Source organism: Vibrio chagasii (assembly GCF_024347355.1).
Lineage (GTDB): Bacteria > Pseudomonadota > Gammaproteobacteria > Enterobacterales > Vibrionaceae > Vibrio > Vibrio chagasii.
Map to the genome: position 1 here is coordinate 3229606 of NZ_AP025465.1, position 57671 is coordinate 3287276.

At 45.8% G+C, this 57671-nt stretch carries 41 protein-coding genes, 5 tRNA genes, 8 rRNA genes, 2 pseudogenes and 1 riboswitch (2 of these 57 only partly in view); of the genes and pseudogenes, 14 read left to right on the plus strand and 42 right to left on the minus strand.

What is annotated here, in order from left to right:
- The 13 genes from OCV52_RS14930 to OCV52_RS14990 all read right to left on the minus strand — a co-directional run.
- Positions 1-1642, minus strand: a 23S ribosomal RNA gene (locus OCV52_RS14930); it reaches 1249 nt to the left of the window's first position.
- A 340-nt stretch (positions 1643-1982) separates the two neighbouring features.
- Positions 1983-2058 (minus strand) — tRNA-Val (locus OCV52_RS14935).
- 33 nt (positions 2059-2091) lie between these two features.
- Positions 2092-2167: transfer RNA gene (locus OCV52_RS14940), tRNA-Lys, on the minus strand.
- 2 nt (positions 2168-2169) lie between these two features.
- A tRNA-Glu gene (locus OCV52_RS14945) sits at positions 2170-2245 on the minus strand.
- 89 nt (positions 2246-2334) lie between these two features.
- Positions 2335-3887: ribosomal RNA gene (locus tag OCV52_RS14950) — 16S ribosomal RNA — on the minus strand.
- 352 nt (positions 3888-4239) lie between these two features.
- Positions 4240-4355 (minus strand): 5S ribosomal RNA (gene rrf, locus OCV52_RS14955).
- A gap of 99 nt (positions 4356-4454) precedes the next feature.
- Positions 4455-7345: ribosomal RNA gene (locus OCV52_RS14960) — 23S ribosomal RNA — on the minus strand.
- A gap of 320 nt (positions 7346-7665) precedes the next feature.
- Positions 7666-7741 (minus strand) — tRNA-Ala (locus OCV52_RS14965).
- Positions 7742-7755: 14 nt separating this feature from the next.
- Positions 7756-7832: transfer RNA gene (locus tag OCV52_RS14970), tRNA-Ile, on the minus strand.
- 66 nt (positions 7833-7898) lie between these two features.
- Positions 7899-9451: ribosomal RNA gene (locus tag OCV52_RS14975) — 16S ribosomal RNA — on the minus strand.
- A 351-nt stretch (positions 9452-9802) separates the two neighbouring features.
- Positions 9803-9918: ribosomal RNA gene (rrf, locus tag OCV52_RS14980) — 5S ribosomal RNA — on the minus strand.
- 98 nt (positions 9919-10016) lie between these two features.
- Positions 10017-12907 (minus strand): 23S ribosomal RNA (locus OCV52_RS14985).
- 347 nt (positions 12908-13254) lie between these two features.
- A 16S ribosomal RNA gene (locus OCV52_RS14990) occupies positions 13255-14807 on the minus strand.
- The 16S, 23S and 5S rRNA genes sit together here with 5 tRNA genes alongside, the layout of an rRNA operon.
- 581 nt (positions 14808-15388) lie before the next feature.
- On the opposite strand from OCV52_RS14990, the gene OCV52_RS14995 reads away from it, so the two are divergent.
- Positions 15389-15841, plus strand: a complete 453-nt coding sequence (locus tag OCV52_RS14995) for an RNA recognition motif domain-containing protein (protein ID WP_004740566.1) — start codon at positions 15389-15391, stop codon at positions 15839-15841.
- On the opposite strand, the gene murI is transcribed toward OCV52_RS14995, so the two are convergent.
- The 3 genes and pseudogenes from murI to OCV52_RS15010 all read right to left on the minus strand — a co-directional run bounded on the left by murI (position 15804) and on the right by OCV52_RS15010 (position 19209).
- Entirely contained in the window at positions 15804-16610 is an 807-nt protein-coding gene (gene murI, locus OCV52_RS15000; RefSeq protein WP_198779394.1) for a glutamate racemase, read from the minus strand. The two genes, OCV52_RS14995 and murI, sit on opposite strands and share 38 nt — an antisense overlap.
- 60 nt (positions 16611-16670) lie before the next feature.
- Positions 16671-17337: pseudogene (locus OCV52_RS15005) on the minus strand (Dph6-related ATP pyrophosphatase).
- 48 nt (positions 17338-17385) lie between these two features.
- On the minus strand, positions 17386-19209 hold the full coding sequence (locus OCV52_RS15010) for a TonB-dependent receptor domain-containing protein (protein WP_137408670.1): 1824 nt from the start codon (positions 19207-19209) through the stop codon (positions 17386-17388).
- Between the two features lie 40 nt (positions 19210-19249).
- Positions 19250-19453: riboswitch (cobalamin riboswitch) on the minus strand.
- Positions 19454-19607: 154 nt separating this feature from the next.
- Between OCV52_RS15010 and trmA the strand changes: the two genes are divergently transcribed.
- The gene (trmA, locus tag OCV52_RS15015) at positions 19608-20717 is read left to right on the plus strand and encodes a tRNA (uridine(54)-C5)-methyltransferase TrmA (protein WP_055318286.1); all 1110 of its coding nucleotides are present in this window, start codon (positions 19608-19610) and stop codon (positions 20715-20717) included.
- A gap of 87 nt (positions 20718-20804) precedes the next feature.
- On the opposite strand, the gene OCV52_RS15020 is transcribed toward trmA, so the two are convergent.
- Both OCV52_RS15020 and fabR read right to left on the minus strand, forming a co-directional pair.
- On the minus strand, positions 20805-21176 hold the full coding sequence (locus tag OCV52_RS15020) for a YijD family membrane protein (protein ID WP_004740556.1): 372 nt from the start codon (positions 21174-21176) through the stop codon (positions 20805-20807).
- Positions 21176-21817 carry an HTH-type transcriptional repressor FabR gene (gene fabR / locus OCV52_RS15025; protein ID WP_004740554.1) on the minus strand — a complete coding sequence of 214 codons (642 nt, stop codon included), beginning with the start codon at positions 21815-21817 and terminating at the stop codon, positions 21176-21178. Before fabR ends, OCV52_RS15020 begins: the two co-directional genes overlap by 1 nt.
- Positions 21818-22144: 327 nt before the next feature.
- Between fabR and sthA the strand changes: the two genes are divergently transcribed.
- Positions 22145-23545, plus strand: coding sequence for a Si-specific NAD(P)(+) transhydrogenase (sthA, locus tag OCV52_RS15030; protein ID WP_105057898.1), 1401 nt, complete (start codon positions 22145-22147; stop codon positions 23543-23545).
- 171 nt (positions 23546-23716) lie between these two features.
- Here sthA and dinF read toward each other — a convergent pair whose 3' ends face one another.
- From dinF to OCV52_RS15050, 4 genes are all read right to left on the minus strand, one after another.
- Entirely contained in the window at positions 23717-25072 is a 1356-nt protein-coding gene (gene dinF, locus OCV52_RS15035; RefSeq protein WP_198779391.1) for an MATE family efflux transporter DinF, read from the minus strand.
- A gap of 119 nt (positions 25073-25191) precedes the next feature.
- Positions 25192-26070, minus strand: coding sequence for a class I SAM-dependent methyltransferase (locus OCV52_RS15040; RefSeq protein ID WP_137408671.1), 879 nt, complete (start codon positions 26068-26070; stop codon positions 25192-25194).
- Positions 26071-26167: 97 nt separating this feature from the next.
- Positions 26168-26788 carry a transcriptional repressor LexA gene (lexA, locus tag OCV52_RS15045; RefSeq protein WP_004740541.1) on the minus strand — a complete coding sequence of 207 codons (621 nt, stop codon included), beginning with the start codon at positions 26786-26788 and terminating at the stop codon, positions 26168-26170.
- 94 nt (positions 26789-26882) lie between these two features.
- Positions 26883-27245, minus strand: a complete 363-nt coding sequence (locus tag OCV52_RS15050) for a diacylglycerol kinase (RefSeq protein WP_102424013.1) — start codon at positions 27243-27245, stop codon at positions 26883-26885.
- A 221-nt stretch (positions 27246-27466) separates the two neighbouring features.
- On the opposite strand from OCV52_RS15050, the gene plsB reads away from it, so the two are divergent.
- Positions 27467-29890 (plus strand): glycerol-3-phosphate 1-O-acyltransferase PlsB, encoded by a 2424-nt coding sequence (gene plsB, locus OCV52_RS15055; RefSeq protein WP_137408672.1) that lies wholly within the window; start codon positions 27467-27469, stop codon positions 29888-29890.
- A 132-nt stretch (positions 29891-30022) separates the two neighbouring features.
- Positions 30023-31227, plus strand: a protein-coding gene (locus OCV52_RS15060; RefSeq protein WP_137408673.1) for an IS3 family transposase whose coding sequence is annotated in 2 segments (ribosomal slippage) — positions 30023-30410 and positions 30410-31227 — 1206 coding nt in all. Because the reading frame shifts where the segments join, the coding sequence is not laid out codon by codon here.
- A gap of 57 nt (positions 31228-31284) precedes the next feature.
- Here the strand turns inward: OCV52_RS15060 and ubiA are convergent.
- Positions 31285-32139, minus strand: coding sequence for a 4-hydroxybenzoate octaprenyltransferase (gene ubiA / locus OCV52_RS15065; RefSeq protein ID WP_008224247.1), 855 nt, complete (start codon positions 32137-32139; stop codon positions 31285-31287).
- Complete coding sequence (locus OCV52_RS15070) at positions 32140-32679, minus strand: chorismate lyase (RefSeq protein ID WP_170222469.1); 540 nt, start codon at positions 32677-32679, stop codon at positions 32140-32142.
- A gap of 161 nt (positions 32680-32840) precedes the next feature.
- Between OCV52_RS15070 and OCV52_RS15075 the strand changes: the two genes are divergently transcribed.
- Positions 32841-33248: a flagellar basal body-associated protein FliL gene (locus tag OCV52_RS15075; RefSeq protein ID WP_004740536.1), complete on the plus strand. Its 408-nt coding sequence runs from the start codon at positions 32841-32843 to the stop codon at positions 33246-33248.
- A 72-nt stretch (positions 33249-33320) separates the two neighbouring features.
- Here OCV52_RS15075 and glpG read toward each other — a convergent pair whose 3' ends face one another.
- From glpG to ftsY, 6 genes are all read right to left on the minus strand, one after another.
- On the minus strand, positions 33321-34163 hold the full coding sequence (gene glpG / locus OCV52_RS15080) for a rhomboid family intramembrane serine protease GlpG (RefSeq protein WP_137408675.1): 843 nt from the start codon (positions 34161-34163) through the stop codon (positions 33321-33323).
- 48 nt (positions 34164-34211) lie between these two features.
- On the minus strand, positions 34212-34532 hold the full coding sequence (gene glpE, locus OCV52_RS15085) for a thiosulfate sulfurtransferase GlpE (RefSeq protein WP_004740534.1): 321 nt from the start codon (positions 34530-34532) through the stop codon (positions 34212-34214).
- Positions 34533-34957: 425 nt separating this feature from the next.
- Positions 34958-35815: an RNA polymerase sigma factor RpoH gene (gene rpoH, locus OCV52_RS15090; protein WP_004740532.1), complete on the minus strand. Its 858-nt coding sequence runs from the start codon at positions 35813-35815 to the stop codon at positions 34958-34960.
- Positions 35816-35992: 177 nt separating this feature from the next.
- On the minus strand, positions 35993-36961 hold the full coding sequence (gene ftsX / locus OCV52_RS15095) for a permease-like cell division protein FtsX (protein WP_137408676.1): 969 nt from the start codon (positions 36959-36961) through the stop codon (positions 35993-35995).
- On the minus strand, positions 36951-37625 hold the full coding sequence (gene ftsE / locus OCV52_RS15100; protein WP_004740528.1) for a cell division ATP-binding protein FtsE: 675 nt from the start codon (positions 37623-37625) through the stop codon (positions 36951-36953). The genes ftsX and ftsE overlap by 11 nt, the downstream gene beginning before the upstream one ends.
- A 77-nt stretch (positions 37626-37702) precedes the next feature.
- Complete coding sequence (gene ftsY, locus OCV52_RS15105) at positions 37703-38956, minus strand: signal recognition particle-docking protein FtsY (protein ID WP_137408677.1); 1254 nt, start codon at positions 38954-38956, stop codon at positions 37703-37705.
- 230 nt (positions 38957-39186) lie between these two features.
- Here ftsY and rsmD point away from each other — a divergent pair, with 230 nt between their 5' ends.
- The gene (rsmD, locus tag OCV52_RS15110; RefSeq protein WP_004740525.1) at positions 39187-39789 is read left to right on the plus strand and encodes a 16S rRNA (guanine(966)-N(2))-methyltransferase RsmD; all 603 of its coding nucleotides are present in this window, start codon (positions 39187-39189) and stop codon (positions 39787-39789) included.
- Between the two features lie 10 nt (positions 39790-39799).
- Positions 39800-40066 (plus strand): DUF1145 domain-containing protein, encoded by a 267-nt coding sequence (locus OCV52_RS15115; protein WP_004740523.1) that lies wholly within the window; start codon positions 39800-39802, stop codon positions 40064-40066.
- A gap of 79 nt (positions 40067-40145) precedes the next feature.
- On the opposite strand, the gene OCV52_RS15120 is transcribed toward OCV52_RS15115, so the two are convergent.
- From OCV52_RS15120 to OCV52_RS15130, 3 genes are all read right to left on the minus strand, one after another.
- A complete protein-coding gene (locus tag OCV52_RS15120; RefSeq protein ID WP_105025907.1) occupies positions 40146-40730 on the minus strand; it encodes a YhgN family NAAT transporter in 585 nt (194 codons plus the stop codon).
- A 202-nt stretch (positions 40731-40932) separates the two neighbouring features.
- Positions 40933-41553, minus strand: a complete 621-nt coding sequence (locus OCV52_RS15125) for a lysoplasmalogenase (protein ID WP_061034239.1) — start codon at positions 41551-41553, stop codon at positions 40933-40935.
- Between the two features lie 925 nt (positions 41554-42478).
- Complete coding sequence (locus OCV52_RS15130; protein WP_004740517.1) at positions 42479-42853, minus strand: hypothetical protein; 375 nt, start codon at positions 42851-42853, stop codon at positions 42479-42481.
- Between the two features lie 244 nt (positions 42854-43097).
- On the opposite strand from OCV52_RS15130, the gene OCV52_RS15135 reads away from it, so the two are divergent.
- A complete protein-coding gene (locus tag OCV52_RS15135) occupies positions 43098-43427 on the plus strand; it encodes a DUF2500 domain-containing protein (RefSeq protein ID WP_004740515.1) in 330 nt (109 codons plus the stop codon).
- A gap of 68 nt (positions 43428-43495) precedes the next feature.
- On the opposite strand, the gene OCV52_RS15140 is transcribed toward OCV52_RS15135, so the two are convergent.
- The 7 genes from OCV52_RS15140 to rhtB all read right to left on the minus strand — a co-directional run bounded on the left by OCV52_RS15140 (position 43496) and on the right by rhtB (position 49835).
- The gene (locus OCV52_RS15140; RefSeq protein WP_004740513.1) at positions 43496-44509 is read right to left on the minus strand and encodes an acyltransferase; all 1014 of its coding nucleotides are present in this window, start codon (positions 44507-44509) and stop codon (positions 43496-43498) included.
- Between the two features lie 124 nt (positions 44510-44633).
- Positions 44634-45854: an organoarsenical effux MFS transporter ArsJ gene (arsJ, locus tag OCV52_RS15145; RefSeq protein ID WP_137408678.1), complete on the minus strand. Its 1221-nt coding sequence runs from the start codon at positions 45852-45854 to the stop codon at positions 44634-44636.
- Positions 45855-45950: 96 nt separating this feature from the next.
- Positions 45951-46442, minus strand: coding sequence for a cyclin-dependent kinase inhibitor 3 family protein (locus OCV52_RS15150; protein ID WP_004740503.1), 492 nt, complete (start codon positions 46440-46442; stop codon positions 45951-45953).
- Positions 46443-46467: 25 nt separating this feature from the next.
- Positions 46468-47469 carry an ArsJ-associated glyceraldehyde-3-phosphate dehydrogenase gene (locus tag OCV52_RS15155; protein WP_004740501.1) on the minus strand — a complete coding sequence of 334 codons (1002 nt, stop codon included), beginning with the start codon at positions 47467-47469 and terminating at the stop codon, positions 46468-46470.
- Between the two features lie 41 nt (positions 47470-47510).
- On the minus strand, positions 47511-47852 hold the full coding sequence (locus OCV52_RS15160) for an ArsR/SmtB family transcription factor (RefSeq protein ID WP_004740493.1): 342 nt from the start codon (positions 47850-47852) through the stop codon (positions 47511-47513).
- A 99-nt stretch (positions 47853-47951) separates the two neighbouring features.
- Complete coding sequence (locus tag OCV52_RS15165; RefSeq protein ID WP_004740491.1) at positions 47952-49172, minus strand: EAL and HDOD domain-containing protein; 1221 nt, start codon at positions 49170-49172, stop codon at positions 47952-47954.
- A 45-nt stretch (positions 49173-49217) separates the two neighbouring features.
- Entirely contained in the window at positions 49218-49835 is a 618-nt protein-coding gene (gene rhtB, locus OCV52_RS15170; protein ID WP_137408679.1) for a homoserine/homoserine lactone efflux protein, read from the minus strand.
- Positions 49836-49915: 80 nt separating this feature from the next.
- Here rhtB and OCV52_RS15175 point away from each other — a divergent pair, with 80 nt between their 5' ends.
- The 3 genes and pseudogenes from OCV52_RS15175 (at position 49916) to OCV52_RS15185 (ending at position 53423) form a co-directional block, all read left to right on the plus strand.
- On the plus strand, positions 49916-50896 hold the full coding sequence (locus tag OCV52_RS15175; protein ID WP_137408680.1) for an alpha/beta fold hydrolase: 981 nt from the start codon (positions 49916-49918) through the stop codon (positions 50894-50896).
- Between the two features lie 187 nt (positions 50897-51083).
- Complete coding sequence (locus OCV52_RS15180) at positions 51084-51911, plus strand: Cof-type HAD-IIB family hydrolase (RefSeq protein ID WP_137408681.1); 828 nt, start codon at positions 51084-51086, stop codon at positions 51909-51911.
- Positions 51912-52046: 135 nt separating this feature from the next.
- Positions 52047-53423: pseudogene (locus OCV52_RS15185) on the plus strand (IS4 family transposase).
- Positions 53424-53488: 65 nt separating this feature from the next.
- Here OCV52_RS15185 and OCV52_RS15190 read toward each other — a convergent pair.
- Positions 53489-53956, minus strand: coding sequence for an EVE domain-containing protein (locus OCV52_RS15190; RefSeq protein ID WP_004740480.1), 468 nt, complete (start codon positions 53954-53956; stop codon positions 53489-53491).
- Between the two features lie 39 nt (positions 53957-53995).
- Here OCV52_RS15190 and OCV52_RS15195 point away from each other — a divergent pair, with 39 nt between their 5' ends.
- Positions 53996-55531, plus strand: a complete 1536-nt coding sequence (locus OCV52_RS15195) for a COG3650 family protein (protein WP_137409058.1) — start codon at positions 53996-53998, stop codon at positions 55529-55531.
- Positions 55532-55533: 2 nt separating this feature from the next.
- Positions 55534-56130 (plus strand): tRNA-uridine aminocarboxypropyltransferase, encoded by a 597-nt coding sequence (locus tag OCV52_RS15200; RefSeq protein WP_004740477.1) that lies wholly within the window; start codon positions 55534-55536, stop codon positions 56128-56130.
- A gap of 125 nt (positions 56131-56255) precedes the next feature.
- Here OCV52_RS15200 and OCV52_RS15205 read toward each other — a convergent pair whose 3' ends face one another.
- Positions 56256-57671: the 3' portion of a bifunctional diguanylate cyclase/phosphodiesterase gene (locus OCV52_RS15205; protein WP_137409059.1), read on the minus strand. The gene runs 1083 nt beyond the window's last position; 1416 of the gene's 2499 nt are visible here — the last part of the coding sequence; its start codon lies off the right edge, out of view — the gene reads right to left on this strand; the stop codon is at positions 56256-56258.

A 57671-nucleotide genomic window follows, 5' to 3' on the forward strand; every position in this document is an offset into this window, starting at 1 on the left:
GTTCTCTCAAGCGCCTTGGTATTCTCTACCCGACCACCTGTGTCGGTTTGGGGTACGATTCCTTACAATCTGAAGCTTAGAGGCTTTTCCTGGAAGCATGGCATCAATGACTTCACTACCGTAGTAGCTCGACATCGTATCTCAGCGTTAAGAAGAACCGGATTTACCTAATTCTTCCGCCTACGTACTTGAACCTGGACAACCGTCGCCAGGCCCACCTAGCCTTCTCCGTCCCCCCATCGCAATTGTAAGAAGTACGGGAATATTAACCCGTTTCCCATCGACTACGCCTTTCGGCCTCGCCTTAGGGGTCGACTTACCCTGCCCCGATTAACGTTGGACAGGAACCCTTGGTCTTCCGGCGAGGGAGTTTTTCACTCCCTTTATCGTTACTCATGTCAGCATTCGCACTTCTGATACCTCCAGCAGCCCTTACAGACCACCTTCAACGGCTTACAGAACGCTCCCCTACCCCACGCACATAAGTGCGTAGCCGCAGCTTCGGTGTATAGCTTAGCCCCGTTACATCTTCCGCGCAGGCCGACTCGACCAGTGAGCTATTACGCTTTCTTTAAATGATGGCTGCTTCTAAGCCAACATCCTGGCTGTCTGAGCCTTCCCACATCGTTTCCCACTTAGCTATACTTTGGGACCTTAGCTGGCGGTCTGGGTTGTTTCCCTCTCCACGACGGACGTTAGCACCCGCCGTGTGTCTCCCGGATAGTACTTACTGGTATTCGGAGTTTGCAAAGGGTTGGTAAGTCGGGATGACCCCCTAGCCTTAACAGTGCTCTACCCCCAGTAGTATTCGTCCGAGGCGCTACCTAAATAGCTTTCGGGGAGAACCAGCTATCTCCAGGTTTGATTGGCCTTTCACCCCTAGCCACAAGTCATCCGCTAATTTTTCAACATTAGTCGGTTCGGTCCTCCAGTTGATGTTACTCAACCTTCAACCTGCCCATGGCTAGATCACCTGGTTTCGGGTCTAATCCTAGCAACTGTACGCCCAGTTAAGACTCGGTTTCCCTACGGCTCCCCTAAACGGTTAACCTTGCTACTAAAATTAAGTCGCTGACCCATTATACAAAAGGTACGCAGTCACACCACGAAGGTGCTCCTACTGCTTGTACGTACACGGTTTCAGGTTCTATTTCACTCCCCTCACAGGGGTTCTTTTCGCCTTTCCCTCACGGTACTGGTTCACTATCGGTCAGTCAGTAGTATTTAGCCTTGGAGGATGGTCCCCCCATATTCAGACAGGATATCACGTGTCCCGCCCTACTCGTTTTCACTGATGATGAGATGTCGACTACGGGGCTATCACCCTTTATTGCGGCACTTTCCAGAGCCTTCGTCTGTCTCATTAAAAGCTTAAGGGCTAATCCAATTTCGCTCGCCGCTACTTTCGGAATCTCGGTTGATTTCTCTTCCTCGGGGTACTTAGATGTTTCAGTTCCCCCGGTTTGCCTCTTGTTGCTATGTATTCACAACAAGATACTTACTTATGTAAGTGGGTTTCCCCATTCGGAAACCCCAGACTTAAATGACTTTTACTGTCTAATCTGGGCTTATCGCAAGTTAATACGTCCTTCATCGCCTCTGACTGCCAAGGCATCCACCGTGTACGCTTAGTCACTTAACCATACAACCCGAAGAGGTCTTTATGTATGGTAAACAACCAAGGTTTTTGGTTGTAATAAGAAGGGTTAGTTCTTATTACGTGTTTGCCGGACTCAATATGATTCAAACAAGTTTGAATCGAATACAAGACACTTGAATGTGTTTGTGTTGTGTTTATCCAAAAGATAAACATTGAGAACTTTTAATTTGATTAACTCTTAGAGTTAATCAGTCAGCTTTCCAAATTGTTAAAGAGCATGTATTCCGAAGAATTCATTTTCTAAAGACTCTCACAGTCGAAAAAACCAACCAACGACATAAGAAGTGGTTTGGAGTTTTAACTTCCAAGAATATTTAGAGAATGGTGGGCGATACCGGGCTCGAACCAGTGACCCCCTGCTTGTAAGGCAGGTGCTCTCCCAACTGAGCTAATCGCCCACTAAAAGTTTTAATTCCTTCGTGGAGAAAGAATGGTGGGTCGTGCAGGATTCGAACCTGCGACCAATTGATTAAAAGTCAACTGCTCTACCAACTGAGCTAACGACCCAATGGTATCCCGTAGGGGAGTCGAACCCCTGTTACCGCCGTGAAAGGGCGGTGTCCTAGGCCTCTAGACGAACGGGACACTGGATTGAAGAACTTGGGAGTTCTTCGTCTCTTTTACTTTCTAAACCTAATCAATCTGTGTGGACACTTATCGTGAATATCTTCGTATAAGGAGGTGATCCAGCCCCAGGTTCCCCTAGGGCTACCTTGTTACGACTTCACCCCAGTCATGAACCACAAAGTGGTGAGCGTCCTCCCGAAGGTTAAACTACCCACTTCTTTTGCAGCCCACTCCCATGGTGTGACGGGCGGTGTGTACAAGGCCCGGGAACGTATTCACCGTAGCATTCTGATCTACGATTACTAGCGATTCCGACTTCATGGAGTCGAGTTGCAGACTCCAATCCGGACTACGACGCACTTTTTGGGATTCGCTCACTCTCGCAAGTTCGCTGCCCTCTGTATGCGCCATTGTAGCACGTGTGTAGCCCTACTCGTAAGGGCCATGATGACTTGACGTCGTCCCCACCTTCCTCCGGTTTATCACCGGCAGTCTCCCTGGAGTTCCCGACATTACTCGCTGGCAAACAAGGATAAGGGTTGCGCTCGTTGCGGGACTTAACCCAACATTTCACAACACGAGCTGACGACAGCCATGCAGCACCTGTCTCAGAGCTCCCGAAGGCACACCTGCGTCTCCGCTGGCTTCTCTGGATGTCAAGAGTAGGTAAGGTTCTTCGCGTTGCATCGAATTAAACCACATGCTCCACCGCTTGTGCGGGCCCCCGTCAATTCATTTGAGTTTTAATCTTGCGACCGTACTCCCCAGGCGGTCTACTTAACGCGTTAGCTCCGAAAGCCACGGCTCAAGGCCACAACCTCCAAGTAGACATCGTTTACGGCGTGGACTACCAGGGTATCTAATCCTGTTTGCTCCCCACGCTTTCGCATCTGAGTGTCAGTATCTGTCCAGGGGGCCGCCTTCGCCACTGGTATTCCTTCAGATCTCTACGCATTTCACCGCTACACCTGAAATTCTACCCCCCTCTACAGTACTCTAGTTCACCAGTTTCAAATGCAGTTCCGAGGTTGAGCCCCGGGCTTTCACATCTGACTTAATGAACCACCTGCATGCGCTTTACGCCCAGTAATTCCGATTAACGCTCGCACCCTCCGTATTACCGCGGCTGCTGGCACGGAGTTAGCCGGTGCTTCTTCTGTTGCTAACGTCAAGAAATGCCGCTATTAACGACACCCCCTTCCTCACAACTGAAAGTACTTTACAACCCGAAGGCCTTCTTCATACACGCGGCATGGCTGCATCAGGCTTTCGCCCATTGTGCAATATTCCCCACTGCTGCCTCCCGTAGGAGTCTGGACCGTGTCTCAGTTCCAGTGTGGCTGATCATCCTCTCAGACCAGCTAGGGATCGTCGCCTTGGTGAGCCATTACCTCACCAACTAGCTAATCCCACCTAGGCATATCTTGACGCGAGAGGCCCGAAGGTCCCCCTCTTTGGCCCGTAGGCATTATGCGGTATTAGCCATCGTTTCCAATGGTTATCCCCCACATCAAGGCAATTTCCTAGGCATTACTCACCCGTCCGCCGCTCGACGCCGTTATCGTTCCCCGAAGGTTCAGATAACTCGTTTCCGCTCGACTTGCATGTGTTAGGCCTGCCGCCAGCGTTCAATCTGAGCCATGATCAAACTCTTCAATTTAAGATTTTGTCGACTCAACGAATACTGACTTCAAAACTACAAAAAGTAATTCTAAAGCTATTATCATTCCAACAGAATGATAATGAATTGACTGTGCCGATAATAAATTATCGATTGGTCACTCAGTTCATTGAAATCAAGTTGAAACCGAAGTTTCATTTTTTGATATTCATCAACGAGTGCCCACACAGATTGATAGGTTTAAATTGTTAAAGAGCTTTGCTTTCAGTGCCTTAGCACTTAAGCAGGACGCGTATAATACGCTTTCTACTTTGAAAGTCAACATAAAATACTAAGAAAACTTAGAACTCTATGGTGACTTGTCTACTTTGTAGACAAAGTCGAAATTAAAGCCTGGCGATGTCCTACTCTCACATGGGGAAGCCCCACACTACCATCGGCGCTATTGTGTTTCACTTCTGAGTTCGGCATGGAATCAGGTGGGTCCACAATGCTATGGTCGCCAAGCAAAATTTTAAAATTCGGAAAGCTTATTAAAAGTGTTGTCTCATCAAACTCATTCAAGCGTTTGTATCTTTGAGTCCATCAAAACCCCTTGGGTGTTGTATGGTTAAGCCTCACGGGCAATTAGTACAGGTTAGCTCAATGCCTCGCAGCACTTACACACCCTGCCTATCAACGTTCTAGTCTTGAACAACCCTTTAGGACGCTTAAAGCGCCAGGGAAAACTCATCTCAGGGCTCGCTTCCCGCTTAGATGCTTTCAGCGGTTATCGATTCCGAACTTAGCTACCGGGCAATGCCATTGGCATGACAACCCGAACACCAGAGGTTCGTCCACTCCGGTCCTCTCGTACTAGGAGCAGCCCCCTTCAATTTTCCAACGCCCACGGCAGATAGGGACCGAACTGTCTCACGACGTTCTAAACCCAGCTCGCGTACCACTTTAAATGGCGAACAGCCATACCCTTGGGACCGACTTCAGCCCCAGGATGTGATGAGCCGACATCGAGGTGCCAAACACCGCCGTCGATATGAACTCTTGGGCGGTATCAGCCTGTTATCCCCGGAGTACCTTTTATCCGTTGAGCGATGGCCCTTCCATTCAGAACCACCGGATCACTATGACCTGCTTTCGCACCTGCTCGAATTGTCATTCTCGCAGTCAAGCGGGCTTATGCCATTGCACTAACCACACGATGTCCAACCGTGTTTAGCCCACCTTCGTGCTCCTCCGTTACTCTTTGGGAGGAGACCGCCCCAGTCAAACTACCCACCAGGCACTGTCCGTAATCCCGATTCAGGGACCAACGTTAGAACATCAAAACTACAAGGGTGGTATTTCAAGGACGACTCCACCACATCTAGCGACGCGGTTTCAAAGTCTCCCACCTATCCTACACATGTAGGTTCAATGTTCAGTGCCAAGCTGTAGTAAAGGTTCACGGGGTCTTTCCGTCTAGCCGCGGGTACACTGCATCTTCACAGCGATTTCAATTTCACTGAGTCTCGGGTGGAGACAGCGTGGCCATCATTACGCCATTCGTGCAGGTCGGAACTTACCCGACAAGGAATTTCGCTACCTTAGGACCGTTATAGTTACGGCCGCCGTTTACCGGGGCTTCGATCAAGAGCTTCGACCGAAGTCTAACCCCATCAATTAACCTTCCGGCACCGGGCAGGCGTCACACCGTATACGTCATCTTACGATTTTGCACAGTGCTGTGTTTTTAATAAACAGTTGCAGCCACCTGGTATCTGCGACTCTCGTCTGCTCCATCCGCAAGGGACTTCACTGATAAGAGCGTACCTTCTCCCGAAGTTACGGTACCATTTTGCCTAGTTCCTTCACCCGAGTTCTCTCAAGCGCCTTGGTATTCTCTACCCGACCACCTGTGTCGGTTTGGGGTACGATTCCTTACAATCTGAAGCTTAGAGGCTTTTCCTGGAAGCATGGCATCAATGACTTCACTACCGTAGTAGCTCGACATCGTATCTCAGCGTTAAGAAGAACCGGATTTACCTAATTCTTCCGCCTACGTACTTGAACCTGGACAACCGTCGCCAGGCCCACCTAGCCTTCTCCGTCCCCCCATCGCAATTGTAAGAAGTACGGGAATATTAACCCGTTTCCCATCGACTACGCCTTTCGGCCTCGCCTTAGGGGTCGACTTACCCTGCCCCGATTAACGTTGGACAGGAACCCTTGGTCTTCCGGCGAGGGAGTTTTTCACTCCCTTTATCGTTACTCATGTCAGCATTCGCACTTCTGATACCTCCAGCAGCCCTTACAGACCACCTTCAACGGCTTACAGAACGCTCCCCTACCCCACGCACATAAGTGCGTAGCCGCAGCTTCGGTGTATAGCTTAGCCCCGTTACATCTTCCGCGCAGGCCGACTCGACCAGTGAGCTATTACGCTTTCTTTAAATGATGGCTGCTTCTAAGCCAACATCCTGGCTGTCTGAGCCTTCCCACATCGTTTCCCACTTAGCTATACTTTGGGACCTTAGCTGGCGGTCTGGGTTGTTTCCCTCTCCACGACGGACGTTAGCACCCGCCGTGTGTCTCCCGGATAGTACTTACTGGTATTCGGAGTTTGCAAAGGGTTGGTAAGTCGGGATGACCCCCTAGCCTTAACAGTGCTCTACCCCCAGTAGTATTCGTCCGAGGCGCTACCTAAATAGCTTTCGGGGAGAACCAGCTATCTCCAGGTTTGATTGGCCTTTCACCCCTAGCCACAAGTCATCCGCTAATTTTTCAACATTAGTCGGTTCGGTCCTCCAGTTGATGTTACTCAACCTTCAACCTGCCCATGGCTAGATCACCTGGTTTCGGGTCTAATCCTAGCAACTGTACGCCCAGTTAAGACTCGGTTTCCCTACGGCTCCCCTAAACGGTTAACCTTGCTACTAAAATTAAGTCGCTGACCCATTATACAAAAGGTACGCAGTCACACCACGAAGGTGCTCCTACTGCTTGTACGTACACGGTTTCAGGTTCTATTTCACTCCCCTCACAGGGGTTCTTTTCGCCTTTCCCTCACGGTACTGGTTCACTATCGGTCAGTCAGTAGTATTTAGCCTTGGAGGATGGTCCCCCCATATTCAGACAGGATATCACGTGTCCCGCCCTACTCGTTTTCACTGATGATGAGATGTCGACTACGGGGCTATCACCCTTTATTGCGGCACTTTCCAGAGCCTTCGTCTGTCTCATTAAAAGCTTAAGGGCTAATCCAATTTCGCTCGCCGCTACTTTCGGAATCTCGGTTGATTTCTCTTCCTCGGGGTACTTAGATGTTTCAGTTCCCCCGGTTTGCCTCTTGCTGCTATGTATTCACAACAAGATACTTACTTATGTAAGTGGGTTTCCCCATTCGGAAATCCCAGACTCAAATGACTTTTACTGTCTAATCTGGGCTTATCGCAAGTTAATACGTCCTTCATCGCCTCTGACTGCCAAGGCATCCACCGTGTACGCTTAGTCACTTAACCATACAACCCGAAAGGGTCTTAGTGTATGGCAACTAACCAAGGTTTTTGGTTGTAACAAGAAGGGTTAGTTCTTATTACGTGTTTGCCGGACTCAATTTAATACTCTTTATTTTCACTTTTAAAAAGTGAAGACAAAAAGCCAAGACACTTGAATGTGTTTATGTTGTGTTTATCTAAAGATAAACATTGAGAACTTTTAATTTGATTAACTCATAGAGTTAATCAGTCAGCTTTCCAAATTGTTAAAGAGCTTGATTCAATAAATGAACCATTTTTAAAGATTCTACTTTCTATTCTAAAGAAATAAGAACACTTAAAGATGGTGGAGCTATGCGGGATCGAACCGCAGACCTCCTGCGTGCAAGGCAGGCGCTCTCCCAGCTGAGCTATAGCCCCATCTAAGTCGATATTGGTGGGTCTGAGTGGACTTGAACCACCGACCTCCCGCTTATCAGGCGAGCGCTCTAACCAGCTGAGCTACAGACCCAATATCGTCTCTTTACTTTCTAAACCGTATCAATCTGTGTGGACACTTATCGTGAATATCTTCGTATAAGGAGGTGATCCAGCCCCAGGTTCCCCTAGGGCTACCTTGTTACGACTTCACCCCAGTCATGAACCACAAAGTGGTGAGCGTCCTCCCGAAGGTTAAACTACCCACTTCTTTTGCAGCCCACTCCCATGGTGTGACGGGCGGTGTGTACAAGGCCCGGGAACGTATTCACCGTAGCATTCTGATCTACGATTACTAGCGATTCCGACTTCATGGAGTCGAGTTGCAGACTCCAATCCGGACTACGACGCACTTTTTGGGATTCGCTCACTCTCGCAAGTTCGCTGCCCTCTGTATGCGCCATTGTAGCACGTGTGTAGCCCTACTCGTAAGGGCCATGATGACTTGACGTCGTCCCCACCTTCCTCCGGTTTATCACCGGCAGTCTCCCTGGAGTTCCCGACATTACTCGCTGGCAAACAAGGATAAGGGTTGCGCTCGTTGCGGGACTTAACCCAACATTTCACAACACGAGCTGACGACAGCCATGCAGCACCTGTCTCAGAGCTCCCGAAGGCACACCTGCGTCTCCGCTGGCTTCTCTGGATGTCAAGAGTAGGTAAGGTTCTTCGCGTTGCATCGAATTAAACCACATGCTCCACCGCTTGTGCGGGCCCCCGTCAATTCATTTGAGTTTTAATCTTGCGACCGTACTCCCCAGGCGGTCTACTTAACGCGTTAGCTCCGAAAGCCACGGCTCAAGGCCACAACCTCCAAGTAGACATCGTTTACGGCGTGGACTACCAGGGTATCTAATCCTGTTTGCTCCCCACGCTTTCGCATCTGAGTGTCAGTATCTGTCCAGGGGGCCGCCTTCGCCACTGGTATTCCTTCAGATCTCTACGCATTTCACCGCTACACCTGAAATTCTACCCCCCTCTACAGTACTCTAGTTCACCAGTTTCAAATGCAGTTCCGAGGTTGAGCCCCGGGCTTTCACATCTGACTTAATGAACCACCTGCATGCGCTTTACGCCCAGTAATTCCGATTAACGCTCGCACCCTCCGTATTACCGCGGCTGCTGGCACGGAGTTAGCCGGTGCTTCTTCTGTTGCTAACGTCAAGAAATGCCGCTATTAACGACACCCCCTTCCTCACAACTGAAAGTACTTTACAACCCGAAGGCCTTCTTCATACACGCGGCATGGCTGCATCAGGCTTTCGCCCATTGTGCAATATTCCCCACTGCTGCCTCCCGTAGGAGTCTGGACCGTGTCTCAGTTCCAGTGTGGCTGATCATCCTCTCAGACCAGCTAGGGATCGTCGCCTTGGTGAGCCATTACCTCACCAACTAGCTAATCCCACCTAGGCATATCTTGACGCGAGAGGCCCGAAGGTCCCCCTCTTTGGCCCGTAGGCGTTATGCGGTATTAGCCATCGTTTCCAATGGTTATCCCCCACATCAAGGCAATTTCCTAGGCATTACTCACCCGTCCGCCGCTCGACGCCGTTATCGTTCCCCGAAGGTTCAGATAACTCGTTTCCGCTCGACTTGCATGTGTTAGGCCTGCCGCCAGCGTTCAATCTGAGCCATGATCAAACTCTTCAATTTAAGATTTTGTGACTCAACGAATACTGACTTCAAAACTACAAAAAGTAATTCTAAAGCTATTATCATTCCAACAGAATGATAATGAATTGACTGTGCCGATAATAAATTATCGATTGGTCACTCAGTTCATTGAAATCAAGTTGAAACCGAAGTTTCATTTTTTGATATTCATCAACGAGTGCCCACACAGATTGATAGGTTTAAATTGTTAAAGAGCTTTGCTTTCAGTGCCTTAGCACTTAAGCAGGACGCGTATAATACGCTTTCCACTTTGAAAGTCAACATAAAATACTAAGAAAACTTAGAACTCTATGGTGACTTGTCTACTTTGTAGACAAAGTCGAAATTAAAGCCTGGCGATGCCCTACTCTCACATGGGGAAGCCCCACACTACCATCGGCGCTATTGTGTTTCACTTCTGAGTTCGGCATGGAATCAGGTGGGTCCACAATGCTATGGTCGCCAAGCAAAATTTAAAATTCGGAAAGCTTATTAAAAGTGTTGTCTCATCAAACTCATTCAAGCGTTTGTATCTTTGAGTCCATCAAAACCCCTTGGGTGTTGTATGGTTAAGCCTCACGGGCAATTAGTACAGGTTAGCTCAATGCCTCGCAGCACTTACACACCCTGCCTATCAACGTTCTAGTCTTGAACAACCCTTTAGGACACTTAAAGTGTCAGGGAAAACTCATCTCAGGGCTCGCTTCCCGCTTAGATGCTTTCAGCGGTTATCGATTCCGAACTTAGCTACCGGGCAATGCCATTGGCATGACAACCCGAACACCAGAGGTTCGTCCACTCCGGTCCTCTCGTACTAGGAGCAGCCCCCTTCAATTTTCCAACGCCCACGGCAGATAGGGACCGAACTGTCTCACGACGTTCTAAACCCAGCTCGCGTACCACTTTAAATGGCGAACAGCCATACCCTTGGGACCGACTTCAGCCCCAGGATGTGATGAGCCGACATCGAGGTGCCAAACACCGCCGTCGATATGAACTCTTGGGCGGTATCAGCCTGTTATCCCCGGAGTACCTTTTATCCGTTGAGCGATGGCCCTTCCATTCAGAACCACCGGATCACTATGACCTGCTTTCGCACCTGCTCGAATTGTCATTCTCGCAGTCAAGCGGGCTTATGCCATTGCACTAACCACACGATGTCCAACCGTGTTTAGCCCACCTTCGTGCTCCTCCGTTACTCTTTGGGAGGAGACCGCCCCAGTCAAACTACCCACCAGGCACTGTCCGTAATCCCGATTCAGGGACCAACGTTAGAACATCAAAACTACAAGGGTGGTATTTCAAGGACGACTCCACCACATCTAGCGACGCGGTTTCAAAGTCTCCCACCTATCCTACACATGTAGGTTCAATGTTCAGTGCCAAGCTGTAGTAAAGGTTCACGGGGTCTTTCCGTCTAGCCGCGGGTACACTGCATCTTCACAGCGATTTCAATTTCACTGAGTCTCGGGTGGAGACAGCGTGGCCATCATTACGCCATTCGTGCAGGTCGGAACTTACCCGACAAGGAATTTCGCTACCTTAGGACCGTTATAGTTACGGCCGCCGTTTACCGGGGCTTCGATCAAGAGCTTCGACCGAAGTCTAACCCCATCAATTAACCTTCCGGCACCGGGCAGGCGTCACACCGTATACGTCATCTTACGATTTTGCACAGTGCTGTGTTTTTAATAAACAGTTGCAGCCACCTGGTATCTGCGACTCTCGTCTGCTCCATCCGCAAGGGACTTCACTGATAAGAGCGTACCTTCTCCCGAAGTTACGGTACCATTTTGCCTAGTTCCTTCACCCGAGTTCTCTCAAGCGCCTTGGTATTCTCTACCCGACCACCTGTGTCGGTTTGGGGTACGATTCCTTACAATCTGAAGCTTAGAGGCTTTTCCTGGAAGCATGGCATCAATGACTTCACTACCGTAGTAGCTCGACATCGTATCTCAGCGTTAAGAAGAACCGGATTTACCTAATTCTTCCGCCTACGTACTTGAACCTGGACAACCGTCGCCAGGCCCACCTAGCCTTCTCCGTCCCCCCATCGCAATTGTAAGAAGTACGGGAATATTAACCCGTTTCCCATCGACTACGCCTTTCGGCCTCGCCTTAGGGGTCGACTTACCCTGCCCCGATTAACGTTGGACAGGAACCCTTGGTCTTCCGGCGAGGGAGTTTTTCACTCCCTTTATCGTTACTCATGTCAGCATTCGCACTTCTGATACCTCCAGCAGCCCTTACAGACCACCTTCAACGGCTTACAGAACGCTCCCCTACCCCACGCACATAAGTGCGTAGCCGCAGCTTCGGTGTATAGCTTAGCCCCGTTACATCTTCCGCGCAGGCCGACTCGACCAGTGAGCTATTACGCTTTCTTTAAATGATGGCTGCTTCTAAGCCAACATCCTGGCTGTCTGAGCCTTCCCACATCGTTTCCCACTTAGCTATACTTTGGGACCTTAGCTGGCGGTCTGGGTTGTTTCCCTCTCCACGACGGACGTTAGCACCCGCCGTGTGTCTCCCGGATAGTACTTACTGGTATTCGGAGTTTGCAAAGGGTTGGTAAGTCGGGATGACCCCCTAGCCTTAACAGTGCTCTACCCCCAGTAGTATTCGTCCGAGGCGCTACCTAAATAGCTTTCGGGGAGAACCAGCTATCTCCAGGTTTGATTGGCCTTTCACCCCTAGCCACAAGTCATCCGCTAATTTTTCAACATTAGTCGGTTCGGTCCTCCAGTTGATGTTACTCAACCTTCAACCTGCCCATGGCTAGATCACCTGGTTTCGGGTCTAATCCTAGCAACTGTACGCCCAGTTAAGACTCGGTTTCCCTACGGCTCCCCTAAACGGTTAACCTTGCTACTAAAATTAAGTCGCTGACCCATTATACAAAAGGTACGCAGTCACACCACGAAGGTGCTCCTACTGCTTGTACGTACACGGTTTCAGGTTCTATTTCACTCCCCTCACAGGGGTTCTTTTCGCCTTTCCCTCACGGTACTGGTTCACTATCGGTCAGTCAGTAGTATTTAGCCTTGGAGGATGGTCCCCCCATATTCAGACAGGATATCACGTGTCCCGCCCTACTCGTTTTCACTGATGATGAGATGTCGACTACGGGGCTATCACCCTTTATTGCGGCACTTTCCAGAGCCTTCGTCTGTCTCATTAAAAGCTTAAGGGCTAATCCAATTTCGCTCGCCGCTACTTTCGGAATCTCGGTTGATTTCTCTTCCTCGGGGTACTTAGATGTTTCAGTTCCCCCGGTTTGCCTCTTGCTGCTATGTATTCACAACAAGATACTTACTTATGTAAGTGGGTTTCCCCATTCGGAAATCCCAGACTCAAATGACTTTTACTGTCTAATCTGGGCTTATCGCAAGTTAATACGTCCTTCATCGCCTCTGACTGCCAAGGCATCCACCGTGTACGCTTAGTCACTTAACCATACAACCCGAAAGGGTCTTAGTGTATGGCAACTAACCAAGGTTTTTGGTTGTAACAAGAAGGGTTAGTTCTTATTACGTGTTTGCCGGACTCAATTGTGATTCAAACAAGTTTGAATCGAATACAAGACACTTGAATGTGTTTGTGTTGTGTTTTCTTAGTTAAAAGAAAACATTGAGAACTTTTAATTTGATTAACTCTTAGAGTTAATCAGTCAGCTTTCCAAATTGTTAAAGAGCATAAAGCAAAAAGCTTTAATCAATAACGTGCGTTATTAATTAAAGCTCTGGCCTTAACTAAGTCTAAACCATCAATCTGTGTGGACACTTATCGTGAATATCTTCGTATAAGGAGGTGATCCAGCCCCAGGTTCCCCTAGGGCTACCTTGTTACGACTTCACCCCAGTCATGAACCACAAAGTGGTGAGCGTCCTCCCGAAGGTTAAACTACCCACTTCTTTTGCAGCCCACTCCCATGGTGTGACGGGCGGTGTGTACAAGGCCCGGGAACGTATTCACCGTAGCATTCTGATCTACGATTACTAGCGATTCCGACTTCATGGAGTCGAGTTGCAGACTCCAATCCGGACTACGACGCACTTTTTGGGATTCGCTCACTCTCGCAAGTTCGCTGCCCTCTGTATGCGCCATTGTAGCACGTGTGTAGCCCTACTCGTAAGGGCCATGATGACTTGACGTCGTCCCCACCTTCCTCCGGTTTATCACCGGCAGTCTCCCTGGAGTTCCCGACATTACTCGCTGGCAAACAAGGATAAGGGTTGCGCTCGTTGCGGGACTTAACCCAACATTTCACAACACGAGCTGACGACAGCCATGCAGCACCTGTCTCAGAGCTCCCGAAGGCACACCTGCGTCTCCGCTGGCTTCTCTGGATGTCAAGAGTAGGTAAGGTTCTTCGCGTTGCATCGAATTAAACCACATGCTCCACCGCTTGTGCGGGCCCCCGTCAATTCATTTGAGTTTTAATCTTGCGACCGTACTCCCCAGGCGGTCTACTTAACGCGTTAGCTCCGAAAGCCACGGCTCAAGGCCACAACCTCCAAGTAGACATCGTTTACGGCGTGGACTACCAGGGTATCTAATCCTGTTTGCTCCCCACGCTTTCGCATCTGAGTGTCAGTATCTGTCCAGGGGGCCGCCTTCGCCACTGGTATTCCTTCAGATCTCTACGCATTTCACCGCTACACCTGAAATTCTACCCCCCTCTACAGTACTCTAGTTCACCAGTTTCAAATGCAGTTCCGAGGTTGAGCCCCGGGCTTTCACATCTGACTTAATGAACCACCTGCATGCGCTTTACGCCCAGTAATTCCGATTAACGCTCGCACCCTCCGTATTACCGCGGCTGCTGGCACGGAGTTAGCCGGTGCTTCTTCTGTTGCTAACGTCAAGAAATGCCGCTATTAACGACACCCCCTTCCTCACAACTGAAAGTACTTTACAACCCGAAGGCCTTCTTCATACACGCGGCATGGCTGCATCAGGCTTTCGCCCATTGTGCAATATTCCCCACTGCTGCCTCCCGTAGGAGTCTGGACCGTGTCTCAGTTCCAGTGTGGCTGATCATCCTCTCAGACCAGCTAGGGATCGTCGCCTTGGTGAGCCATTACCTCACCAACTAGCTAATCCCACCTAGGCATATCTTGACGCGAGAGGCCCGAAGGTCCCCCTCTTTGGCCCGTAGGCATTATGCGGTATTAGCCATCGTTTCCAATGGTTATCCCCCACATCAAGGCAATTTCCTAGGCATTACTCACCCGTCCGCCGCTCGACGCCGTTATCGTTCCCCGAAGGTTCAGACAACTCGTTTCCGCTCGACTTGCATGTGTTAGGCCTGCCGCCAGCGTTCAATCTGAGCCATGATCAAACTCTTCAATTTAAGATTTTGTGACTCAACGAATACTGACTTCAAAACTACAAAAAGTAATTCTAAAGCTATTATCATTCCAACAGAATGATAATGAATTGACTGTGCCGATAATAAATTATCGATTGGTCACTCAGTTCATTGAAATCAGGTTGAAACCGAAGTTTCATTTTTTGATATTCATCAACGAGTGCCCACACAGATTGATAGGTTTAAATTGTTAAAGAGCGCTAGCATTTTGTGATTAACATCTCAATCGCTAGGGGTGCGTACTATACTCGCACCGTTTTTAGAGTCAAGGGTTATTTTCAAACTCTTTTTCTCTACCGATTTCGCTGTGTGACTTTCGTCTCACTCCGTGTCGGTGAGGCGGCATTATAGAGAGATTGAGAAGGAGCACAAGGGCTTTTTCAAATAAAAGTTTTGTTCGCCTAAAAAGCCACCAGATCCGCATTTTTCGAATAAAAACTAAACATTTGAGACGTATCACAGCAATACATTGGAAAAATGAAAGGCATGAACGTAAGATTCATGTGTCTATTTTGTTAATGGTAGATGCGTCTATTTCGTTTATTAATATGTAGTATTCCGATATGAACTCAAAAAAATCGATGTTGTTAATTGTCGCACTGGCTGTATTAGGCGGCATTGTTTTCTCTCAGGTAGATATATCGCCTGCAATTACCTTTATCCTTGGTGTCTTGGCTTCCGCTTTTGTTGTTAACTTTTCAAGCACCGACTCAAAATCAGATTCAGAAACTAAAGCTTCAACGAAAACGCTTTATGTGGGTAACCTTCCATACAAGGCGAATGAATCGCATGTTCGTGAATTATTCTCAGAACATGGTGAAGTGTTTGCAGTACGCTTAATGAAAGACAAGCGTACTGGTAAAAGAAGAGGCTTTGGATTTGTTGTTATGGCAAGTAATGATGTGAATCATGCAATCTCTGCTCTTAACGACAAAGATTACATGCAACGCACTTTAAAAGTACGTGTTGCAAATGATCCTAAGCACCCTGAAGCGGACGAATCTGAACAGAACTAAACCCTAACTGCTTCAACATACTATTTAGTGCACTTTCTTTATTGGGAAGTGCACTACAAAAAACCTCTCGCACTCCCCCTATTTCATTACCACTTTCTAGACCCAATAAATCTTGGACTCGTTTAGCTATCGCTTTGCCTGAATCGACCAATACCACTCCTTCGCCTAATACTTGCTGAATCTCAGACTTTATTAGTGGGAAATGGGTACAGCCTAAAACAGCAACATCAATGGCATTAATCATCGGCTGAAGGATTTGCTTGAGCTCTTCTATATTGATTGCCTCTCCTCTGAGCTTATCTTCGGCCATATCCACCAGCCGAGTCGAGCCCAAAAGTTCAACCCTCTTATTAGTAGAGAAGTTCTTGATCAGTTCATGTGTGTATTCACGAGTGATGGTTGCCGGAGTAGCAATAAGGCCCACAGCTTTATTCGCTAATAAGGAAGCAGGCTTGATCGCAGGGACTACCCCAACGATTGGAATGACATTATTAGCACGGAGTGTAGGGAGAACAATAGTACTAGCGGTGTTACATGCAATAACAACGATATCTATGGCATGACTCGCCACGAAGCTAGCTACAATATTCTGCACTCTACTAATCAGAACCTGCTGATCGAGCTCGCCATACGGGTAAGCTTCGTTGTCGAATACATAGATATAGTTATGATTGGGCAATAACTGACTTATCTCTTTATAGACAGATAACCCTCCTACTCCAGAATCAAAGACCAATATGTTTTTTTGCAGACTATCCGACACAACGATTACCTATATGTAGTTTCGCAGCAATAATACCCCTTCACTTAGTTTTCGCCAATCCTCACGCTATAGAATACAAGCTCGATAACGTTGATGTACAAAGCGTTCACCTTGCTCTATCACTTCGAGCTCTATCTCAAGCTTTCCTTTAAAGCATGTCGCTGAAGTCACTAAGGTATGGAACTCGCCATCTTCACCACACGGATCCACATGGTTCGGTAAGCTTGCTATTAACTCATCGGTATATTTCAGCCCGCAGTAGCTAATATCTAATACATTACTGTCGACAGTGACGAGAAAAGTTTCGATACCTCTATCTATTATCTCTTGTGCTAGCGCCTGACTGCTCTCTCCCATAAGAGGAAACACACACGCCCAACCTGCGGGTTCAATATAGCTTCTTCTATAGTCTGCAATGCCGTTACAAAACATATCACCGAATGCAACGGCATCAATCGATAAGCCTGAATCTTTAAGCGCCGAGACAATAGTACTTTGGTAAACCTCGTTGCTTGGGAACACTTCCGGAAGATCGATGGTGATAAGTGGCAAGCCGATCAACTTTGCTTGCATTGCTACTACGTCTATAGGAGTTACTTGGAAAGGAACTTCATCTCCAACATAAGTCGTATAGAGTGCAACAACGTCATATTCGCTGCTTTCAAGTAAACGCTCGAGGGTGAGTGTAGAGTCCTTGCCCTGATGACCAGCTTATGACGACTTTCTTTTTCATTGATATACCCAATAAGAAAAAACCGCCCGAAGGCGGTTTAGGTGTTAGTTAGAATTGGTAAGCAACGCTGACGTAATAATTACGCTCTGGGGTTTTATAGCCTTTAGCAGTTTCATACTCTTCGTCAAATAAGTTAGCAACTTTACCCGCAACGGTTACGTCATTATCAAAGTGGTAAGACGTTGCAAAATCAAATAACGAGTACGCATCAAGCTCTGTTGTATTACCTAGATCATCATAACGCTTACCTTGATATAGATAACTCAAGTCGAATCTCCAGTTGCTCAACTCATAAGTAGTGTTCCATTTACCACTATGTTTCGCTCTACGAGCAAGTTCGTTACCTGTAGATTTGTCTTCGGTATCAAGATAGTCGTACGATGCTGAGTGATATAATGGTCCAGTATAAAAAGAGCCGACAACTTCGTACCCTTTAATTTCCGCTTCGCCTATATTCACTTGAGTAAGACCATTACTTGTAATCATCTTCTCTACATCACTCTTGTGTGCAGCCACTCGTAACTCAAGAACGTCAAAGCTACCTTCTAGTGCTACTTCTGCTGTTTTTGATTCTTCCGGTTGTAGATTTGGGTTACCTGAGTAGCATCCCCATGAGCTACATTCTAAAGGCCAATACAGCTCATTAAATGTTGGAGCCTTAAATGCAGTACCATACATGCCCACTAGACGAATAGCCTCAGTAATACTGTACCCTGCACCTAATTGATACGTCGTAAAGTTTCCAAATGAACTGTTATCATCCCAACGCAGATTTGCTTCCGCAGACAATTTGCCTATAGATACATCACCACCAGCATAGAGCGCGGTGTTATCACGACTATCTTTAGTCATCGATGTAGAATCGTTTTTCACCTTATCTCGGTACCAATCAACACCACCAATAACCGCTGCACTATCATTTAACTTGTACTGGTTATTCCAAGACACAGAGTTACGGTTAGTTGTTATAGAACTCGGCACTGTCCCTTGCCCTGAAGATTCAGCTTCATCTTGATTGCTTCCAAGGGTTACCACGCTATTTAAGGAGTCACGCTTGTAATCTCCCACTAGACCTAACGCATATAGCTCACTGTCAGTTTCATCAACACCTCCCCACGGGTTATCAAACTCTACGTCGTGCTTCTGATAGTAACCATTCGCTTTCAAGGTAAAGTTTGGTGAGACGTAAAAGCCACCATCGATAGTGAGGTACTGGGTGCTGTGGCCATCTTTATCCGCATCAATAGGATTGGTACTCGTGGGTTGGACATTATAGCCTTCGCTTTGCTGATGTGTGGCTACCACATTAATCCAGCCACTATCGTTAGCAACTGACCCTGATGCATTTATATCATATAGTCCAAAACTACCGACCCCTGCTTTAACAGTGGCTGTATTATCAGCACTTCGCGTAGTTATAATATTGACCACCCCGCTAACAGCATCAGAACCGTACACTGCAGCACGAGCACCTCTTAAAACTTCAACTCTCTCCACACCATTCAACGGAATCGAGGCTAGATTAGCGTAACCTAACGTAGCACTACCAATTCGAATGCCATTCACTAGGATGAGAGTGTTTTTAGTAGAGCGACCACGTATATATAACTCTTGCCCCTGCGCAAGACCGCCTTGATTCGTTATTTGAACCCCTGGTAATCGGCGTAAAACTTCAGATAGAGAAGTGGCTTGTATAGCATCTATTTCTTGTTTTGTTATAACTTCAACTGGAGCAATTGTATCGCTGACTTGTTGCTCAAAACGGTTCGCCGTAACCACCATGGTTTCATCGGCAGATGCTTGTTGGGCGTGTAAATTGGAGATAGGTGAAAGCAGCGATGCTACAGCAACCGCTAAAAGGGATTTGTTCATGTTGTGATCCTAAATCGCGTAAATTCCTACCAAACCACATGTCATGGTTTAGCCGCTGGCAGGTATTCGGACTCAAGAGCACAACCTTATGGTTACCTGATATTCGACTTCCCACAAAAAGCTATTTGCAGTGTCTGATGAATACTCGTTCTCTTTTACCGCTGCGCGTCAGTTCTGGATTCACACCAGATTCCCTCTTCAGCCATCTATACATCTAAATGACACCAGCTTGCCGGAGATAGTATTGACCTATGAATCATTTGTCTAGTCTAAGATAGTTATAAGCTATAGTTTTCATGGTCGATTTACATTGAATGGCGCTCAACACTGGACAAGCGCCTGTGATTGAATAAAATCTGCGCTCTTGATTTAAAAGCACGACAGCAAAAGGCATAACCATGGCGAATTTAGATGTAAACCCGCAACGCTACCAAGAACAACTGGCAGAAAAGACAGAGCGTCTTACTGAAATGTTCTCAGAATATAATGTGCCTGAGCTGGAAGTGTATGAATCTCCAGAACAACACTACCGCATGCGTGCTGAGTTCCGCGTGTGGCATGAAGGTGACGATATGTATTACGTCATGTTCAATCAAGAAACTAAAGAAAAATACCGCGTAGACCAGTTCCCTGCTGCTAGCCGTCTTATCAATGACTTGATGCCTTTGTTAGTCGATGCAATGAAAGACAACCACTCTCTACGCCATAAGCTATTCCAAGTAGACTTCCTATCTACACTTAGCGGTGAGATTTTGGTGTCTCTGCTTTACCACCGTCAACTAGGTGAGCAATGGATTCAAGATGCCAAAGCGCTAAAACAGCAATTGAACGATGAAGGTTTCAACCTAAACCTGATTGGTCGTGCTCGTAAGATGAAGATCGTTTTAGACCGTGATTACGTTATTGAGAAACTAGACGTAAATGGCGATAGCTACATCTACCAACAAGTAGAAAACAGCTTCACTCAACCAAACGGTAAAGTGGCTGAGAAAATGTTGGAGTGGGCCGTTGACTGCACTCAAGACAGCAAAGGCGATCTGCTAGAGCTTTACTGTGGTAACGGTAACTTCTCATTAGCACTGGCACAAAACTTCGAGCGTGTATTAGCGACTGAGCTAGCGAAACCATCAGTTGAATCAGCGCAATACAACATTGCAGCCAACAAGATTGATAATGTTCAGATCATCCGTATGTCTGCGGAAGACTTTACGGTTGCGATGGAAGGCAAACGTGAGTTCCGCCGTCTGCAACAAGCAAACATCGATTTGAAGAGCTACAACTGCAACACTATTTTTGTTGATCCACCACGTTCAGGTATGGATGTAGATACTTGTAAGATGGTTCAAGGCTACGAGCGCATCATGTACATCTCTTGTAACCCTGAAACATTGAAAGAGAACCTAGAGATCTTAAGCGAAACACACGATATTACTCGTTTTGCTCTGTTCGACCAGTTCCCTTACACACACCACATGGAAGCAGGCGTATTCCTAGAGCGTAAAGCGTAATACTCGCTTTCCTAATCTAGGTAAAAGCCAAACTGTAGACACAAAAAAAACGAGCCAATCGGCTCGTTTTTTTGTTTATAGGTTGGATTAAGCTGTCTTACCGATAAAGCCTAACTTCTTACCTACCCAAGCAAGCAGTAGCATTGCGACGATAATCGCGAAGAAGTTTGAACCCGCATCTGGGTGTTGTGCTTTCACAAACGCAGAGTGACCAAATGCGCCCACGAAGAAACACGCTAAACCAACTAACGGGATATCTTCCGATACTGGGTTAGTTAGGTACTCTTGGTAAAGTGCTTGTACAGCTAAAACTAAAGCAATCAGTGGGAAGATTGAGAAGCCCACTTCGCTCATTGTTACCCAAGATAAAAGTGCATCGCCACACACACCAGCAATCAGAGCCAGTACCAGTGTTTTTCTTTCTGAGCCACGGTTTACAGTATTATTTTCATTCGACATTATTCTATCCCGCCTTTTAATCGGTTACGTTCACGTTCTTTACGATACCAAAAAGCCCCTTTGGCCATCATTCTCAATTGCATGATCAAGCGCTCAGCCAGTTCGTCTCGCTGACGTCGATCTAAATCTAATGCTTCTGCCCCTGAGTTAAAGACCAATATGACCGAAGCTTCTGCTTGCGTAAAAGCTTCATCTCGTGTCATGCCAGTCGTGATTAGGTATTCGGTTAACTCAGCAGAAAAGTGCTGTATCTCACGAGCCACCGCTGTACGAAACTCAAATGAAGTTCCTGAGCGCTCTCGCAATAACAGTCTGAATACGTTAGGGCTGCTTTCAATGAACTCCATAAAGGTTTCAACCGATGTGCGAATAACACTGCCTTCTTTTACTATACGCTGCCTAGCTTGACGCATTAGCTGGCGCAGTAGTAAGCCCCCCTCATCTACCATGGTTAAGCCAAGCTCATCCATATCTTTGAAGTGACGATAAAAGGAAGTCGGTGCTATTCCAGCCTCACGAGCGACTTCTCTCAAGCTTAGGTTGGAAAAACTACGATCGGCACTGAGTTGGCTAAATGCTGCATCGATTAAGCTGCGACGAGTTTTTTCTTTTTGCTGTGCGCGAATGCCCATTGGTTTCATACTTTATCAATTTCTTCTTTTACAGCCTAAACAGGCATGTCTAATACTCTGTTCAATATAACGCGAATCACTTATTTTTATAAGATACTCCGGTTTTATAAGACACCAAACACGCCTCTTTGTTCACGTACCGCAGTAAATACGTTCGCAGAAAAAATTTCAATATCCACACTGCCATTTGGAGACATACGACATACCAAAAATTATTTTTTCGCTAGCACTGCGTGATCCCGCCGACTCTCTGATGCCCTTTTCATGTACGCAAGAACAGAATCAGTTAAAATCCCGCTACAGCAATGTTAATCAAATATAACAAGGAAGATATCTATGCCACACTCCAACCACTTTGATGTAATCGTAATTGGTAGTGGCCCCGGAGGCGAAGGGGCAGCGATGGGATTAACCAAAGCCGGGTTGAACGTTGCAATCATTGAAAAAGAGAGCAGCGTTGGTGGTGGTTGCACCCACTGGGGAACCATTCCTTCGAAAGCTCTGCGTCATGCTGTAAGCCGTATTATCGAATTTAATAATAACCCTCTATTCTGTCAGAACAACAAAAGCATTCACTCGACGTTTTCCAACATTCTGGGGCATGCGAAATCCGTTATCGATAAACAGACTCGACTGCGTCAAGGCTTCTACGATCGTAACCAATGCACTCTGGTGTTTGGTACAGCTCGTTTCATTGATACCAACACTATTTCTGTAATGCAAAGTGATGGTACGGAAGAGCATTACAGTGCCGACAAGTTTGTGATTGCGACAGGTTCTCGCCCATATCAACCAGACAACGTCGACTTTCTACATGAACGCATCTACGACAGCGACTCGATTCTTTCTCTTAAACACGACCCGCAACACATCATCATCTACGGTGCAGGTGTTATCGGCTGTGAATATGCGTCTATCTTCCGTGGTTTGGGCGTAAAGACCGATCTCATTAATACACGAGACCGTCTACTGTCATTCCTAGATAATGAAACCTCTGACGCACTTTCTTACCACTTCTGGAACAGCGGTGTGGTGATTCGTAACGATGAGACCTTTGAGAAAATCGAGGGCACTGACGATGGCGTTATCATTCACCTGGAGTCAGGCAAAAAGATGCGTGCGGACTGCTTGCTGTATGCCAATGGCCGAACCGGTAACACTGACAAGCTGAACTTAGGTGCGGTTGGTCTAGAAGCGGACTCTCGTGGTCAGGTATCAGTGAATACCAATTACCAAACCAACGTTGACCATGTATACGCGGTCGGTGATGTGATTGGCTACCCTAGCCTAGCAAGTGCTGCTTATGACCAAGGTCGTTTTGTTGCACAAGCGATTGTCAAAGGTGAAGCAGAAGGTCACTTGATTGAAGATATCCCAACGGGAATCTACACCATTCCTGAAATCAGCTCTGTCGGTAAAACCGAGCAAGAGCTGACAGCAGCGAAAGTACCTTATGAAGTTGGACGTTCTTCATTTAAACACTTAGCTCGCGCTCAAATCGCGGGTAAAGACATCGGTAGCTTGAAGATTCTATTCCACCGTGAAACCAAAGAAATTCTGGGTATCCACGTATTTGGTGAGCGTGCCGCAGAAATCATCCACATCGGCCAAGCAATCATGGAGCAAAAAGGGGAAGCGAATACTATCGAGTACTTCGTTAATACCACCTTTAACTACCCTACAATGGCTGAGGCTTATCGTGTTGCCGCTCTTAACGGTCTTAACCGTTTATTCTAAATAAAGAACTAATAAGAGCATTTGACCACCCATAGGCCAAATACATAAACAGCAAGCCATGAGCTTGCTGTTTTTATTTAAGGTATTGAAAAATATAGCACCAAGAGTAATTAGATCATGATGTTCTAAATGCCCTTTGACCTGTACACCTTTTATTTTTACCCATTAGAACTAAGCAAGAAATTCGCCTTTCTTCCACTGAGAAACAAATAACACACCAAGACCAATACCGCGCATTGCCATAAAGCTCAGCATCGCAAGCCACAGAGCATGATTTTCTAAACTGGACGCTAGGAAGAAAATCGCAAAGAAGCTGCAGGTCGCGACAAACATACTATTACGCATGTCCTTGCCTTTGGTTGCTCCAACAAAAATACCATCGAGTAAGAAGCACCACATTGAAACCAGCGGCATTGCGATTAACCAAGGCAGATACACCTCAGCTTGGCTTTTTACATCTGGGATGGTGGTAATCATGTTAATTAGGTTTGACCCAGCAATCGCGAACACTAAGGTAAGAACCACACAAATATTGAAGCTCCAAAAGAAAGTGCCAATCAACGACTGATTTAATTCATCTTTGTCTTTCGCTCCTATCGCCTTACCCACCATGGCTTCCATCGCGTAGGCAAAACCATCCATCCCGTAAGAGATGATCATCAGGAAACTCATCAATACCGCATTGGCTGCCACGACATCATCACCAAAGCTTGCTCCTTGGAAAGTCATGAAAGTAAACGTGGCTTGCAGACATAAAGAACGCAGGAAAATATCGCGATTCAGTTTTACGAAGCGACTTAAACCTTGGCTAGTTTTCTTAATCAAAGCCCACGGTGATGGCAACTGTCTCTTTAGCCAGATCCGATAAACGCAGATCAGTCCAAACGTTAAGCCTGCATAATCAGCCAATACCGATGCCAGTGCAGCACCTTCCACCTGCCAACCGAAACCAATCACAAAAACTACGTCCAACACGATATTGGTGATGTTAGTGATAATCACCATCCACATCGGCGCTTTTGCATTCTGAGTTCCAAGTAGCCAACCCAAAATAACGAAATTCGTCAGTGCAGCCGGTGCACTCCATGCTCGAATCGAGAAATACTGTTGACCGTAATGTTTTACTTGATCACTGGCACTGCTTAATGAAAAAACCAGATCAGCCACTAAGCCATGTAAGAGCAAGAAAATACCAGCAAGCCCAAGAGCCATGGTCACGCCCTGCACGAAGACTAAACCAAGCTGCTTGCCATCATTTGCACCGTACGATTGTGCGGCAAGGCCGGTTGTCGACATGCGTAAAAAACCGAGTAACCAGAAAGTCACACTGATCATGGTGCCACCTAACGCCACACCTCCTAGGTACCAAGAATGTTCTAAGTGACCGATAACAGCAGCATCCACTAAACCCAGCAGTGGAACAGTAATATTAGAAAGCACCATCGGGATCGCGAGCAACAGCACTTGTTTGTGCATAGCTTGGTTGGATAGCGTTTGGAAAATAGTTTGGGGATTAAATAGCTTCACGATCACCTCTTTAATTAGAGGCGATAGTTTAACCTAGTGAGTGTGCTTTCACTATGTTGTGAGATTTTGGCTTATGACAGATGTGGCTTCGAGTATGTGTAAGTAGTACCGCTCTAGCGCTACCACTTCACTAGTACCAGCTGCGGCGTTAAACGTTTTTTAACCTGGGAAATTTTGCACAATAGTCGCTGCCATAACTTCCAACGATTACATTGCTGCTCTAATGGCGAAAATGCTTTAACCCACTGTGCCCACGGTAGCCAATTAAGAATGCTGTCGACTGGAGAAGATAAGCCATGTGCATAGTCACCAGAACCCAGCTTCTTCCCTAAAGTACTTGAGCTCTTGTCGCCCGCTAGCACCACACACGCATGTGCATGAGTAAAGTAACGGCTCAGCGATTGAATAAAGTGCGCGGTTTGCTGCTCGTTGCAATCCAGCAGTGCATGTTCACACACCACCATTACCGAAGCTTGCTCTGGGATATTGAGTTCATCTAACCAAGTCAGGTCATCTACTGAACCACACTCCAAGCGGTAGCGTTCATTTTTGTGGAACAAACGTTGTCGCCAAAGTAGGTTCTCGGTCACATCCAACTCTACCCAGTGACAGCGGCCATTGTCTAATCGGTAAAAACGGGTGTCGAGACCAGCTCCCACGTTAATAATCCACGCATCTGGGTTGTGAGATAGGAACTGCTGAACTTGAGAATCGCAAAGTTGAGTCAGTGTCGCGTAAAGAAGTTGTTGTTGGTCGAGTTCGCCAGTAAGGCATTCTGGCGCTAATTGACAACGCTTACAGGCCTGAGCTGCTATAGGATCATAAACGAGACCATCATCGGCAAGGCTTTCTCGGCTGCGAAACCAAAGGTGTTGGACGAGGTTTGTCGGAACTTGAAGTTCTTGATGTACAGACGCTTGATCAGCAGAAACCTTTTGTTCAGAGGAGCGCGGTCTAGCTATAAGCGGCTTTATTTGAGGCTTGGTTTGAATTGGCATCATCATCTTCCTTGTATCTCGACAAAGAAGATGATAATGAATATCAATTACAATAACAAGTTATTGAGAATAAATATCAATAAGATGTTTGTACTGATTACATCCAGTCCGTATTACGAATAATACCAACAGCAAGACCTTCAATAGACAAGTGTTGAGATTCTAGATCGACACGGATTGGAGAAAACTCTTCGTTTTCAGCGTGTAACAGCACTGTAGAACCTTTACGTTCTAGACGTTTTACCGTTACATCATCATCAACACGAGCAACCACAACCTGACCGTCGCGGACGTCTTGTGTTTTGTGAACAGCAAGCAGATCGCCATCCATAATACCGATGTCTTTCATACTTTCGCCATTTACACGAAGTAAGAAGTCAGCTTGAGGTTTAAACATGCCTGGATCGACTTGGTAATGCATTTCTACATGCTCTTGAGCCAAGATAGGCTCACCAGCGGCAACCTGACCGATCAGAGGCAGACCTTGCTCTTCGTTCGCTGCATCTTCAAGCAAAATACGAATACCACGAGACGCACCCGGGATAATCTCAATCGCTTCTTTACGAGCAAGAGCTTTCAAATGTTCTTCTGCAGCATTTGCAGAACGGAAGCCTAATTCACGGGCAATTTCTGCACGTGTCGGTGGCATACCGGAATCTTCGATCTTACCTTTGATAAGGTCAAAGACTTGTTGTTGGCGGGGCGTTAACGGCTTCATGATTCACCTGTCTTTTTATACAGTTGACTGTGAGTATATCCAGTAACTGGACAAAAGCAAAGCAATTGGTTGTTTTTAGTTCATTTTTCGCTAATTACAAAACCAAGATCTCGAACCACACATAAGCCGCAAGCGCTAAACAGATGAAAACGGCTGCCGAACCGACATCTTTCGCCATTCCTGAAAGCTCATGATGTTCACTACCAATACGATCTACAACCGCTTCAATTGCAGTATTAATGAGCTCAACAACCATCACCAGCACGATAGAGGACACCATTAAGATTCGTTCTACATGGCTCACATCGAGGTAAAACGCCAACGGAATCAGCACCGCAGCCATGAATACTTCTTGTCGAAAGGCCGCCTCGTTTTTAAACGAACTTGTGATGCCTTGCCATGAAAAGCCCGCTGCTTTCACGATACGTTTAAATCCGGTGTTTGATTTTTTGGTCATTTTTAACCCTATACTCAATCAGTCGATGAATGATATTCCACAAACTTAACGGCAATATGACTATTTCCATTAAAAGGTTAGACCAGTTTCTGGTATTCTTGCATCGATTAAATTTACGCCTAGGCTTATCCCTATTTTACTTGAAAGGGTTACCCTCTCTCATCATAGAAATAGAGATACGCTTAAGCACATTGAAATAACTATTGAGGCTGTGAACCTATATGTCTTCTGGACAATCTTTTTCACGTTCATTAATGAAGCTACCTTTATCCGTATTGGTAAAAGGCACATCAATCCCTTCGAATCCAGTTGAAGATTTGCAGATTGATTTAGGCAAACCAATTGTATACGCCTTACCGTTTCGCTCAAGCGTCGACCTACTGACACTCCAAAAGCACGCGCTAGAACTGGGTTTACCAGATCCGCTAAGCAAGCTTGAAATCAGTGGTAAATCACTGCCACGCTACGTTTTTATCTCTTCACGCAAAACGCTACTACAAGATGATGATTACGTCCCAGCCTCTTCTATTGAAGTCTTCTCTGAGCTGCTTGCACTGCATGCTGACGACTCAGAGCTGGATGTGCAAGTTATCCCTGCAACGGTATTGTGGGGCCGTAAGCCTGGTAAAGAGAATAACCAGAAGCCTTACCTACAAGCAATGAACGGCTTAGAGAAATCAATCGCTGTTTTAATTGCTGGCCGCGACTGCCTAGTACGATTCAGCCCTGTGGTATCTCTGCGTTACATGGCAAACTCACACGGCACCGACAGCACTATCGCACACAAGCTGGCGCGTGTAGCTCGCATTCACTTCTCACGCCAAAAACTGGCAGCCTCTGGCCCTAACCTGCCAAGCCGTCAAGCATTGTTCGATCGCCTACTAAAATCAGAAGCGATCAAGAAGGCGATTGAAGACGAAGCGAAGTCAAAGAACATCTCCATTGAGAAAGCGAGCAAAGAAGCTCAGGACATCATGGATGAGATCGCAGCGAACTTCTCTTACTCACTGATCAAACGTGGCGAGAAGATTCTAGGTTGGTTGTGGAACAAACTGTACCAAGGCCTACATATCAACAACGCTTCAACCGTTCGTAAGCTGGCACAAGATGGTCACGAGATTGTTTATGTCCCTTGTCACCGCAGCCATATGGACTACTTACTGTTGTCTTATGTGCTTTACCATGAAGGTATGGTTCCTCCGCATATCGCTGCGGGTATCAACTTGAATTTCTTCCCTGCCGGTCCGATTTTCCGTCACGGTGGTGCGTTCTTCATTCGTCGTAGCTTTAAAGGTAATAAGCTGTACTCAACGATCTTCCGTGAGTACCTAGCTGAGCTGTTCGCTAAAGGCTACTCGGTAGAATACTTTAGTGAAGGTGGCCGTTCTCGTACGGGTCGTCTGCTACAAGCGAAAACCGGCATGCTAGCGATGACAATTCAGGCAATGCTGCGTGGTATGAACCGCCCAGTAACGTTAGTTCCTGTTTACATCGGCTACGAGCACGTAATGGAAGTAGCGACTTACGCAAAAGAACTACGTGGTAAGCGCAAAGAGAAAGAAAACGCGAGCCTAGTGATTCGTACTATCCGTAAGCTACGTAACTTTGGTAAAGGCTACGTGAACTTCGGTGAGCCGATTCAGCTTAACCAATACCTGAATGAGCATTCTCCAGAGTGGACGAAAGACATCGGTCCAATGGGTACCAGCAAGCCACAGTGGATGACGCCTGTGGTCAATGACCTGGCAACTAAGATGATGACACACATCAACGATGCGGCAGCGACCAACGCACTGACATTATGTGCAACCGCTCTGCTTGCATCACGTCAGCGTGCATTGTCTCGTGACTCTTTGGTTTCTCAGATCAATTGCTACCTGTCTCTACTTAACAATGTGCCTTACTCAGACACATTTACGGTACCAAAAGACAGCGCGGAAGAATTGGTGAAACATGCAGAGTCTCTGAACAAGTTCTTGATTGAGTCAGACTCAATGGGTGACATTATTTCACTAGACCGTCACCAATCGATTCTGATGACTTACTACCGCAACAACATCATTCACTTGTTTGCGCTGCCATCGCTAATTGCTCAGATGACTATTCGTCAGCACGGGCTAACGATCGATGCGATTCAAAAGAATGTCGCGGCAATCTACCCGTTCTTGAAAAAAGAGCTATTCCTAAGCTACGACGAAGACCTTCTTGAAGGTGTGGTGTCGAACATCATCGATGAATTGGTTAGCCAAGGCATGCTAGTTGTGTCTGATAATCAAGTCACCATCAACCAATCGAATAGCCAAGCGCTAATGCTACTAGGTCGCACGATTTCAGAGACACTTCAGCGTTACTCGATTGCTCTTAACCTATTGTCAGAGAATCCGGAACTGGATAAATCTGATCTTGAACAGAAGAGCCAAGACATTGCACAACGCCTAGGTCGCCTGCAAGGTATCAACGCACCTGAGTTCTTCGATAAAGGTGTATTTGCTTCGATGTTCGCTACGCTCAAGCAACAGCAATACCTGGATAACGACGGTAATTGCGACTTAGAGAAAACTCAGCAATTCGCTAAGCTTCTGTACTCAATGCTTTACCCAGAAGTTCGCTTAACGATTCAAGAGAGCATCCACCAAGCAGAGTAATTTGTTGTCTGGCACGCTTTAAGCGCTAAGCTGAAAACCATCAAAAAAGCACCCATTGTGGGTGCCTTTTTATTTGTGCTGTACCGTCCTAAATATGGTTGACACATTTCCAACATGAAATTGGAGAGTGTCATGAAAACAACAAGTAGACGTACTCAACGAGATTATTCTCTTGCCTTTAAATTGTCAGTCGTAAGCCAAGTTGAAAAAGGCGAAATGACTTATAAGCAAGCTCAAGAACGTTATGGGATCCAAGGTCGCTCTACCGTTTTAGTTTGGCTTCGCAAACATGGTCAACTAGATTGGTCTAAAGGAACAGAACAATCGAGAGCGTTAGGAGCGACTATGTCAAACTCTTCCTCAACTCAAACCCCAGAGCAACGAATCAAAGAACTCGAGCAGCAATTAGAAGAGACTCAGCTCAAAGCTGAGTTCTTTGAAGCGGTTGTAAAAGTCATGGATCGAGATTTCGGTGTCCGAATCTCAAAGAAGCGCAAGGCCGAGTTATTAAGGAAAAAACGGTCAGAAAGTTGACCGTCACTAAAGCTTGTCACTTCATAGGTATTACACGACAAGCTTTCTACAAGCGCTGTGTTGCAGAAATTCATCAGACAAAAAAAGATGAATTAGTACTCGGTTTTGTGAAGAAGCAAAGGATGATGCACCCTCGTATAGGGACCCGTAAGCTCAAGTATTTACTTGCTCAGAACGATATTGAAATCGGTCGAGACCGCTTATTCTCTCTGCTGAGAATGCATCGATTATTAGTGCAGAATCGAAGGGCTTACCATCGAACCACAAACAGTAATCATCGCTTTTACTGCCATCCAAATCGAATCAAAGAAGGCTTAATACCGGAAAGACCTGAGCAATTATGGGTTGCCGATATTACTTATCTAGCGACGCGGTGTGGTAGTACTTATCTCAGTTTAGTGACGGACGCTTACTCAAGAAAAATCGTGGGCTATCACATAGGTGATGATATGAAAGCTCGCACTGTTAAGCTGGCCTTTTTAAACGCGTTGAAAGAGCGGAAGAATACAGGTGACCTTGTACATCACTCAGATCGAGGTGTTCAATACTGCTCTGTGGAATACCAGGAGTTGCATCGACAGTATGATGTATCTTGCTCAATGACTGATGGTTATGACTGTTATCAGAATGCGTTGGCAGAGAGGATCAACGGAATACTGAAGATGGAGTATCTGTTGAATAAGCCTAATGATTTAGATGAAGCAAAGAAAATGGTCGCCGAATCAGTAAAAATCTATAATGAATATAGGCCTCACACAGCTCTAAAATACAAAACGCCCGATGAAGTACATCGAGCGTTTTAGTCAATCAAGTGTCAACCCATATCAGGACGGGTCATGCTCTTGTTATCAAACCATCGCTTACCAAAAAGTGATGAACAAACCGATGGTGACGGCCATTCCTACATAATTGTTATTAAGGAAAGCCTGGAAGCATAAATCTCTATCGCGATGACGCATCAGGTGTTGTTGATAAACAAACAAGCCGCCTGCTACCAACAATGCCCAATAGAAGGTGTCACCTAGGTGGTAATGCATGCCTAATGCAATCAACATCGCTAAGGTCACTAACTGCAGCGAGCCAACAATCAGTTTGTCAAAACGGCCAAATAAAATCGCCGTCGATTTAATACCAATCTTCAGGTCGTCATCTCGATCAACCATCGCATATTGCGTGTCGTAAGCAATCGTCCACAACGCGTTAATCACGAATATAAACCAAACGATACTTGGTAGCTCATTGGTTTGTGCAGCCCATGCCATTGGAATAGCCCAGCTAAACGCCAAACCAAGGAACAACTGTGGAAGGTGCGTAAAACGCTTCATGAAAGGGTAAATGAAAGCTAGGCCCACCCCAATGAAAGATAGCTTAATGGTCAGCGGATTCATAGTCAGTACTAACAAGAATGAAATCACGGCTAGCACTAAAAAAAGGATAACGGCTTCTTTACTCGACACCAGACCTGACGGCAGTGGGCGCTGCTTGGTACGCTTTACATGACCATCCACCTTACGGTCAGCAAAATCATTAATCACGCAGCCTGCTGAGCGCATTAGTACAACACCCAACACAAATACGACCAAGACATCCAAATCTGGCATACCTTGTGCGGCGATAATCAACGACCATAACGTAGGCCAAAGGAGTAACAAGGTACCAATCGGGCGATTCATTCGCGTTAATTGCCAGTACGCTTTCGCTTTGGTGGCAAGCATTTACACACTCTCCTTAGAGTAAATGGGTGATGTTGGTAAAAACAGTTCTGCTACAAGCATCGGTTTATGGTTCATCCATAATCGAGAGCGGCGTGCGAGTAATCGTTCGTCGCCAGCGATAACCCAACTGACTTGCAGCGCGTCTCGCTCGACGTTCTCCGCACTAAAAACGGTCAACCCTAACGGGACATTACCTTGTTGAGAAAGGTCTGAATGCTGATCTTCTAATGTCACTCGAGGAATTAAGGTTCGGCCTAATACCCATGGTTCATCATCCCCATTCAAAATTACTTTGCGAAGTAAGCAATCAGACGATGATAAAAGGTGCTGCTCATCTTGTTGCACAATTGAGCGTTCTACAACTTGATTGTGAAGCAACTCCACAGACAGATGTTGGCAACACTTACCCAACTTACGGGAAAGAGAACCTTGCTCCATCAGCCACTCTTTGGTTGTTTTATTAGGAAAATCAAATGTTTCTGTACTTTGCCAATCTACATTCATTAAAGAATTAAGATACAGCGATATTGGCTGATTCATACTAGTATTCAATAGGTGACTTTACACGTACAATAAAGCTTCAACTTTCGAACAAAATTAAAGCGTCTTCGAATTGTAAACGTATTTAGATTTAGACCGTTCATTGTAACAAGACTAATGCGTTTCGAATATCGCGAATAAACTAAAGAAAAGTCACAAATATGCACAAACGTTATGTAGCCCAAATATTTCTTGCGATTACTCTACTCTTTTCAGCATCAAGTTTCGCAGAAGAGGAATCGGAACCTAAACTAGCCTACTTCACGCTAGAACCAGACCTGACCACCAATTTTTACACTAAAGGTAAAAAACTGGGCTACATTCAAGTTCGTCTCGATATCATGGTGGCGAATAGCAAAGATTTAGCAACCATCGAGCATCACCAACCATTGATTCGTGATGCAGTAATCGAGCTATTGGGCAAACAAAACGAAGAGACGATTAAGTCATTGTCCGGTCGTGAAGATTTAAGAAAAACGTTAGTTGAGCATCTCAACAAGATTTTACTTCCAGAGACGGGCAAAACCCTGATTGCGGATTTGCTGTTTACCAAATACCTCTATCAGTAACAGCGGGTATAAAACGAATCTAAAAAAAGCGGCTCATTTGGCCGCTTTTTTTGTTTCTATCGATGCTAGGAACTAACTTCTTGCCGATTTCGGCGCTTTCATTGAATCAACGAAACCGATAATCACACCCGCCGCTAGACCCGCTAGGTGAGCGGTATTGGCGATCGCCATAAATGGCTGCATGTACCCAAGTACCAACCACACCAGCATAAAGCCAACGATCTGTCTTGGGATACTCAAACCAAGCTGTGGTGCTTTAGTGCCAACCACCCATAGGTAACCAACCAAAGCATACACAACGCCAGATAAGCCACCGAAGTTGGCCCCTTCAACCCAGTATTGCCCTGCTCCTGACAACGCAGAAGAGACAGCAAAGATCTGAAGTAACTTAAGACCGCCTAACTTTTTCTCAATATCCCCACCCAGTTGCCACCACCACAAAATGTTGAAAGCAATGTGCATAACCGAGAAATGAAGCACGGCATGGCTCAACCAACGCCACAATTGCCACTGCTGTCCGTCCACCGCAGGAAAGTGCAACGCATTGAAAATCGCTTGGCCAAAACCGATCTGCTGCAGTGCAAAAATCACCACACACACCAACATGATGCTGAGTGTCACAGGGCCAGCCTTGGCTTTTATCATCCCCATGAAGCTCGGCGTGTGATAATGGAAGTGACTCTTTCTGGTTTCTGCCATATCCCAAGAAGCCGCTTGGTAGCGCTTATGATTGGGTTCCGACAAGAAGCGGTTGAGCTCCGCTTCAGTTTCAACTTGAAACTGGCCATCAAGCAGCCAAAGAGCAAAGCGCCCCTCTCCCTCAGGTGACATCTGAATAGGGATCTGGCGAGAGGCCATGTAATCAATAAATGCTTGAGCAAGACGTGGATTGTCTAACACCATCAGTCTAATCATTGTTATTTCCTATTCATGCTATGAGAGATGTTTAAGCGATAAAGGTCATTAGCCAGCAATCACAGGAAGTTCAGCACGGTGCCATGCTTCGAAACCGCCATCTACACTATATACCTCTTCAAAGCCTTGGTTCACTAAATATTGTGCCGCACCTTGGCTACTAATGCCGTGGTAACACATTACCAAGATAGGTTGTTCAAACTCCACCTCATCCATAAACGAGACCATAGTGTCGTTTGTTAGGTGATAAGCGGTTTTTGAGTGAGCAACCGCGAAAGATTGCGGGTCGCGGATATCAACAAGTCGAGCTTGGCCTTGTTCAATAAGGGCCTGAGCACCTTGCACGTCGATATGTTTAAACTGGTCCATGACTTTCTCTTTTTATACTGATTTACTTTGCTGCCATTGTAACCTATCCCAAGGCTAACAATCACATCCACTTAATAAGGTTATCCACCAGCGATCACTTTTACACCATTTGTGGATAAATCTGTGAATTGCGTGAATAAAGTGCCTTTGAAAAAATAGATCCACAACATGTAGTGATGATCCTGATCTAACTGTGGGTTAACTAAAACATATCCCCACTCAAAAAACACGCTCAAAGCCTTACTACACCCTGCTTTTAGACAGCTGACGAATAAAATTGTCACAGAGTTATCCACAAAATCATTTTGCAAATTACGATCGCAAAAGTTGAGAATTCGATCCAAAACAAAAAGGCCGAGATCTCTCGATCTCGGCCTTTTCAAAATTCAGTTATTTGCTAGCTACTATATAGAAAATAAATGCTGTTAGAAATCACCAACGGCTTGTTTCAATTTCTTCATCGCATTCTTTTCTAACTGACGAACACGTTCTGCAGAGATACTGTAGGTATCCGCTAAGTCTTGCAGTGTTGCTTTATTGTCGTCTAACCAACGCGAACGAACAATGTGTTGGCTGCGCTCATCTAAGCTTGCTAGTGCTAGGCCTAAACGATTATTGGTGTGAGACTCCCAGTTAGATGCTTCAACCGTTTCAGCAACGTCTGACGCTTTATCTTCTAGGTAGTAAACCGGAGCTGTGTAAGCAGAGCCGCCGTCATCGTCATCCATTGGTGCTTCAAACGTTGCGTCTTGCGCTGCTAAGCGAGATTCCATCTCACGAACTTCAGAGGGCTCAACACCCAGTTCACGAGCGACAGTCTCAACTTCACCGTTGTTAAACCAACCTAAGCGCTTTTTAGATTTACGAAGGTTAAAGAACAGTTTGCGCTGTGCCTTAGTTGTCGCAATCTTAACGATACGCCAGTTACGCAGAACGTACTCATGAATCTCAGCTTTGATCCAGTGAACTGCGAAAGAAACCAATCGAACGCCAACCTCTGGGTTGAAGCGCTTAACGGCTTTCATTAGACCGATGTTACCTTCTTGAACGAGATCAGCCATAGGCAGCCCGTAGCCAGAGTAACCTCTTGCAACGTGCACCACGAATCGTAGGTGTGAAAGGATCAAGCCTTTCGCAGCGTCGATCTCACCTTTGTAATGTAATCGCTCTGCAAGTCCACGTTCCTCTTCAGGCGTCAGCATTGGGTAGCTGTTCGCTGAGCGGATATAGCTGTCTAAACTATCTTGTGTGACTAAAGCCATTTGATACGCTTGGTTTGCCATTCGGTTCCTCATCAATCTCTGATCTGGAGTAGTACATCTATTAAAACCCGACAATCTTGAACCTAAAATGAACAGGTTTCAAGAAGGGGGAAGTAATTATGCATAATCAATTCGTCTATACAAGGCAAAAACTGGTTAAGGAGTGCCTATTTTTCGTCTAAATATGACTCTATTCACCTAAACTGGTTCAATTTCTTTTAGGTGACGCTGTGCAGAAAGCTTCGCAGCCACACTACCCAGCAGGGTTCCAACGATCAAAAGCAGTAAAGATTCATCCCAGCTTAGGCCAATTAAACGAAAGTGGCTGTCGTAAAGCTGAGCCAAGTCATCCACCGCACTGTTCAGTAAGACGGTAATTAATGCCGTCATTACCCACGCGCTAACCGAACCTAATACACCGAACCACATACCAGAATATAGATATGGTCGAAGAATGTAGCTGTCGGTGGCACCAATCAGCTTCATGGTTTGAATCTCTTCTTTATGCGCCAACACATTAAATCGTAGTGTGTTGCCGATAATCAAAAACACAGCGCCTAACATCAATACCGTTAAGGTAATCACAATGACAGCGGCTAGCGCTTTAATCGCGTCTAATCTTGCTAACCAATCTTCGTCCAAACGAACATCGGTCACTAATTCTTGTTTTTTAACTTGGCCTGCCAGCTCTTTGATTTGAGCATCGCTTTGTACTCTTGGTGTTATCACTAACACACCTGGCAGTGAATAATCGTCGAGAATAGTTAGGGCATCATCAAAGCCAGAATACTGGCTGAGGTCAGCAAGCCCTTGTTGAGGCGAAATGTACTCCACCAACTCAACTTGATCCCAACTCTCGATTTCATCTTTAAGCACCATCACTCGAGGCTCGGGAATACCATCCTCTACATAAGCACTAATTTGTGACGGGCTTGTGACATCTTTTGCCACTTCACCTACGTTTTTACCAAGTAGGTACAAACACGCAGGCATTGCTAAAGCCATAGAAATAACCGCAAGCGTCAGTAAGTTGCCCAGTGGACGTTGCCACATCTGAGAGAACGATGATTTGGCTTGCTTCCAATGCACCACGAAGAAACCATCACTTGAAGTGCGGTTTGCAGCGCGATTAGATTGAGGTTTTTTGATGCGCTTATTAGCGGCCATAGTCTTCAACCTCACTCAAAAAGCCTTGGTTTAATTCAAGATGACGGTATTGAGGGCGAGTGTTCACTAACCCGATATCGTGCGTTGCTAGGATGATCGTCACACCGGCACGGTTAAACTCTTCAAACAGTCGCAACACGCGGTTAGATAACTCTGGGTCTAGGTTACCCGTCGGCTCATCCGCAAGCAGCAGAGTTGGACGGTTTACCACAGCACGGGCAATACCCACACGTTGTTGTTCACCACCAGAAAGCTGGCTTGGCAAACAACGCGCTTTATCTAATAGGCCAGTTTTATCCAACGCAGCACTGACTCGACGTTTTATTTCATTTTCAGAAATAGATTCGATACGCATAGGCAGAGCAACGTTATCGAAGATAGAGCGATCCATCAGTAGACGATGGTCTTGAAAGACAATACCGATATTACGGCGTAAGAATGGAATGTCTTTAGCAGGAATACGAGTGATATCGTGATCGTTGAACCAAACACGCCCATCAGTCGGGCGCTCAATCGCACAAATCAACTTCAGCAAGGTACTTTTACCTGCACCAGAATGCCCGCCTAAAAATGCCATTTCTCCACGTTTGAGATGGAAGTCCACTTTTTGGAGTGCTTGGCGTCCACCTCGGTAGGCTTTGCTCACTTGCTGAAATTTGATCACCGAAAATTCCTCTTACGATCACTAATATCAAATTTAAAACGATAGCAGGTTAAGGATAAACCACTTTGCTACTCGCGTTACTCTTCGCGGCTGAATAGAGCTTCAATGAAGTCTTTTGACTCAAATGGACGCAGATCATCAATACCTTCACCAACACCAATGTAACGAATTGGAATCTGGAACTGGTCAGCAATTGAGAAAATCACGCCACCTTTCGCAGTGCCGTCTAACTTAGTTAGCGTAATACCGGTTACTGGTGCAACTTCACTGAACAGTTTCGCTTGGCTGATAGCATTCTGACCTGTACCAGCATCAAGTGTTAGCATGATTTCATGCGGTGCAGAGTCATCAATCTTCTTCATTACACGAACAATCTTGCGTAGCTCTTCCATCAGGTTGCTCTTGTTCTGCAAACGGCCCGCTGTATCGGCAATCACAACATCCACGCCACGAGCTTTCGCAGCTTCAATCGCATCGTAGATAACAGATGCACTGTCTGCGCCCGTGTGTTGAGCGATAACTGGCACATCGTTACGCTGGCCCCAAACCTGAAGTTGCTCAACAGCTGCCGCACGGAAGGTATCACCCGCCGCTAGCATCACTTTCTTGCCTTCATTTTGGAATTGTTTCGCTAGCTTACCGATAGTCGTTGTCTTACCAACACCATTCACACCAACCATTAAGATAACGTAAGGCGTTTTCGTAGTATCAACCACTAATGGCTGTTCCACTTGGCTTAAGATCTCTGCCATCTCTTCTTTCAGCAGACCATAAAGCGCTTCGCCATCTTTTAGGTCATTGCGAGATGCTTTTTCTGTCAGGTTTTCAATGATCTTAACTGTGGTGTTCATGCCCACATCCGCGATCAGCAGCTGCTCTTCTAGCTCTTCGAACAGATCATCATCGATTTTCTTACCTTTGAACAAACCAAAGAAACCTGCACCAATGTTTGCTTTAGTGCGGCTTAGGCTACGCTTTAGGCGAGCAAAGAAACTTTCCGTCGGCTTCTCTTGTACTTCTTCAACCTGAGCTTGAGGAGTAATTTCTTGTTCCTGTTCTACTTCTGCTTCTGCTTCTGCTTCTGCTTCTGCTGCGACAGGCTGTTGCTCATCTTGAGTCTCGTCCAGAGCTTGCCCTGACTCATCAGGCTTAGCTTTTACTGACTGAGCGGCTTCCGCTTCAGGCGCGACTGGTTCAGCCTCGACTTGTGATTCAACTTCAGTTTGATCTTCAACGTTTTCTACGTTCGCTTCATTCTGAGTTTTTGGGCTTTGTTCTTCTTCACCAAAACCAAGCCACGATAATAATCCGCGCTTCTTTTTTTCCGTCATCAGAGGAGTTTCCTAGATCTACTAATTAGCTGTATTGGCTTAATGCACGTCGACTCTTTGCTATTGTTATACAATACAAGCTTGTACAAACGAATAGTAAAGAAAAATGACAAAGCAGTGATAAGTTTGCTTTTAGCTTGATACACTTTGTCATTGCAAATTTATTTAATACTCGAACCAACTTAAATTGGGCTCGGTATAGTATCACTTTATTAGCGGTCAAAAAATCTATGGTAAGACGTCGCCAGCAAAACACATCACAAAAAAAGCCTTCCGGTGGCTTTGTTCGAATTATTAGTGGTTCATGGAGAGGTAGAAAGCTGCCCGTTCATGATTTAGAAGGCTTACGCCCAACCATTGACCGAGTAAAAGAGACGCTCTTTAACTGGGTCGCACAAGATATCCCAAATTCGACCTGCTTAGACGTATTTGCAGGTTCTGGTGGTTTAGGTTTTGAAGCAGCTTCTCGCCAAGCAAAAATGGTGACACTGCTCGAAATGAATCAAAAGGCCGCTAAGCAGCTTTCTGATAATGCGAAAGAGCTCAAAGCAGACAACATCAATGTGGTAAATACTGATGCTATCTCTTTCCTCAAGAAGCCAGGAACGCCTTACGATGTGGTATTCCTTGATCCACCATTTCGTAAAGGCTTGCTAGCAGAGACGGTACAGCTACTTGAGAGCAATGGCTGGCTTGCGGACGACGCGATTATTTACGTCGAAACAGAGAAAGAACTCAAGCTAGAAGCGATGCCAGAAAACTGGGAACTGCACCGCGATAAGACAACTGGCCAGTCGAGCTACCGACTGTTCAACCGAATCACTGAAGAATAGGAATGATTGAATGAATATCTTGCTTCCATTAGCTAAAGCCGCTATCGCCTTCGTATGGTTTGTGTTGATCGTCAACATTTTCCATCCGTTCCCTGGTAATGCCGCAATTGCGCTTTACATCATGACAGCGTTCTTGTTCTTTATGCATGGCTTGCAAATGCTGATCTTTATCGGTGCGTTCGGCGATAAAATCGAAATGACGCGTTGGGAAAAATGGTCCATTCTGATTTTTGGAATCTTCGCCTTACTCGATATCCGTCGTAAGTACATGATGTAATCGAAAGCTGTTACCAAGCAACAGATACCAAAACGCCGCTCAGTTGAGCGGCGTTTTTTATTGAATGATGGTAGCAACACTAAGCCATGTAGCCTTTCACACCGTCTAAGAACATCTGTGTCGATAGCATAACAAGCAATAAGCCCATCAGGCGCTCGATCGCTTTCAGCCCTCTCTCACCTAATACACGCAAGAAGAAACCATTAAACATCAAAATGAAGAAGGTAGCGCCCCACGCCAGCATTACAGCGGCTGAAAGCTCAAGCATGTTGTCTGGGTGTTGTGTCGCAAGAAGAATCAATGCTGCAATGACAGATGGACCAGCAATCATAGGGATCGCCATCGGCACGATAAACGGCTCTTCACCTGCAGCAAGCCCTGTAATACTGCCAGCGCTCGGGAAAATCATCTTAATCGCGATGATAAATAGAATGATACCGCCAGAGATACTCAGGGTTTCTGGCTGTACGTGCAGGAAGTTCATGATGCTTTGACCCGCAAACAAGAACAACAGCAAGATAACCAGCGCGAACATCAGCTCACGAATCAGAACAATACGACGACGCTTCGGATCAATATGCTTAAGGATAGAGAGCACGATTGGCAGGTTGCCAAGCGGGTCCATGATAAGAAACAGCATGGTTGCTGCAGATAAGATTTCCATAAGTTTGTCTCGAAAAGCGAAGGTGCGCGGAGTATAGCAGCCTCAACATTGATTTTCGAACACAGTCATCAGCAGGCTAACTTATGTCATTGCAGTACGTTAACGAGAACAAACAGGCAAGAATAGAAAGAGTGATTACACGTAGAGTACCGAGTTTGAGTAAAGCTGCCTTGATATAGCTCAGGCTTGGAGACGCTCTACCCTAAATGGTCAGAGAGGCGACGATAAGCGCATGGGCGAGAAAGTAGCTACCCGTTACCCAAAAGTAAGCACTTTTGATCGGGCTGCGGTAACAGTTAAGTGCATACGCCAGTGCCGAGAGCAGCAATACGCTACAACCTGCAAATCCAACCGCGTGCGATAACTTAGGGTCAAGCAACCAAACCTCACCAGAAGCCCAAGTTAACTGAATAAGCACAATCCCCATAATCACAACAGGAAAAACAAGTTTATCTAAACGTGGTAGCAGCAAGAAGAAAGCCACTACACAAGCAGCCAAGAGTAAGGCGAACAACCACCAGACCATTTCTCCAGACAGCTGCAACCAAAAGGCTTTGCTATAACAGAGTTGAGCTAGCAGAAAGCAAACAAAATATAGGGGACGTTTTTGAGTGAGGGTGTGAAATACATCTGCGATCGCCGAGATCGCCAGGCCAGCAACGACCCAATACGTATAGTCAGCAACAACAGACTGAGTTAAAGCAATGATCGCTAATAATACAAAGGTAAATACCTTATACGATAAGGCCTGACCGATATGTCCTTGTTTCGTTCCTGCTACTGCTCCGATACCAGATAAGGAAACCGCTAACCAACTCCACATACCACTTGCCCTATTGCTTTAAATCGTCGCCAGTCTAGGCACACGAATATTGATGTAAAGCCTCAGCCCCTCAAAATTGGATCTTGATTACGCTTCCACTAAAAAGAACACCTTTAGATTGAAGTCATCGCAATTAACGATTCGAGAATGGTGATTCGTTTAAAACTGAAGCAAATCATTATAAAACCCTCTTAAACTTCGCTTAGAGAAGCCAGATCCCATTTTCACCTAGTTATTCTCTTAAGATTTCCTTCTCCGCCCCTAAAAACGCCCATTATCGACTTTAAAAAGTAAAATAAATCAAAGACAAATCATTTATTAACAGACACTTAGGCATAAAAATATAGATTAACTGGAAAATAAAAACGTCATTCCAACCTAGACTTATAAAGTGGGAAAGTTAGTTTTCAAATGACAAGTTTTGTCAGTTTTTTTTAAGCCCCATGTAAAAACCACCACAAAAACCAAAGCAAAAACCTTAAAAAGCACCAAACCCCCACCCACAAAGCACCAAGCCTCATTAATACAATTTAACAACCATTAACAATATAAATTACACAAAACAACCATTACAAAACAACAACTTAAATCAATTTAGAACAAACATAAATCATAACGAACAAAATAAGAACACACCAAAAATCACACTTAAACACTCCGAAAAAAGCCATATGACAGTACTTTTCTACTACTTTTGGGGCTTTCGAAAGTAATTCTTGATCTAAAGCTATAAGTAGTGCTATTCTTTAAAACATAGCGAGAGACAACCAAATTTAGGAGTAGTGTTATGATTTCATCTTCGCAAAGACAAGGACTTGTAATGATCGCGGTAGTTGTTGGTCTAATGACACTACCGATGATGTACTAAGCAAGTTACAGATAAAAAAAGGGACGCCATGAGCGTCCCTTTTTTTGTTCAATTTTTTCATTTCGAAAACAGATGTAGCGTTAACACATCCCAGTTCGCATAATAGAAACCCGCGGCAGCCAAAGTCATTGCCATCATCAGCAAAATCGCAACTCGCCAGATAAAACGACCACTACGTGGAGTCAGCTCCTTCTCGCAGTCGTTACACATCATGATGAACTTATGTTGATCTTCCAACTTGGCATCATGTTCGTTCACTACTTTATTTCGGCACGTCGCGATATAACGCAGCTTGCTTACCATATCGTGCGGTAGCCTTTCTTCACAGCTTGTTACGAGCTCATGCAATCCTTCGCCTTCAGCGTGATATTGAAGTCTCAATAATTTCTCTATATTGCGAGTTCTTGTCACCACTTTTTCAATATCGGTCATCTTGGCCCTCCCACTCCACACTATAATTCTAGTCGAGCATTTCCTTATTCTTATACAAAATCACTGCTATTTACGAGAGAAAGAGACAATAAATAACAGTACTTTATCCCAAACTGGCCATTAAATGTGATATCTGCCGAAAAATAATTAGCTTTGCTTACAGCAGTTCACGAATAGCGGCTTTAAACACATATCCCTATTGCCCGAAAGACTAGAATAACCATTACGACTACATGGAGGTTATATGCCTAACTCACTCTTTTTTGCCATCTTTGCACTCGCAGGTCTCGCGGCCTGGGTATTTCTTGTTTTTTATCGAAAGCATATGCAAGGCGAGAACGCACCAGAAAAGAAAGTGAACGTCACGGTATTAGACAAACAATCCATCGACCTTCCTGATGCAGAACCGGGCCAAGAAGACCAAGAGTATTGGATTTATGTTCAACGCGGTGTGGTTGGTCCGAAACGTGAGTTCCAAGTCGGCATTCACTACTTCCACGCTCTTAACCCGGGTGACAAAGGGACCTTAACTTACCAAGGTGATAAGTTCTTACACTTTGCGTTGAAGCGCTAACCCTAGCGCTTCAACCCTTCCTCATCGACATTCAACAATAAACCAATATCGCACTGCCTGGCGTATCGCTAAGGCAATAGCCAACGTGTCTTTTCTGACTTAGAAACTATCCAGCTCATCCACAGAGCACCTGCTCCGCTGATCACTATCCATAATGGAATAACCCAAGCTGGATGACCTTGGTACCAACCAAACTCTTTCATTGGCCATAAAAAGATTGGATGCAGTAGGTAGATACCTAAACTATGTTTACTGATAAAGCCAACCACTTGATTGCCTTTATCTGACAATCCTTCTCCAAAGTAGCGACACAACATGAACACCATGCTCGCAGCTAATACAGTATTCAGCGTTTTGTAAGAGAACCAACGACCAACCGTGTATTCTTCTGCGGCTAAGCTCGCATCAACCACCATATAAACGGTGGTCAACAGTGCCAACACGCCGAGCCCAGTACTCACGCTAACGGTAAACTTGTTGAGTGGGACTTTCTTGTACAACAGATAACCCAGTGGCAAGTAGCCAGTGTAAAGCCACAGCTCATGGCTCCAAGGACCATCGATTCTGAGTAAGAACAGTAACGAGGTAAACAACCACACTGCAGTGAAGCTATAAACTGCCTTATCGCCATACTTTCTCACCATGATCTGTAAGAACGGAATCACAAAATAGAGTGGAATGAAGTAATAGAAAAAACCTAAGTGATAATAGGTGTAGTGGTGATAGCTATTAAGCAACACATCCCAGCTGACATCGGCATCAAAGCCCATTGCCGACCAACCAGACAGATAGGTATAGAAAAGCGACCAGACGATAAAAGGAATCAACACCTTACCTAAACGGCGCTTTAGATAATACTTAGCATCAAATGGACGCTGATCACTGAGCATCAGGGCGCCAGTTATCAATATAAAGACAGGCACCGCCCAACGGCTGAAACCATTGACCGTAACCGCCGTTAGCCATTCACCAAAAGGAATGGTTCCTAGCTCGTTGCGATAAGGTGCCAAAACATGAATCGCGATAACCGCTACGGCCGCGACACATCGTGCTAGATCAAAGAAGAGAATTCGCTGCTTCATGTAAATGCCTGATTAATATTCAATCATTCTACTATAGCAATAAAAAAGCTGACCGGAATAAATACCAAGTCAGCTTATTGTTAAAGGAGAAGCATATCGCGATTTTATTGAATCCGACGGAAGCTTATGCCGCTGAGGTTTGTGGCACCTTAGGCAAGCGCAACGAAATTACCGTCGTTATCGCTAGGAACGCGAACGAGACCCACAAACAGGCGGATAAGCCACCCATTTGGAATACCAAGCCAGATAGGATTGTGCCAATCAAGCGACCCATTGCATTCGCCATGTAGTAGAAACCCACATCAAGCGACACACCATCGCCTTTCGCGTAACTGACAATCAGGTATGAGTGAAGCGATGAATTAACCGCGAAGATGGCGCCAAACACCATCAAACCACCGATGATCACCAGTTCGGGTTGCCAAGCTATCTGGACCGCATAAGCGATACCCGCCGTTACCAAAGCCAATGCGCCCGCCCATAATAGTGCAGCATGTCCATCTGGTACCTTGCCCTGCGCTTTACCGGTAATCTTAGGCGCTATGCCTTGTACAAAGCCGTAAGCGATGGTCCAAGCTGCTAAAAAACCTCCAACCCATGAGTGATCCCAACCAAATACGCTGCCAAGGTAAATTGGCAGAGCAATCACAAACCACACGTCACGAGCACCAAACAGGAACATACGTGCCGCAGATAGGATATTGATAGATTCAGACTTAGAGAAGATTTGTTTGAACTTAGGCTTGGTTTTCGCCTTACCCATGTCTGCCTCTAAGCTCACTACACTGCCAATGAAGACTAAAGTCAGCACTGCAGCCATCGCAAGCACTGCGTATTGGAAGCCAATCGTTGAAAGCAGCAAACCACCAATAAAGAAGCCTGCACCCTTAAGCGCATTCTTAGATCCAGTCAGAATCGCAATCCACTTATACAAAGCACCTTGCTGCTCATCCGGCACCAAGGTTTTGATTGAACTCTTGGCACTCATCTTATTAAGATCTTTAGCAATACCTGACAGCGCCTGCGCCGCCATTACCCAAGGAATCGTCAACATGGCCGATGGCAAGGCCAACATACCCAAGGCGAAAACTTGCATCCCCAGGCCAATGTTCATGGTCTTATTGAGGCCAAGACGCGCCCCCAGCCAACCACCGATTAAGTTCGTCACCACACCAAAGAATTCATAGAAGAGGAACAGTGAGGCGATTTCTAGCGAGCTGTAACCAAGGTCGTAGAAATACAAAACCACCAGCATACGAAGTGCACCATCGGTAATGGTGAAGTTCCAGTAGTTGAAAGTCACCAACATGTATTGGCGAACGCTCTTACTTAGATTTGAAAACATAATGCTATCTCTGCAATCAAAACAAAAAGAGCTTTTGGATCACGATAAGCTTAACACTCCAGATACCAAAAGCTCCTTGTCTAACACCGGTGACTATTAGCTATTCGCTACGCCATTGATGTACTCAACCTGGATAGGTTTAGTGAAAGCACCTGGACGCAGTGCTTGAACTTCTTGAACAATCTTGTCGAGGTCCCAACCTTTTTCTAACAGCAAGTGAGCTGCGAACAAACCTGTACGGCCTGAACCGCCCATGCAGTGCATAGCGACTTTCGCACCGCTATCAACGATTTTGTGCAACTCAGGGCTTGCTGCAGACCATTTCGCCGCAAAGTCAGTACCTGGAGCACAATCGTCTTCGATTTCGATTTGGAACCACTGCATGCCTAGCGCACGAGTTTTCTCGCCAAGTGCTGCCACGTCTTTGCTTGCAAGCTCTGTATCATCGAGCGCAGTCACGATAGCTTTAACGCCCTGCTCTTTCAGTTGTGCCAGAGATGCATCAAGATCAGCCTCTTTAGTACCTGGGCATGGAGTCAGAATCAGCGCACCTTGTTCAAGGTCTAGTTGCCATGTTGGATGTGTCATAGTGTTGTCTCCTAAGCGCTCAGGTTTATGCTAAGCCGACAGTACGTACTAACTCTGCGGTACGTGTCGCGTAACCCATTTCGTTGTCGTACCAAGCGTAGATCTTAACCATGCGCTTACCAACCAGCATGGTAGACAGTGCATCTACAATTGTAGAACGTTGGTCGCCTTTGTAGTCGATAGACACAAGTGGTCGCTCTTCAAAGCCAAGAATGCCTTTCAGTTCATTCTCAGACGCCTCTTTCAGCATCGTGTTCACTTCTTCTGCCGTTGTGTCTTGCTTCACTTCGAAGATGATGTCAGTCAGAGACGCGTTCGCTAGTGGTACACGAACCGCGTGGCCGTTGATACGGTTTTCTAGCTCAGGGAAGATCTCAACAATCGCCTTAGCAGAGCCAGTTGTTGTTGGGATTAGGCTCATACCACAAGCACGTGCACGACGTAGGTCTTTATGTGGCGCATCTAGGATAGTCTGAGTGTTAGTTAGATCGTGAATCGTTGTGAAAGAGGCATTCTCGATACCAAGTTTCTCGTTGATCACTTTAACCACAGGTGCAATACAGTTAGTGGTACAAGACGCTGCCGTTACGATTTTGTGTACTGCTGGGTCGAAGATGTTGTCGTTAACACCAACCACGATGTTTGCGATGCCTTCTTCTTTTACAGGTGCAGAAACTACAACGCGCTTCACGCCCTGCTCTAGGTATTTGTTTAGGAAAGAAGTCTTACGGTGAACACCTGTCGCTTCAATCACAACATCACAACCAGACCAATCGATCGCGTCGATGTCACGCTCTTTAGTGGTTTTGATGCGTTGACCATTGATGATCATCTCGTCGCCTTCAGTTGTTACTTCATGGTTCCAACGACCTTGAACTGAATCGAACTCTAGAAGGTGTGCAAGCGTTGCTGTATCGCCAGCTACATCGTTGATCTTTACAAACTCTAGCTCTTCCCAATCGAAAGCTGCGCGAAGTGCTAGACGGCCGATACGGCCAAAACCATTAATACCTACTTTAACTGTCATTATGTGTTCTCTCAGTCAGTGGTGAATCTAAAAATATTCGATCAAACGCAACATTGAGGGCGTGAAGTCATCGCTTCTAGGCGCTCAATGTCTTGTTGGTATTCAGTTTTCAAACAGTTCGATGCGATAAGGTCATCAATTAACTTTAGCATCCAACCAGGTAAATCATTAGCAAGGCGATAGAACACCCATTGCCCTTGGCGAACGTCAGTCAAAATGCCGTTTGAACGCAGCTGCGCAAGGTGGCGTGATACTTTTGGCTGACTTTCTTGCAATGCCTGAGTCAACTCACCAACTGAAAGGCACTCTTGGCGCACAATCAACATCAAGCAACGCACTCGCGTTTCGTCAGACAGTAATTTAAAAAATTGGTGAGGAAGCATAACTACATACTCATATATGGATATGCGTATATGTTAGTTGTAAAAAAACGCACGTCAAGGCGTGCGTTTTAAATGTCATAAAAGTTTAATAAAGCAACACTATAGCTTATTGGTCACTCTGTGACTCCAGCGACGCGCTTCTGTAAGTTCAGTTTTCACCTGATCCACGCTAAGCCCTAAGTCAGCGCAGTGCTCATCAATCTGCTGCCAATCCGCATGCTCAAAGCTCTCTTCAAGGGCAAGCAAAGTACCGTAAGGGCCTTCCCTACGTAATAGAGCAACCTTGATACTTTTACACAGAGGCAACTGCTCGACTAAGTTCTCTAACGACAAATCCAACAGCGCATCTAACAAGGAGAATAAGCCAATCATAAAGGCCTGCTCTCTATACCCTTCAAATGCCTGATAGCGAGACATACGCTGACAAAACTGGGCACGCTGTAGGGACAGTCCATACAGCTCTTTCGGCTTTTTATCAGAGACATAAGAGGCTACGGCTAACGAAACAAACATTTTCAGTTTCTCTTGCCCTAGATACACCAAAGCCTGACGAAAAGAAGAGATGGTCACTTCGAGGCGCGGCGACATAGTATTCACAAACCGCAGCAGCTTGTATGAGAGCGCCACATCTTTCGCAACAATGCTTTCGACACGTTGAAAGTCCACATCGGGCTTACACACTTCTTGGAACAGCTCCATAGCAATCACTTGCTCAGGGCTAATATACTTACTCTTGATGATTTCCGGTTTATTGAAAAAGTAGCCTTGGAAAAACTTAAAGCCAGCTTCTTTGGCTTGCTGGAATTCTTGCTCGGTCTCAACACGCTCCGCCAAAAAGCTAAACTTCTTCCCTTGGTGTGCCCTAACCAAATCACACGCTTCATCCAAACCCATCTGCATGATATCGAGCTTTACGATATGCGTGTATTTAAGGAAACGTTCCCATTCTGGGGTCGAAGTAAAATCATCTAAGGCGATCATATAACCCGCTTGGTAAAGGTCTTTAACCGCTTCCAACAATTCATCTGTCGGTTTGCAGGTTTCCAGAATCTCTACCACCACTTTATCTTTCGGCAAACTTAAGGGCAGTCGACGAATCAAACTTTGATAAGGAAAGTTAATAAAGCAGCGTGAAGATGGAATGGAAGGGTTAAGACCCACAGACAAGAAGTTCTCAACAATCAGACGATACGTTGCTCGATTAGACTCAATATGCGCTGGGTACGCATTCTTTTCGCCATCGCGAAATAACAACTCATAGCCAAGTGTATTCCTCTTGCGATTTAAGATAGGTTGTCGAGCAACGTATGTAGCGGTCATTTCTTGATAACTCTGATTGGTTTAACTATAACTCAGTCGCTTAATCTAAGCTTTCGCGGCAGCTAGCAAAGCACCGCAGCCCATGAACATACCACCAAATATTTTATTTATCTTACCCATTATGCGATCAGAGCGAATAAAACGTCCCATTTGTGACGCTAATGAGGTGTAACCCAGCATAACAACGCTATCAATGAATACTGTCGTCACACCTAGCACTAATAACTGCGGTGCTTGAGGTTGTGTAGGGTCAATAAATTGAGGAAACAGAGCCACCAAAAACACGATGGATTTCGGATTCGTTAGGTTGATAAGCACAGCGTTTCTCAGCAGTTTGCCACTCGACAGAGCAGAGCTCTCTTCAGATGCCACTAGGCTCGAGCTATCACGCCACTTTTGAATACCTAACCAAACTAAGTAAACCACACCGACCCATTTAATGATGGTGAACGCCAATGCAGACTTAGCAACGAGCGCGCCGATACCCGCGCCCACCAACACAATGTGAAACGTAAGACCAAACTGTAAACCGACGATTGATGCCAATGACTTTCGAGTGCCATAGCTTAACCCATTGCTGATTGAATTTACGGTACCCGAGCCCGGAGCCAAGCTAAACAAAATCGCTGTGACAACATAAGCAAGCCAAACATGAGTATCCATTTGCATTTCCTTACTAGTTCTTTAATCTAACAACATTAGTAGCAATAAAGCTCTCCACGCATCAGTTCAGGTAATTTCCCATGGAAAACCACAGCGAAACCGCCTTCCCTTACACTCAAGAACCTCAGTTCGATCATGCGATTAAACACCCGATCAACGCTCTTTGGCAACAAAGAAAAGAGGGGTATTTAACATCGTCTGGTAAAAAGAAACTGTACTGGTGCAGCCTCACCTCAGAGAAGCACAGCAAAGCTATTGTGATTTCAAATGGCCGTATCGAATGCTGCCAAAAATACCAAGAAATCTTTTATGATTTTTATCAACAAGGCTACGACGTTTATTCATTTGACCATCAAGGTCAAGGCCAGTCGGAACGTATGGTAGCAGACTCTGACATTGGTCACATTCATGAGTTTGATGATTATGCATCTGATATGTCTGACATGATTGCCAGCTTTGACCTCAGCAAGTATGCCAAGCGATACCTGTTAGCCCACTCAATGGGGAGCACTATCGCGACACGCTACCTACAAACCCATCCAGACCACCCATTTGATAAGGTCACCTTGTGCGCCCCAATGTTTGGTATCAACACCGAGTGGTACTTAAAGCCTATCGCGATGATTATTGGGCAAGTGCTTACCGCGTATCACGCCAAACCGGTTTACGCGCCAGGTCAGCAGGCCTATTACTCGAAACCTTTCGAGAATAACCTCCTGAGCCAAAGCAAGGTTCGTTATCAGTGGTTCCGTCGACTTTACGAAGAGAACCCTTCACTGCAAGTCGGTGGCGCTAGCACTCGCTGGGTATGGCAAGGGTTAATGGCAGCCAAGCAGTCAATCCAACAGACTCGTCAAATCAAGATCCCTCTATTACTGATTCAAGCTGGTGAAGAGAAGATTGTGAGTAACGATGCTCAGGTGAAATTCATCAATAAGCTGAAGAAAACCAACCCGGATTGCCACTTTAAAGTTATTGAAGGCTCAAGGCATGAAGTGTTGTTTGAGCAAGACAAATACCGTAATCAAACACTGGATGCCATTAATCAGTTCTTTGTTTAGTACTCACATCAACTGCATAAGAAGCGAGCCATAAGATAGCGAATAAAGAGGAAGAGAAGTAAGTGAGCTTTGCCCTCTTTTCTTGCATGATTTTGGCATACAATTTCTGGGTCGAGATATTGTAGTTCAAACGATACTAGCATTGGCTAGTGTTGATATTGGTTAAGCACTTTGCAATGAGGGTTAAATGACTATTCCTGCACTTAAAGATTCCGTGAAAATCGTTGCCTCTGATTTAGATGGTACGCTGCTGGCTCCCAACCATCAGTTGAGCGATTTTACCAAGCTAACGCTAAAGAAGTTACACGAGCAAGGTTATACCTTTATCTTCGCAACGGGTCGCCATCACGTCGATGTAGCTGGGATTCGTCAAATCGCAGGGATTCCGGCATACATGATCACGTCGAACGGTGCTCGCGTGCACGACCAGAATGATCAGCTAATGTATAGCCAAAACGTACCTCAAGAACTCGTTCAACCGGTTATTGATATTGTTCGCCAAGATCCAAACATCTTCATTCACATGTACCAAAATGAAGATTGGTTGCTCGATCGTGAAGATGAAATGCTAGCTAAGTTCCACAGTGAGTCAGGCTTCAGCTACAAGCGCTTTGAAGCAGACAATGCGCCGAGCGACGGCATTGCCAAGGTTTTCTTCACTCACCCAGAGCAAGACCACGAACACCTAGTGACGTTTGAGAAAAAGCTAAAAGAAGCATTTGGAGACAAGTTAAACGTGGCTTTCTCAACACCTTGGTGTCTGGAAGTGATGGCCGCTGAAGTATCTAAAGGTCATGCTTTAGACGCTGTCGCGAAATCTCTGAACCGAACGCTGGATAACTGTGTTGCCTTTGGTGATGGTATGAATGACGCTGAGATGCTGGCAATGGCAGGTAAAGGCCTAATCATGGGCACATCGCACGAGAAAGTGATGCAAGCACTACCAGACAATGAAGTGATTGGTAGCAACGCTGATGATGCCGTTGCGCACTACTTAGAGAAACACCTACTCTAAACAACCCCATCATACAAAAAGGCTCCTTTGGGCTGTCTCTTATACACAAATCCCTAAGCCACGCTTGGGGATTTTTTTTGAACTATTTTTAGGTTTCATGATCTGATCATCTAAGCAATGACAAGGATGATTATCATGACCTATATAGAGCCAACCCTTTGGGCACAAAAATAGTTCGGTCAAGCCCACCTTAATGACCCTAGACGCACTCAAAGACTCGTTGCTCTCGCAGCCTCACTGGCCGAGCAGCCTGGCGTACCCGTCTCGAAACTCATTATATCCCCTGCTGAAATGGAAGGGGCTTATCGCTTCATCCGTAATGAGCAAATCAAAGCAGAAGATATCGCAGAAGCGGGTTTTTATGTCACCGCACAAGAAGCATTAGAGCAACAAACACTTCTTGCCTTAGAAGACACCACTTCTCTCAGTTACTCCCATCGCAGCATTCGAGATGAACTCGGGCACTCTAATCAAGGCAATCGACATCGCGCCATGTTTGTACACTCAACCTTACTTTTTGCTCCCGACACTCAATCTGTTATTGGTTTAATTGAACAACAGCGCTGGACTCGTGATATAGAAAAGCGAGGTCAAAGGCACCAGCATGCGACTCGACCATACAAAGAGAAAGAAAGTTATAAGTGGGAACAAGCCTCTCGCCATGTCGCTGAGCGACTTGGCGATAAAATTTCGGATGTCATTTCTGTGTGCGATAGAGAAGCCGACCTATTTGAATACCTCACTTACAAGCGAGAGCAACAACAAAGGTTCCTCGTTCGCTCAATGCAAAGCCGCTGTATTGAAGAGCACGATAATCGTCTTTATAGCTATGCTTCTACCCTGTTATCAGCCGGAGAGAAAGTGCTCGAAATACCGCAAAAAGGCGGTCGTAAAGCTCGCAAGGCTCATTTAGATATCAAATATGCCCCCGTGACACTCAAGTCTCCTGCTAACAAGAAAGAGTTCGATAACATTCCGCTTTACTACGTGGGATGTATAGAACAAGGAGAGAGTGGTAATAAGCTCGCATGGCACTTACTGACTTCAGAGCCGATAACGAGCAAGGAAGAGGCACTCAAAATCGTCAGTTATTATGAGCGGCGCTGGCTGATAGAAGATTTTCATAAAGTCTGGAAAAGTGAAGGGACTGAAGTTGAGCAACTGAGAATGCAAAGTAAGGATAACTTAGAAAGGCTCAGCGTCGTTTTGGCTTTTATCGCGACTCGGTTACTCCAGTTGAGGTTTATGAATGAATCAGACGAGTTATCTAAGAGCAGTTGTGAGCAGGTATTAAAAGGCAAAGCGTGGAAGTTAATGTGGCTCAAGTTGGAGAGCAAAAAACTACCGAAAGAAGCGCCTAATATATCATGGGCTTACAACGGTATTGCTCGGTTAGGTGGTTGGAAGAATACCAAGCGAACAGGTCGCGCTTCTATAAAGACGTTATGGCAAGGATGGCTTAGGTTACAAACCATCCTTGAAGGGTATGAACTCGCCAAGTCTCTTGATTAACCAGACTTGTGATCAAGAGACAGGCCAATGGCTGCCTTTTTTGAACCTTACGCTAAAAGCTTCCTCTAACGAGAACCGAGCACTTCTTTGCTTAAGATCGCCTGCCACTCTTGTTCCGTCACAGGCATGATCGATAAACGATTGCCGCGCTTCACCAAAGGCATTTCAGATAATTCAGGCATGGCTTTAAGGGTCGCTAATGGGATCAAGCGTTCAGTAACTCGAACAAACTCGACATCAACCATTATCCAGCGCGGGTTATCGGGTGAAGATTTAGGGTCGTAGTAATCACTCTCGGGATCGAATTGAAAATGGTCTGGGTAGGCTTCTCTGGTTACTTTTGCGATCCCCGCTACGCCCACTTTTTTACATGATGAGTGGTATATCATCACTAGGTCGCCAAGCTTGACCTCATCACGCATCATGTTTCGAGCTTGATAGTTACGAACTCCCTCCCAACAAGAGGTTTTTTGTACTCTTAGTGTCTGAATAGAAAAAGTGTCGGGTTCTGTTTTAAATAACCAATATGCCATAATAAATCCAATTAACGGTTGCTCCGAGGAAGATATAACATGAAGGTAATGAAAAACCCAGTGACATGGCTAGCCGCATTCGCGCTACAAGGCTGTGTAACCGCTCCAGAAACACCGCAACAACCTGAAGTTCCACCAGCAACCTTGGATGAACCTCTGAGCGTTCAACCACAAACCTTCATCATGCGCGGTCAAGTTGTGGTAGGCCATGCAAGCCGCACGTTTACCCCTTGTGGTAGCCAACAACAATACTGGTTAGATATGTCCCCTGAACTAGCGCTAGAGGCACAAGGGTTAGCTGCCAGACCTTATCAAGCTCTGTATGGTGAACTGATTGGCCACCTTACCGTACCTAGCCAAACCGGCTACAACGCTGATTTCACAGCACGCTTCGTGGTTGATCAAGTCAATATCTTAACGGCAGAAAACCCTGAACGCTGCGACCAACCACTGCGCTCCACACGAGTCTTCGGCAATGAACCATTCTGGTCCGCCACCTTTGATAAAGACCAGATGACTTATACCAAAATAGGCGAAGCACCTCAGGCTCTCAACATCGAATCAAGCCGCACCACGCCAAGCAGTCGTGATTACCAACTAGAAGGTAAAGCAACACAAGGCGAGCTCAATCTGAAGAAAGAGAGCTGCAGCGACGGCATGAGTGACTCTATCTATGGCTGGGAAGCAAAACTCAACCTCAATGAAAGCAACTACACGGGCTGTGCTACGGTTTCAAACCAAGATCCTACACTGGACTGGAGTGGTACCTATTTCGCTAGCTCAACGCAGAACTCAGGGTTCTCTATTAACCTTGAGCTCAACGATGACCATAGCGCAGTAACAACCTACTCTTACAGCAACGGTGATCCTTCTATTGTTGAGCAAGGCTTCTGGCAGCAACTCAACCAAAACCAAGTTCAGGTCGTCATGACTCGCCACCAACAGCAATATCTGATATCCGAGCGTATCTTCACTCTCGATAACGGTAAGTTGGTCGCAAAGAAAGAAAAGGTCGGCAATATCGTTTACCCGATTGCCAACGGTGGTCTAGTACTATTCGAAGCAAAGCCTGTACAAGCACAAACCAACGCGGTTGATCTAAAGGCGAAGCAAGTGAACTCCAGTGATCAATTTGATCCAAAAGTAGACCAAGCGATCCGCGAATATTTTAAGATCAACAACAGCTCGCCTGATGATACTAAATACCGCTGGCTCACCTACGACCTCAACGGTGACGGTAAAGAAGAGCTGTTCGCCCAGCTCGATTGGTGTGGCTCAGGTGGTTGTACACTGCTGATTTTCGAGAACCATCAAGACAAGTGGCGCTTCAATAGCCGAGTCACATTAGTAAAAGGCGATATACGTGTGGGTAAGTCTAAAAATCACGGTTGGCACGATCTGATCTTCAATGTCAGCGGCGGGGGTGCAATAGCGGCCAAACACGCACTCTCATATACGGGTGTCAGCTACCCACTCAACCCAAGTGTGGCACCGGTAGCCGATGATGCTGATATCAGCGATGTGGTTTTGTTTGCTAACGACATCTCACCAGTACAAAGCGGAGTTAAGCTATAACCATGAGCGATCAGCAAGCTTGCAGTGGGTGTGGTTTCACTCATCAATGTATTTGTCATCGAATACCGAATACTGAAAGCCAAACCCAGTTAGTGTTACTCACTCATGAGAATGAACTAACACGAGACACCAATACCGGAAAGCTACTGCAACAGTCACTCAAGCAGTGTCAGTCTTTTGTTTGGCAGCGCAAGACGCCTCCAGCCGAACTACTGGCTTTACTTAATGATGAAACTCATCAGCCTTTGCTGTTGTTTCCAAGTGATGAAAGCATTGAATGCCAGCAAGCGGTTTCGGATACAGCGAGTGAACGAATGCCGTTATTCATCATCTTGGATGGCACGTGGCAAGAAGCAAAAAAAATGCTCAACAAAAGCCCTTGGCTACAGACGATTCCTCAAGTGCACCTCGATGTAACCAGTGAATCTTCATATACGTTGCGCCGCAATCAAGACAATGGACACTTATGTACCTGTGAGGTTGGTATTGAGCTACTTAAGGCATTAGGTGAAGCTCAACCAGCAAAGCAGATAGAGGATTACTATCAGCACTATCTCAAAGTATTCCAAGCAGACAAAAGTGGACACGCTCTCAGATAGAGTAATGCGGAGTGCTTAAGCACCAAAATAAAAAGGGTGAGCCACTAGCTCACCCTTTTCACATCTCGCTTTAATACATTGGACAAAACAGTGTTTCACGTGAAACATCAGACATTTGCCACTCATTAGAACAGCCGTTTAGGCTCTCCAAAGTAATAACCTTGCAGGTAATCGACGCCCATCTGTTCGGCTATCTCACAAACCTGTTGATTGTGAACAAACTCAGCGACCGTTTTGGCATTAAACACTTGGCACAATCGCACCAGCTGAGAAGCAATGTTTCTCTGCTTCTGGTCTTTGTCTATGTTACGAATCAAACTGCCGTCGAGCTTAATTATCTGCGGCTCCAGCTTGATGATCTCATCAATGTTGGAGTAACCAGAGCCAAAATCGTCCACGATGATTCTTGCTCCTAGAGAGCGGAAGTGGTCACACACCTCAATCATACGGCCATAATCTTTGATCTGCTCAGATTCTAGCACCTCGAGCCCAAGTCGAGTGGGATCGTTCATTCCACTAATCGCAGTCTCAAGTACCTCCAGTGTCTTATCACTTAGGAGATCTTGCGGAGAAAGGTTGATGGAGAACGGACTCTGCTTATCTGCCATATAGCCGATGGTGTTCTTAATCATGTGGCGACTAAGACGTGTATAAAGATGGGTGTCGGCAATCATAGGCAAGAACTTACCTGGTGGCACAATCGTTCCATCAGCTTCCATTATTCTCACCAAACATTCTTGACCAATCAGTTCATGTGTTCTCGCCTCAACAATTGGTTGCGAGTAGGTAATAATATTCTGATCTAAGATTGCTCGGCTAACACAGCTCAACCAACCAATCCGTTCTTTACGCTCTTCTTCACTCACCTGAATATCTTTGGCATTAGTTATGTGGGTGTTGTTACGAACACCATAACGTCGTGCTTCAATCGCTTTTAGAAGGATTTCATCACTATTATCAGTCAAAAAGTCACAGCGACTGGCAAACCCGCCACATAACGAGACCGATAGGTAGTCAATATCGGTTAAGCCATAAGGTTCGAAGTTAACACGTTCAACTTCATCTGCAAATTCTACAAAGCGCTCCTTTATCCTCGCTCCTATGGCACTGGTATTGAAGATAATCGCCCATTCTCCAACCCCAATACTAAAGAGTTCAACTTTGATCTTAGACCTCTTAACGACTCGAAGCTGCAAACGCTCTACGAGGTGGTTGGAGAGATCTAAGAGTAATTGATCACCAACTTGATACCCATACTTGTCATTCACTTGATGGAAATTAGTCAATTTCAAAGTCAACAAATGTTCAGTAAAGAGAATCGTATTGAGTCGTTCTTTTAGTACTATACGGTTAGGTAGCCCTGTAAGGGAATCAATGCGATAACTCTCCGTTAAACGACGAGCCTGTTGATGGAGTTTCTTCTCCATTTGTGTGTTCATGCTATCAAGATCAGCCACTGCGTTACGCACTAAGTTAAGCAGTGGTGAAACCGTAGAGCCACACTTAAATTCGTCAGCGTGAAACTCATTAATCTCGTCAGA

Excerpts from the sequence above, each read along its gene's own strand:
- OCV52_RS15160 (WP_004740493.1), bottom strand. The coding sequence starts at position 47,852 with ATGCTTCCTCACCAATTTTTTAAATTACTGTCTGACGAAACGCGAGTG.
- OCV52_RS15115 (WP_004740523.1), top strand. The coding sequence starts at position 39,800 with ATGAATATCTTGCTTCCATTAGCTAAAGCCGCTATCGCCTTCGTATGG.
- lexA (WP_004740541.1), bottom strand. The coding sequence starts at position 26,788 with ATGAAGCCGTTAACGCCCCGCCAACAACAAGTCTTTGACCTTATCAAA.
- sthA (WP_105057898.1), top strand. The coding sequence starts at position 22,145 with ATGCCACACTCCAACCACTTTGATGTAATCGTAATTGGTAGTGGCCCC.
- glpE (WP_004740534.1), bottom strand. The coding sequence starts at position 34,532 with ATGGACCAGTTTAAACATATCGACGTGCAAGGTGCTCAGGCCCTTATT.
- arsJ (WP_137408678.1), bottom strand. The coding sequence starts at position 45,854 with ATGTTTTCAAATCTAAGTAAGAGCGTTCGCCAATACATGTTGGTGACT.
- OCV52_RS15155 (WP_004740501.1), bottom strand. The coding sequence starts at position 47,469 with ATGACAGTTAAAGTAGGTATTAATGGTTTTGGCCGTATCGGCCGTCTA.
- rsmD (WP_004740525.1), top strand. The coding sequence starts at position 39,187 with ATGGTAAGACGTCGCCAGCAAAACACATCACAAAAAAAGCCTTCCGGT.
- trmA (WP_055318286.1), top strand. The coding sequence starts at position 19,608 with ATGGCGAATTTAGATGTAAACCCGCAACGCTACCAAGAACAACTGGCA.
- OCV52_RS15010 (WP_137408670.1), bottom strand. The coding sequence starts at position 19,209 with ATGAACAAATCCCTTTTAGCGGTTGCTGTAGCATCGCTGCTTTCACCT.
- ftsY (WP_137408677.1), bottom strand. The coding sequence starts at position 38,956 with ATGACGGAAAAAAAGAAGCGCGGATTATTATCGTGGCTTGGTTTTGGT.
- OCV52_RS15130 (WP_004740517.1), bottom strand. The coding sequence starts at position 42,853 with ATGACCGATATTGAAAAAGTGGTGACAAGAACTCGCAATATAGAGAAA.
- OCV52_RS15195 (WP_137409058.1), top strand. The coding sequence starts at position 53,996 with ATGAAGGTAATGAAAAACCCAGTGACATGGCTAGCCGCATTCGCGCTA.
- glpG (WP_137408675.1), bottom strand. The coding sequence starts at position 34,163 with ATGATTAGACTGATGGTGTTAGACAATCCACGTCTTGCTCAAGCATTT.
- ubiA (WP_008224247.1), bottom strand. The coding sequence starts at position 32,139 with ATGCTTGCCACCAAAGCGAAAGCGTACTGGCAATTAACGCGAATGAAT.
- OCV52_RS15190 (WP_004740480.1), bottom strand. The coding sequence starts at position 53,956 with ATGGCATATTGGTTATTTAAAACAGAACCCGACACTTTTTCTATTCAG.
- rhtB (WP_137408679.1), bottom strand. The coding sequence starts at position 49,835 with ATGGATACTCATGTTTGGCTTGCTTATGTTGTCACAGCGATTTTGTTT.
- OCV52_RS15165 (WP_004740491.1), bottom strand. The coding sequence starts at position 49,172 with ATGACCGCTACATACGTTGCTCGACAACCTATCTTAAATCGCAAGAGG.
- OCV52_RS14995 (WP_004740566.1), top strand. The coding sequence starts at position 15,389 with ATGAACTCAAAAAAATCGATGTTGTTAATTGTCGCACTGGCTGTATTA.
- OCV52_RS15040 (WP_137408671.1), bottom strand. The coding sequence starts at position 26,070 with ATGCCAATTCAAACCAAGCCTCAAATAAAGCCGCTTATAGCTAGACCG.
- ftsX (WP_137408676.1), bottom strand. The coding sequence starts at position 36,961 with ATGGCCGCTAATAAGCGCATCAAAAAACCTCAATCTAATCGCGCTGCA.
- OCV52_RS15140 (WP_004740513.1), bottom strand. The coding sequence starts at position 44,509 with ATGAAGCAGCGAATTCTCTTCTTTGATCTAGCACGATGTGTCGCGGCC.
- rpoH (WP_004740532.1), bottom strand. The coding sequence starts at position 35,815 with ATGGCAAACCAAGCGTATCAAATGGCTTTAGTCACACAAGATAGTTTA.
- OCV52_RS15120 (WP_105025907.1), bottom strand. The coding sequence starts at position 40,730 with ATGGAAATCTTATCTGCAGCAACCATGCTGTTTCTTATCATGGACCCG.
- OCV52_RS15150 (WP_004740503.1), bottom strand. The coding sequence starts at position 46,442 with ATGACACATCCAACATGGCAACTAGACCTTGAACAAGGTGCGCTGATT.
- plsB (WP_137408672.1), top strand. The coding sequence starts at position 27,467 with ATGTCTTCTGGACAATCTTTTTCACGTTCATTAATGAAGCTACCTTTA.
- OCV52_RS15135 (WP_004740515.1), top strand. The coding sequence starts at position 43,098 with ATGCCTAACTCACTCTTTTTTGCCATCTTTGCACTCGCAGGTCTCGCG.
- OCV52_RS15075 (WP_004740536.1), top strand. The coding sequence starts at position 32,841 with ATGCACAAACGTTATGTAGCCCAAATATTTCTTGCGATTACTCTACTC.
- OCV52_RS15200 (WP_004740477.1), top strand. The coding sequence starts at position 55,534 with ATGAGCGATCAGCAAGCTTGCAGTGGGTGTGGTTTCACTCATCAATGT.
- OCV52_RS15050 (WP_102424013.1), bottom strand. The coding sequence starts at position 27,245 with ATGACCAAAAAATCAAACACCGGATTTAAACGTATCGTGAAAGCAGCG.
- OCV52_RS15175 (WP_137408680.1), top strand. The coding sequence starts at position 49,916 with ATGGAAAACCACAGCGAAACCGCCTTCCCTTACACTCAAGAACCTCAG.
- fabR (WP_004740554.1), bottom strand. The coding sequence starts at position 21,817 with ATGAAACCAATGGGCATTCGCGCACAGCAAAAAGAAAAAACTCGTCGC.
- OCV52_RS15070 (WP_170222469.1), bottom strand. The coding sequence starts at position 32,679 with ATGAATCAGCCAATATCGCTGTATCTTAATTCTTTAATGAATGTAGAT.
- OCV52_RS15125 (WP_061034239.1), bottom strand. The coding sequence starts at position 41,553 with ATGTGGAGTTGGTTAGCGGTTTCCTTATCTGGTATCGGAGCAGTAGCA.
- OCV52_RS15020 (WP_004740556.1), bottom strand. The coding sequence starts at position 21,176 with ATGTCGAATGAAAATAATACTGTAAACCGTGGCTCAGAAAGAAAAACA.
- OCV52_RS15180 (WP_137408681.1), top strand. The coding sequence starts at position 51,084 with ATGACTATTCCTGCACTTAAAGATTCCGTGAAAATCGTTGCCTCTGAT.